This window comes from Variovorax sp. YR266, from assembly GCF_900107295.1.
Classification (GTDB): Bacteria; Pseudomonadota; Gammaproteobacteria; order Burkholderiales; family Burkholderiaceae_C; genus Variovorax.
In genome coordinates this window covers 388,618-445,162 of the sequence record NZ_FNPM01000003.1, presented here as the reverse complement: position 1 = coordinate 445,162, position 56,545 = coordinate 388,618, and the positions used below count along the sequence as shown (strand labels likewise).

The following is a 56,545-nucleotide window of genomic DNA, read 5'->3' as shown; positions in this document are numbered from 1 at the left end:
CATGGTGAAGGCTTTCGATTTAGGCGTACGCCCGGCTTCGTTGCGCATCACGCCGGCAACGCCGCGTGCGTGGATGAGCAGGGCCTGGCGCACATCGAAGGTCGAACCCGGAAAGAATTGTGTGAACAGCGGAATGGCCACCGGCAGCTTGCTCACGCGCGTGGCGGGTTCGGGCATGCGCGAGAACTCGGCGGCGAAGCTGTCGAACTGGGCGGAGAGCTTTTCCTCGGTGGCGTCGAGCAGGTGCCAGATCTGCTGGCGGCGCTCGGCGTCGTCTTCGCCGAGGCAGCGCATGTAGCCGGAGGTGAGGCTCTCCATCAGCCTTTCGATCTGGTAGCGGCCGAGGTGGCTGGCCAGCAGCGCGATGCGCATGCGCTGTTCCCTGGACTTGAGGATGTAGAAGCCGGCGGCAAAGAGTGCCACCAGAGTAAGAATTTCCATGGATGCGTGGAGAAGAAAAAGAGAAGGCGGGAAGCAGCACCGAGTGTAGGCACCGCGACCCGCCTTCTCTTTTCAGCTTTGCGACTTACCGGAAGAAATCGAGGATCCTGTTGCGTTCTTCCGGTACTGGCGGCGCTCCGATGGGCGCACCCGTGAGTTCTTCGGCCGGCGGTGGCGGCGCTTCGCTTTCCAGGCCCAGGCTCGCTACGTTGTGGCCCGGCGTGAAGTCGTCGAAGTACCACTCGCCGTCGACGTTCACCACGCCAGGCGGTTCCGCGGGCTGCGTCACCGGCACGCCCTGCAGCGCGGTCTGCATGTAGCCGATCCAGATCGGCAGGCTCAGGCTGCCGCCGGTTTCACCGCGCACGCCGAGTTGGCGCGGCGTGTCGTAGCCGATCCACGCGATGCCGACCATGGTCGGCTGGAAGCCCGCGAACCAGGTGTCGAATGAGTCGTTGGTGGTGCCGGTCTTGCCGTAGAGGTCGTCGCGCTTCAGGGCCTGGTGCGCCTTGAAGCCGGTGCCGTTCTTCACCACGCTCTGCAGCAGCGAATCCATGATGAAGGCGTTGCGCTGCGGAATCGCGCGGCGCGCTTCGTCGAGCACAGGCGGCTCGGTTTCCATGATGACCTTGTCCCTCATGTCGGTGACACGCGTGACCAGGTACGGATTGACGCGGTAGCCGCCGTTGGCGAACACCGAATAGCCCACCGCCATCTGCATCGGCGTGACCGAGCCGGCGCCCAGGCCCATCGGCAGGTTGGCAGGATGCTTGTCCTTGTCGAAGCCGAACTTGGTGATCCAGTCTTGCGCATAGGGAGCGCCGATCGACTCCAGCACGCGCAGCGTGACGAGGTTCTTCGACTTCATCAGCGCGGTGCGCAGCGGCATCGGGCCTTCGTAGGTGCCTTCGAAGTTCTTCGGCTCCCACGGCTGGCCGCCGTTGGCGCTGGCGTCGAAGTACAGCGGCGCGTCGTTCACCACGGTTGCGGGCGTGAAGCCTTTTTCAAGTGCGGCCGAGTAGATGAAGGGCTTGAAGCTCGAACCCGGCTGGCGCCAGGCCTGCGTCACGTGATTGAACTTGTTCTTGCCGAAATCGAAACCGCCGACCAGCGCCTTGATGGCACCGCTGCGCGGATCCATGCCGATGAAGGCGCCTTCGACCTCGGGCAGCTGCGTGATCTCCCAGGTGTTCTTCGGCGTCTTCGCCACGCGGATGACTGCGCCGCGGCGGATCTTGATGTTCGGCGGCGCCTTCGCCGCGAGGCCCGACTGCGCGGGCTTCAGGCCATCGCCCGTGATCTGGATGGTTTCGCCGTTCGCGCGCACGGCGCTGATTTCCTTCGCGTTCGCGTCGAGCACCACGGCCGCGACCACATCGCCGTTGTCGGGATGTTCGGCCAGTGCATCGTCCACGGCTTCGTCGATTTCCTTCTGCTCGGTCGGCAGGTCGACGAACCTCTCGGGGCCGCGGTAGGGCTGGCGGCGCTCGTAGTCCATGATGCCCTTGCGCAGCGACCTGTAGGCAGCTGCCTGGTCGGCCGCCACGAGCGAGGTATAGACCTTCATGCCGCTGGTGTAGATGCTGTCGCCGTACTGCGCGTACATCATCTGGCGCACCGTCTCGGCCACGTACTCGGCATGCAGGCGGTTCGGATCGGCGGCGTCGCGCAGGTGCAGTTCTTCCTTCTTGGCTTCTGCAGCCTGGTCGGCGGTGATGAAGCCGGTTTCCTGCATCCGGTCGATCACGTAGAGCTGGCGCGCCCGCGCGCGGCGCGGGTTGGCCACGGGGTTGTTGGCACCGGGCGCCTTCGGCAGGCCGGCCAGCATTGCAGCTTCGGCGATGGTGACGTTCTGCAGCGGCTTGCCGAAATAGGTTTCGGCGGCGGCCGCAAAGCCGTAGGCGCGATTGCCGAGGTAGATCTGGTTCAGGTAGATCTCGAGGATCTGGTCCTTGGTGAGCTGCCGTTCGAGCCGCAGCGCCAGCAGGATCTCGTAGGTCTTGCGACTCATCGTCCGCTCCGAGCTCAGGTATACGTTGCGCGCAACCTGCATCGTGATGGTCGACGCGCCCTGCTTGCGGCCACCCTTCAGGCTGGCCACCGCTGCGCGCACGAAGCCCTTGTAGTCCACACCGCCGTGGTCGTAGAAGCGCGCGTCTTCCACAGCCAGTACCGCGTCTTTCATGACCTTCGGAATGTTGGCGAAGGGCGTGAGGTTGCGGCGCTCTTCACCGAACTCGCCGATCAGCTGGCCTTCGGTCGAGTACACGCGCAGCGGCAGCTTGGGCCGGTAGTCGGAGAGCTCCGACACATCGGGCAGCTTCGGATAGATGGCGACCACCGCGACGATGGCTGCGACCAGCACCACGAGCGCGCCGGAGCCGAGCGCGATGGCGCCCCAGCCGGCAATGCGCTTCCATGGCGCGCGGGGTTCGTTGGACGCCGCATTGCCGTCGTCGGAAGGTTTGGAGCTTGAGCGTTTGAACATAAGAGTTGGCTGCTTACTGGCTAGCGAAAGGATTGGAGCCGCCGCGCGCTGCTGCGTTCCTGCATCGGGAGGTCGAGCGTGCCTTGCCGCGCAGCCTGCAGCGCGCAATGCATGGCATCGAAATACTTGTCGTGGTCGAAGGCGATCAGCAACAGGTCCACGCCGGCGCCAAGAGCGCGAACGGTGGCATCGCAAAGACCGCGGTTGTAGGCTGCGCTCATCGTGAGATCGTCGGTGACGAGCAGGCCCTGGTAGCCCCATTCGCCTCGAATCACCCGCTGCACGATTTTGCGCGAGAAAGAGACCGGATATTCGGCGTCGAACTCTACAAGGATGACATGGCCGAGCATGATCGCGGCATCCGAATGTTTCGACACGTCTTGAAACGGCTTCCAGTCGTGCGCCGCGAGTTGGGCGACAGGCGTGCGCAGTTCGGCGGCGAAATGGTGGGTGTCCTCGGCCACGCCGCCCAGGCCGGGAAAGTGCTTGAGCGTGCCGCGAACGCCTGCGGATTCAAGGCCCAGCTCGTAAGCGAGCGCCACCTGCGCAGTGATGGCGGGGTCGGCCGAGATCGCGCGTTCGTCGATGCGGGTGTGGAAGTCCCAGCGGCCCGGTGCGCGGCCGGGGCGCAGGTCGACCACCGGGCTGAAATTGAGCGTGATGCCAAGAGCCGCGAGCGCCTTGCCCTGTTGCGCGCCGTAGGCATGGGCGCGTTGTGTGAGCTCGTTGTCGGGCACATCGGCGTCGAGTAGCGAGGCGAGTGCAGGCTGGCGTTCGACCAGTGGCGAGAGACGCGAAACCGCGCCGCCTTCCTGGTCGGTTGCGACGATCAGCGGTGGCAGGTCGGCTTCGCGGCGCAATGCCTGCAGGCCCTCGATTTCAGTGCGCAGTTCAGCGGCCGTGCGGCCCTTTACATTGCGGCCGGTTACGAAGATTCCGCCGATCAGCCCCTTCCTGGCCAGCTCTCGCAGGTTTTTCGCATCGTCGTACCCGACGATGAAATGCGCGCCCAGCGCCTGTGCGAGCGGGCCCTCCGATTCATTCACTTCGGCCCGGTGCTGGTGCGAGGCTGCCTCGTTGCACAGGGCAGTCAGCAAGGCCGCGAATGCCAGGCCCAGAGCGACCGGGCGCAAGTTGCCCCGTGCAAACCGCCAGGCGATTGCGATGCCGGCCACCAGCATCGCCAACAGCAGAGGCAGCTCCCACGCGCGCATGAAGCGCAGGTGCGGGTCCTTCAGGTGCCAGGCCCAGAACCACAGTGTGGCCAGGGCCAGCCAGCCCGATGCACTCGCGATGACCCGCAGCAGTCTCATGCCGCCTGCGCTTCCGGTGCCGGTTCCACGCGCCGCGAGAGCGCATACCAGTCGACCTTGCGCGTGACGAGCATCAGCGTGGCCAGCATGCCGAAGATCAGCAGCGCACCGAGCAGCAGTGCGTTGCTTTCGGAAGCCAGCAGGCCGTAGAGCGCGCCATAGAGCAGCGCCACGAAGGCGCCGAAGGACAGGCCGCGCCGCCAGCCTCCCAGCACCGCGCTGAAGTACACGGCCAGTAGCGCGACGCTCGCCGTGGCGGCACCCGCATACGCCATCCAGAACGCGAACTTCTCCGACAGCGCGAGCAGCAGCAGGAAGAACAGCGCGATCGACAGGCCGACCAGGCCGTACTGGATCGGATGCAGGCGCAGCTTGCGGAACAGCTCGAACATGAAGGCGGCCATCAGCACGAGCCCGATGAACAGCGCACCGTACTTGCCGGCGCGCGTGCTCATCGAATACACGTTGATGGGTTGCGCGAGAGACACGTCGAAGGTCTGCAGCGGACCTATGTTCTGGCGTGCCTGGGTGGTGGCGGCTTCAGCGGCGTTGCCGCGACCCGAGAGACCCGCGCGTACCTGTTCGCGAGCCGAAGTCACGAGCGACGACACACGCCAGTGCGCGTCGAAGCCCTGCGGCGTCACGCTGCGCTCGGCCGCGAGAAAGCGACCGCCGAAGCTGGGGTGTGCCCAGGGCGAGGTCAGATGCGCGGTCGTTTCCTCGGCGATGGGCGCGATGGAGAGCGTGTCCTGCCCGACCAGGCCGAGCTTCATTTCAAACGCGATCGGTGTGCTGGCCTGCCATGCACTGAGCGCTGCACCGGTGAGTGGCGCGTGGATGCCGTCTGCAAACCATGCACCGTCGGCCAGGCCCGGCACGCGTTGCTTGAAGCGCAGTGTCTCGCTGCCCACCGTCATCGCGGGCGAGCCGTCGAGGCCACGAAGGTCGCTCACGTTGAAAGCAATGAAGGGAGCCTTGAATTCGATGCTCGAGTCGGACTCGCTGTGCGGCACGGCCTTCGGGTCGAAGGCCGTGAAGCCGCCAGTGAGCGCAGCGTTGAGCGTGTAGAACGGAATCTTGAAGATGCCGCGATAGCGCTCCTGCGGCGCCATCGTGCCTTCGATGTGCAGCTTGTCAGGGAACACCACGTGGGCCATTTCCTTGCTGCGCGGCTCCTGGCCGATCACCTTGCCCTGTGCGTCGCGCAGCGGCTCCATCCAGCGCTCCACATACGGCACCAGCAGCAGCGGGCCGACCATCGTCTGGCGGCCCGCATAGGTGGCGGCGAGCTCGTCGGCTGCTTCGCGCTGGCTCTCGCCGCGGGCGCGGTTGATCGAGTCGATCTCCCCCAGCGGAATGCACAGGAGCAACAGCAGGAAGAACAGGCCGGCGACCTTGGCCAGCACCGAGCTCTGAAGGGCCTTCAACAACTGAAGCATTTTTTCTCTCCTCGTCTATAGCGAAGCCGCGATGCTCGCCGCGCGATCCGAAGGCCGTGTGAAGCATGCGCGCCGCTTCGCTTCACACAGACTTCACAGAGCCGGGCACGGGTGTTTTCGACTTCAAGAAGCCTTCCAACTGCCTTCTCGTGTGGTGCCGACAGTTGCGGCTGTGCAAGTTCGCACGGACAAGGACCCCCGCCATGGATGCCCACATCACCACCCCACGTCCCGGCCGCTGGCTCTGGCTCGCCACCGTGAGCCTGGCGACCGCGGGCTTCATTGCCATGGGCGTGCGCCCGGCGCATGCGCAGGAAGCGCCTGCCGGTCCGCGCCTGAAGACCGAAAGCCCTTATTTCTTCGTGAAGAGCGACGATCCCTCGGTCGACCGCCTGCCGTTGAAGGGCACCGAGGTCGCGGTGAAGATCTCGGGCGTGATCGCCGACGTGACGGTCACGCAGACCTACCGCAACGAAGGCCAGCGTGCCATCGAAGCGAAGTACGTTTTCCCCGGCTCGACCAAGGCTGCCGTGAGCGGCCTCAACGTGCGCCTGGCCGACCGGCTCATCACCGCGCAGATCCGCGAGAAGCAGCAGGCGCAGATCGAGTACGACACCGCCAAGAAGGAAGGCAAGACCGCCGCGCTGCTCGAGCAGCACCTGCCCAATGTGTTCCAGATGAACGTCGCAAACATCCTGCCCGGCGACGACGTGAAGGTGAAGCTGCGCTACACCGAACTGCTGGTGCCGCAGTCGGGCAACTACCAGTTCGTGTTTCCGACCGTGGTTGGGCCGCGCTACAACTCGCCGCAGTCGGAGAACGCGCAGGCCAAGTGGGTCGCGCAGCCCACGCTGCCTGCTGGCGTGGCGCCGGCCACCAACTTCAAGCTCAAGGCCAGCATCGACACGCCGATGGGCATCAAGGAAATCCGCTCGGCCACGCACACCATCGACGTGAAGAAGAGCGACGAAGACCAGCACGCCGACATCGCGCTCAAGGCCGACGGCCGCCCCGCCGACAACCGCGACTTCGTACTCGACTACCGCCTGGCGGGCGAGAAGATCGAATCGGGCCTGATGCTCTACAAGGGCCAAGGCGAGAACGCGGAGAACTTCTTCCTCGCGATGGTCGAGCCGCCCAAGGCCGTGGCCGCCAGCGCCATCTCGCCGCGCGACTACATCTTCGTGGTGGACATCTCGGGCTCGATGCACGGCTTTCCGCTCGACACCGCGAAGACGGTGCTCGAACGCCTGATCGGTGGGCTGCGCCCCAGCGACACCTTCAACGTGCTGCTGTTCTCCGGCAGCAACAAGATGCTCTCGCCCAAGTCGGTGCCGGCCACGCGCGCCAACATCGAACAGGCGCTCGCCACCATCCAGAACTACAGCGGCAGCGGCAGCACCGAACTCATTCCTGCGCTCAAGCGCGCGTACGCCGAGCCCAAGGAAGAGAACGTATCGCGCAGCATCGTGGTGGTGACCGACGGCTACGTGACGGTCGAGCGCGAAGCCTTCGAGCTGGTGCGCAACAACCTCTCGAAGGCCAATGTGTTCGCTTTCGGGATCGGTTCGTCGGTCAACCGCAGCCTGATGGAAGGCATTGCACGCGCCGGCATGGGCGAGCCCTTCATCATCACCGACCCGGTGCAGGCGCCTGAGCAGGCCGCGCGGTTTCGTCGCATGGTCGAGTCGCCGGTGCTCACCAGCGTGAAGGCCGCTTTCGGCGGGCTCGATGTGTACGACGTGGAACCTCAAGCCCTGCCCGACGTGCTCGGCGAACGCCCGGTGATCGTGTTCGGCAAATGGCGTGGCGAAGCCAAGGGCCGCGTGATCATCGAAGGCCAGAGCGCCAGCGGCCCGTACCGCCAGGAAGTTCGCATCGACGATCGCACCCGCCAGGACACCGCCGCGCTTCGCACGCTGTGGGCACGCCACCGCATCCAGAGTCTGAGCGACCAGGAAACGCTGGAAGGCGGCACGGCCTTCAAGGAACGCATCACCGAGCTCGGCCTGAAGTACAGCCTGCTCACGCAGTACACGAGCTTCATCGCCGTCGACAAGGTGGTGCGCAACGTGGCGCCGCAAGACAGCGTGGGCGTGAACCAGCCGCTGCCGATGCCGCAGGGCGTGAGCAATCTCGCGCTGGGCGCCGAAGTGCCGAGCACGCCCGAACCCGAATCGCTGGGCGCCATCGCCGTCGTGCTGTCGATGCTCGCGATGCTGCGCCGCCGCGCACGCCGCAATGACGCGCGTCGTTTCACTGCCTGAACAAAAGCAAAAGAGAGAGAAGAAAAATGTCTTTGGCAACGCTCGCCCACCGCCACCCGCGCATCGTGGACTGGGGCATCCACATCGACCGCACGCCGGCCGCCGGCTGGCTGGGGCTGCAATTCATCGCGCTGATGCCGACCTGGGTCTGGATGGTGCAGCGCATGCGCGACGGCTCCGACGATCCGATGGGGCTGCTGGCGCTGCTCGCCCTCGCAGCGCTGACCTGGAGCCGCCGGCATGAACTGCGCGCCTCGCCGCGGCTGGGCTGGCTCGCGTTGGCAGGCGCCGGCACCGTGCTCGCGACGCTGCTGCGCACGGGGCTCGGCTTCATGCCCGCGCTGCCGCCGCTCGCGGCCGGGCTGGTGGCCGTGCTGGCGCTGGCTTGCGGGCTGCTGGCTTTTCTGCCGCGCCGTGTAGCGGCGTTTCCGGTGGCTGGCCTTGCTGTGCTCGCGCTGCCGCTGCTGTCGTCGCTGCAGTTCTATGCCGGCTATCCGCTGCGCGTGCTGACGGCCGAAGTCAGCCGCTGGCTGCTGACGCCGGGCTTCGACGTGGCGCGCGAGGGCACGAGCCTGATGATCGATGGCCGCTTGGTGATCGTCGATGCGCCCTGCTCGGGCGTGCAGATGGTGTGGCTCGGCTACTTCATGGCCTGCGCCGTCGCACTGTGGGCACGCCGCAGCGACCGCGCCTTCATGCGCCGCCTGCCGATGGTCGGCCTCTTCGTGCTGGCCGGGAACATCGTGCGCAACAGCGTGCTGATCGCCTTCGAAGGCGCTGGCCATCCGCTTGCGCCGTGGGCACACAACGCGCTGGGCCTGCTGGTGCTGGCCGTGGTGTGCGGCGCCATCGCCCGCCTCATGGTGCCGGCGCAGTCCGAACCCCAAGCTGCCGAACACCCCATTCCAGGCCTGATCACCACCCAAGGAAGCCGCCATGTCGACACCGTTCTTTGAACGTTGGTTTGCAAACCATTTCATCAACCGCATCGGCCACAAGACAGCCTTTGCGCTGGCGATGGTGCTGTGCGTGCTGTGGTCGGCAACCGCGGCCATGCGCGCACCAGCCGAGCCGGTTGCTGCCGTGATGTCGCACGAATGGCCTGGCGAGTGGGATGGCGTTCCGTTGCGCCCGCTGGCCCTGAGCGACGTGGAGCAGCGCTTTGCCGACCGCTTCCCCGGCGCCATCGGCCGCATGACCGATGGCACTCAGACCCTGGTGATGCGCGAGGTGGCGCAGCCCACGCGCATGCTGCACCCGGCGACCGATTGCTATCGCGCGTTGGGCTACCGCATCGAACAGGCGCGCCTGGAACGCGACGCGCAGGAGCGCATGTGGCGCTGTTTTGTTGCGCAACGGCACGGTGCGCAAAAAATCCGCGTTTGCGAGCGCATCGTCGATGCCCGGGGCACTGCTTTCACAGACACTTCAAGCTGGTACTGGGCAGCGGCCAGCGGCCAATCCCATGGGCCGTGGCAAGCTGTCACGGTGGCAAAACCGATCTGACGATCCGAGAACGTGCCTTGAAGAAGATCCTGCGATTCGTGCTCTATGGCCTGCTGGCCTTGGTCATTACGGCGTGTGTAGCTATCTTTTTGATAGTCAAGCTGGCGCTCGCGCCGGCTGCGGGTGAGTGGAGCACCACGGTGAAGACGGGCCCGCTGAATTTCGAGATCGGCATTCCGACCGCAGTGCGCGTGGCCACCTCGTCGTGGTTCGCGCCCTACCTCGACGGGCGCTCGCTCGACACCAGCTTCGGCACCGTGCGCTTCGCCTGGAAGCCGGCCGGCGAGCTGCTCGAGATGCAGTGCGCGCCTTGCAGTGCAGAGGTGCCGGCGCTCGGCACCCAGCCGATCCGGGTCGAGCGCCTGGTCGCCACCGTGAAGCGCGACGGCAACACGCTCAACGGCACCTTCGAGGCCACGCCCCAAGGCACAGACACCACCCGGCTGCAAGGCAACTGGGACGGCAGGCTCACGCCGAAGAACATTCATCTGAACGCCAGCGTGCAGGACGCACCCATCGCGCGCTGGTACGCGGTGCTGGTGCCCACCCTGCCCGAACTGCAGCGCGCACGCATCGGCGGCACGCTGGCGCTGCGCGGTCAGCTCGTGCTGCCAGAGGCCACCTTCGCCGTGCAACCTGTCATCAGCCAGTTCACCGTCGAGGGGCTGGGCACCGAGGCCATGCTCAACGCGCGCACCAGCTGCGGCCCTTCGGCCAAGCTCGCCAACGACAGCTGGCTGGCGCGCGCCGTCATCGCCGCCGAAGACCAGCGCTTCTTCACCCACAGCGGCTACGACCTGACCGAGATCCTTGCGTCGATCGACAACAACCAGAAGCCCGGCCAGATCCGGCGCGGCGGCAGCACGCTCACGCAGCAGCTGGCCAAGCTGCTGGTGACGGGCAGCGACCGCACGGCCGAGCGCAAGCTGCGCGAGCTGCTCTACGCGGTCGAGATGGAGCAGACGCTGGGCAAGGCCCGCATCCTGCAGCTGTACCTGGACAACGCGCCCTGGGGCGGCAACATCTGCGGCGCCGAGGCCGCGGCGCGCCGCTACTTCAAGCGCAGCGCACGCACGCTCGAACCGGCGCAGGCCGTGTGGCTCGCCGCCATGCTGCACAAGCCGCAGGCCGTGCTCGAGCAATGGCGGCGCGACGGCCACATCGACGCCGACCGCATCAAGTGGGTTGCCGAGGGCATCCGCGGGATCAGCCGGAACCAGCGCGAAGCGCTGCTCAAGGGCGTGGCCGCGGCGAAGTTCACGGCGCCGGAGGCCACGCCATGAACACCATGACACTGAACGTCACCGACATCGAAGCCATCGAGCGCGCCACCATCGCGGCCGTGTCGCCCGACCTGACCGAGGAGCTCGACGGCTGGCTGCTGCCCTTTGCCGGCGGCACCGTGAAGCGCGCCAGATCGGCCGTGCCGCTGCACCGCAGCGCGGTCGATCACTCAACGCTCGACCGCATCGAAGACCGCTACGACAGCCGCCAGGTCGTGCCCGCGCTGCGGCTGGCCGACGCGCCCTGCTTCGACGGGCTGCGCGCCGAGCTGGAGCGGCGGCACTACATCGGCGACAGCCCCACCTGCGTGCAGATCGGGTCGGTGCAGCGCATGCGGCAGGTGGTCGCGCCGGGCGACGCATTGGCCGATGTCGACCGCGCGCCCGACGACGCCTGGTCGGCGCTGTTCCTCGGCGAGGGCTTCGATCCGGTGGACGGCGCCCATCGCGTGCGGATGCTGTCGCGGGCCAAGGGCACGCTCTATGCCAGCGTGCGCGAAGGCGGCCGCACACTGGCGGCCGGCGCAATGGCGTTCGGCCACGGCTGGGCCAGCGTGCACGGCATGCGCACCGACCAGGCGCAACGCGGGCGCGGCCTTGCGGGGCGCGTGCTCGCCGGGCTGGCGCAGGCCGCATCGGCGCGCGGCTTCGAGCGGGTCTTTCTGCAGGTCGACGCACACAACCACCCGGCGCTGTCGCTCTACCGCCGGGCCGGCTTCGAGACGCATTGGAAGTACAACTACTGGCAGCGCCAGCAGTGGCCTTGACGGGGCGGGTGGCGCGGCAGGCGCGTTAGTGCCACCATGGACGCATGATGAATGCCAACCACCACGCCAACCACCCCACCGATCCCGTCGCCACGCCGCGCGGCATCGACCACATCGTGGCCGGTGTTTCCACCAGCGACGGCGACGGCGTGAAACTCACCCGCGTGCTGCAGCAGCCCCTGCAGAAGCGGCTAGACCCGTACCTGATGCTCGATGCCTTCGGCAGCGACAACCCGGGCGACTACATCGGCGGCTTTCCCAACCATCCGCACCGCGGCTTCGAGACCGTCACGTACATGATCGCGGGCCGCATGCGCCACCGCGACAGCGAGGGCCACGAAGGGCTGCTCGAGAACGGCGGCGTGCAGTGGATGACCGCCGGCCGCGGGCTCGTGCACAGCGAGCTGCCTGAGCAGGAAGAAGGCCTGATGGAAGGCTTTCAGCTGTGGCTCAACCTGCCTGCCAAAGACAAGATGCGCGAGCCCTGGTATCGCGACGTCCAGAGCGAAGAGATTCCCGAGTTCACCACCACCGGCGGCGCCCACGTGCGCGTGATTGCTGGCGCAAGCCACGGCATCGAGGGTGCGGTGCGGCGCGAGCACACCGAGCCCCTGTACCTCGACATCACGCTGCCGCCGGGCGCCGAGTTCGCGCAGCCGCTGCCGGATGATCACAACGCGTTGGTCTACGTCTTCCGCGAATCGCTGTGGATCGCGGGCAGCGAAATTCCGACGCGGCGCATGGCGATCCTGGCCAACGACGCGGGCAGCGACGGCGTGGTGCTGCGCGCCGGCGCAACCAACCACAGCCCGGCGCGCGCGTTGCTCATCGCCGGCAAGCCGCTGCACGAACCCATCGTGCAATACGGGCCCTTCGTGATGAACACGCAGGAGCAGGTGAAGCAGGCGGTGCACGATTTCCAGAACGGCAAGCTGGGCTGAGCCTGTTCACCCCCGAAGCGACTGTGGCCGGCCAATCGAGGCAATAAGTCACGCCATGCGTTGTGCCCACGGTCGCGGTTCATCATTCTTTACGCAAGCTCACGCACGGCTAACTGGCGCGACACAGAGCTCTTCCACACTTCGTCTCACCTGCTGCCCATCGGTGGCGGGCTTCTTCGAAAGGAAGCAACTCTCATGATTTCTCTTCGCCAACGCATCGTCTGGGCCAGCCTGCTGGGTTCGGCCGCCCTCGCCTCTTCGGGCGCCTTCGCTCAAGCGCCGGCCGCTGCTCCCTCCGCACCCGCCGCCGCGGTGGCCCAGGCCGACAGCGCCGCCGCGCCCAAGGCGCAGCACAAGCGCATGGACCCCGCCAAGCGCATGGAGCGCATGCAGGAGCACCGCGCCAAGCGTCTTGCCGCCCTGAAGGAAAAGCTCAAGCTCACTTCGGCACAGGAAGGCGCGTGGAGTTCCTTCACCACCGCGACGCAGCCGCCCGCCGGTCCGCGCCCGCACATGGACCGCGCCGAGTTCGCCAAGCTGACCACGCCGGAGCGCCTGGAACGCATGCAGACCCGCCAGGCCGAGCGCAGCGCGATGTTCGCCAAGCGTGCCGACGCCACGAAGACCTTCTATGCCGCGCTGACGCCCGAGCAGCAGAAGACCTTCGACGCCGAGACCGCGCACTTCGGAGGCCCCCGTGGCCACGATGGCCATCGCGGTCATGACGGCCACCGCGGTGCGCCGGCACCCGCCAAGGGCTGACCCCCGCCCGCGACGCGCCGGTGACGGCGCTGTCGAAGAAAAAGCCCGCAACGCTTTCGCGCTGCGGGCTTTTTTCATTGACGGGCGGCCTTGCCGACTAATCCGGCGTGCCGGTGCCGGCCTTGTCCGTCGGGTTGGTCACCACGTTCGGGCGCTCGCCCTTCTGGCCGAACTGCGGCTTGACCTTGCGCCCTGTCTGGCTGACTTCAGCGCGCGACATCTCGCCGGTCGGCTGCGGCATGGCGTTCGGCTGGTGGTTGATCATGGTCGTTGCCTCGCCCTTGGGCACCATCGTGGTGGCGTTGCTGCGGTTCTGCGCGCGGGCCTCGGCCTTCACCGCTTCGCGCGATGCGGGCATCGAGTTGTCGGGGCGCTGCGGCGGGTTGGCAACGCCGGCCGGCGTCATGGTGCTGGCCTCGCCGCCCGCCGAGGGATCGGGCTGGGCGGGAATGGACGTGGTCTGGGCCAGGGCGATGCCTGCCGTACCCAGCAGCGCGGCGAGAACCGTGGCGCGAAAAGTGACTTGCTTCATGGCTTGCTCCTTGTGGCTTGTATCGGTATCGGTGGATGAAAACGCGGGCTGCTTTTCTCGAGCCCTGAATTCACCGTAGGAGCGGTGAAATCCCCGTCGTGGGGGGGTGCGGCAGGCCTGCCTGTAGGAGCCGGCCGCCATGGGGAGCCCGCCGCCACGCAGCGAAAGGGGCGAATGGGTCCGAAGAAGGTGGCGCGTTCCTACAGTCAGCGCGCGCGGGGCCACGTACAACCCGCACAACGATGTCTTCTTCGCCCATTCCCGACGCCGCGGCGGCCACGCCGGTCTTGCCGACCTCGCTCAAGGTCATGACGGTGAATACCCACAAGGGCTTCACCGCGCTCAATCGCAAATTCATCCTGCCCGAGTTGCGCGATGCCGTGCGCACCGTGGGGGCCGACGTCGTGTTCCTGCAGGAGGTGCTGGGCACCCACTCGCGCCATTCGCGCAGGGTGAACAACTGGCCGGAGGCGCCGCACTACGAATTTCTGGCCGACACCATGTGGCCGCAGTTCGCCTACGGGCGCAACGCGGTGTACCCGAAAGGCCACCACGGCAACGCGGTGCTCTCGAAATTTCCGATCGTGCATTTCCGCAATCACGACGTGTCGGTGAGCGGCCCAGAGAAGCGCGGCCTGCTGCACTGCGTGCTGCGGCTGCCGGGCCGCGTCGTCGACGTGCATGTGATCTGCGCGCACCTCGGGCTGGCCGAGGCGCACCGGGAGCAGCAACTGGAACTGCTGTGCCACATCGTGCGCGACGAGGTGCCGTCCGATGCGCCGTTGATCGTGGCGGGCGACTTCAACGACTGGCGCGGCCGCGCGCACGACATCCTGGAAAAAGGCGCCGCGTTGCGCGAGGTGTTCGTGCACGCCCACGGCCGCGCGGCCAGGACCTTTCCGGCGCGTTTCCCGGTGCTGCAGCTGGACCGCATCTACGTGCGCAATGCCGGCGTGCACGCGCCCGTGGTGCTGCCGCGCCGGCCATGGTCGCACCTGTCGGACCACGCCCCGCTGGTGGCGGACATCGACCTGTGAGCGGGCAAGCCATGAGCAACAACAACAACAACCACTGGATCGGCGGCAACCGCATCGAGCTGCTGGAGAACGGCGAGGAGTTCTTTCCGCGCGTGTTCGACGCCATCCGGCAGGCGCAGCGCGAGGTGATCATCGAGACCTTCATCCTGTTCGAGGACAAGGTGGGCATGCAGCTGCATGCCGCCATGCGCGAAGCGGCGCAGCGCGGCGTGAAGATAGATGTGCTGATCGACGGCTTCGGCTCGCCCGATCTCTCGCGGGAGTTCATCGAGGGCCTGAGTTCGGCCGGCGTGAAGGTGCGGGTGTTCGACCCGGGGCAGCGCTTCATGGGCCAGCGGCTCAACGTGTTTCGCCGCATGCACCGCAAGATCGTGGTGATCGACGGCGAGCGCGCCTTCGTCGGCGGCATCAACTATTCGGCGGACCACCTGCTCGACTTCGGCCCCAAGGCCAAGCAGGACTATGCGGTGGAGCTCGCGGGGCCGATCGTGGCGGAGATCCATCAGTTCGTGCTGCGCGCCATCGCGCTCGGCGGCAAGGGCGCGGGCTGGTTCCGCCGCCGGCTGAAGCAGGCGCCTCGCGCCGGGCAAGTGCACGCCGGCGAGGCCGAAGCCATGTTCGTCACACGCGACAACCGGCGCCACACCAACGACATCGAGCGCCACTATCGCGCCGCGATCCGGACGGCGCGCGAGCGCATCGTGATCGCCAATGCGTATTTCTTTCCGGGCTACCGCTTCATCAAGGAGCTGCGGCGCGCGGCGCGGCGCGGCGTGGACGTGCGGCTCATCCTGCAGGGCGAGCCCGACATGCCGATCGTGAAGACCGCCGCGAGCATGCTGTACCACCACCTGCTGCACGCCGGCGTGCGCATCTACGAATACTGCGACCGCCCGCTGCACGGCAAGGTCGCGCTGATGGACGACAAGTGGAGCACCGTGGGTTCGAGCAACCTCGACCCGCTGAGCCTGTCGCTCAACCTGGAAGCCAACGTGATCGTGCGCGACGAAGCCTTCAACAAGGTGCTGTGGGAGCGCATGGACCAGCTGATGCAGCACAGCTGCAAGCAGGTGGAGGCGGCCGACCTCGCCAGCGAATGGAGCGGCTGGCGGCTGGTGCGCAGCTTCTTCGTCTTCCACATCCTGCGCTGGTATCCGGCCCTGCTGGGCCGCCTGCCGCGCCACGTGCCGCGCCTGACGCCGGCCGAGGCCACCGACCTTGCGAGCCGGCGCGACACCGGGCGCAGCAATCCGGCCGGCGGTGCTACGCAGACGGAAACCGCCTGAGCGGAAAGGCCGTATCGCAATGAGCACGATGGCACTCTCCCGCCACAGCTGGTGGCCCTGGGCCCGTCGCGCGGCGATGTGGGGCTTCTTCGCGCTGATCGCCTGGCTGCTCGTGCGGCAGGCGCGCACCATCGATTGGGAAGAGGTGCTCGACGCCATTCGCGCGCTGCCTCTCATCTTCCTGCTCGCAGCCGGTGCGCTGGCGGCCTGCAGCTTTGCGCTCTACAGCACGTACGACCTGCTGGGCCGGCACCTGACGCGGCACCGGCTCGGCACGGGCACGGTGATGGGCGTGACCTTCATCAGCTACGCCTTCAACCTCAACCTCGGTTCGCTGGTGGGCGGCGTGGCGTTCCGCTACCGGCTCTATTCGCGCCTGGGGCTTGCGAACGACACCATCACGCGCGTGCTCGGCTTCAGCATGCTGACCAACTGGCTCGGCTACCTCGTGGTGGCCGGCACGGCCTTCTGCTTCTGGCCGATGACGCTGCCGCCCAACTGGAAGATCGATGGCGGGGGCCTGCGCATCCTCGGCGCGGTGCTGCTGATGGCGGCGCTGGCCTACCTGGTGCTGTGCGCCACGGCACAGGGACGCACCTGGCGCGTGCGCGGCCATGCGTTCAAGGTGCCGGGGCTGCCGATGGCGCTGCTGCAACTGGCCATGTCGTGCACCAACTGGTCGCTGATGGGCGGCGTGATCTGGTTCCTGCTGCAGGGGCAGGTCGGCTACGCGCAGGTGCTCGCGGTGCTGCTGGTGGCGGCGGTGGCAGGCGTCATCACGCATGTGCCGGCGGGGCTCGGCGTGCTCGAGGCGGTGTTCGTGGCGCTGCTCGCGCACGAGGTGCCGCAAGCGAAGCTGCTCGGCGCGCTGCTGGCCTATCGCGGCCTGTATTACCTGCTGCCGCTGGTGGTGGCCACGCTGGGCTATCTGGTCACCGAAGCGAGGGCCAGGCGGCTGCGCGTGCCGGCGAGGCCGGGGCGCTAGAAGTGGTAGGTGTAGCGCAGCTTGGCGAAGTTCTCGCCCGGGTTCGGCTTCTTGATGCCGCCGTTCGAGAAGTGCTGCAGGCGCAGCGACAGCTCGTGCTCGCCGTGTTCGCCAAAGCTGCGTCCAACGCCCAGCACCTCGGTGAACTGGAAGGCGGTGCTGAAGCTGCGGTCGGGCGTCTTGTAGACGTGGTCCATCACGCTGCCGCCGACGCCGCCTTCGGCAAACCAGGGCGAGCTGCCGTGGTCGAAGCGATAGCGCCAGGTGTAGATCGCGCCGATCTGCGCGTAGTCGTGCGGGCCGTTGCCCAGCGCGGGCGCGTGCCAGTTGCTCAGGAACACGTCCCAGTAGGTTGTGAGGGCACCTTCCTGAACCGGCTGGCGCAGCGACCACGGGAAGGTCATGCCCACCGTGGCCGAGTTGGTACTGCCCATTTCTCCGTGCGGTGCGCGGCCCCCTTCGAAATAAATACCGCGTGCGCTGTCTTCGAACGCATGGGCCGCCGTGCCCAGCAGGCCGAAAAGGCCCGCGAACACGGCGGCCCGAAGGGGCGTGGAAGCGTGGAATCTCATGATGCGACTTCTGAATGCATGAAGTGGAAATAAGTCGGCATCATTAATTTCCGTCGCATCCGGCATTCGCACAGCACGTAATTTCCACATCGGAAAGTAGGACTTGATCAACAAAAATGCAGAGTCAGATTTGTTGCGCTGCAGCATTTGCAGCCAGCGAAGCCTATAGTGGTCCGACCTCCTACAACCGCCTTCGAGCGCACCGCCTCACATGTCGTCTCTTACCTCCGCCGCCCGTCTGGCCAATCCGCTCATGCAGTGGCTCGACCTGGCGCTCAAGACCAACGAGATGCTGCTGTCCTCCGGCTCGGTGATCCGCATCCGGACCGAGCGCATCGCCAAGGCCGGGCTCGCGCCCAGTGCGGCCGACCTGGCGGAATTCCAGCTCATGGGCGACGAGAAGCTCGCGGCCGCGAGCGAATCGGGCATTGCGATGGTGAAGCAGTGGCACCGCAGCCATTTCTCGCTCGCCAACCGCGTGCTGCAGCAATGGGTTCAGAGCACGACGGCTTTCTTCTCGCTGGCGGGAAGCGTCACGCCGGCCCAGGCGGCAGCGCATGGCGACGCATTCGTGCAGTCGGCAGCCGGCACGGTCAACGCAGCGAGCCAGTTCCCAGGCATTGCGGTACGCATAGCGCGCGAAGGCCTCAAGCCGATTCACGCAGCAGCCACCTCCAACGCCCGCCGGCTGGCCGAACTGGAATCCTGATCGAGCAGGCCGCTCAGGGCTTTGCCGGTACCAGCGTCAGCAGGGTGATTTCAGAAGGCGCGCCAAAGCGCTTCGGCGGGCCCCAGTAGCCGGTGCCCCGGCTCACGTACACCCACATGTCGTGCAGTCGGTGCAGGCCCGCCGTAAAGGGCTGCTGCATCGGCACGAACAGGTTCCACGGAAAGAACTGGCCGCCGTGCGTGTGGCCCGACAGCTGCAGCTGGTAGCCGGCAGCTGCAGCCAACACCGCGCTGCGCGGCTGGTGCGCGAGCAGCACGCGCGTGTGCACCAGCGGCGGTGCGTCATGCAGCGCCAGGTGTGGATCGCTGGCATGCGCGGCGTCGAAATGCCCGGCGGTGAAGTCGGTCACGCCGGCCAGCACCAGCGCGCTTTCGAACAGTTCTTCGTCGGTCTGCGCGCCGCGCACGTTGCGCGTCTGCAGCACCACGTGTTCATTGAGCAGCACCTTCAGGCCCAGCCGGCGCAGCTCGTCGATCCAGGCATGCGCGCCCGCGTAGTACTCGTGGTTGCCCGTGACCACAAAGGTGCCGTGGCGCGCGCGCAGCCCGGCCAGCGGCGCGATGTGCTCGCGCAGTTCCGGCACCGTGCCGTCGACCAGGTCGCCGGTGATCGCGATGGCGTCGGCGCCGAGGCGGTTCACCGCGTCGACGATGCGCTGGATGTAGGCGCTGCGGATCGTCGGCCCCACGTGGATGTCGCTGAGCTGCGCGATGGTGAAGCCTTCGAGCGCCTGCGGCAGGCCCTGGATGGGCACGTCCACCCGCTTCACGCTGGCCGTTCGGCGCGCATTGAGAAAACCGATTACCGACGTGGCCGTGGCCATCGCCAGCACCGCCAGCGCGCTCCATGGCCGCAGGGCGTTCCATTGCACCTGCACGCCGCCCAGTGCGCTCGCCAGCCAGGTCAGCAGCAGGCCCGCATCGCGCACCAGCGTCAGCACGAACATCGACGAGAACCAGCCCATGCTGATCAGGCCGACCCACTTGAGTACCTCGCCCGCCGATGCGTCGCGCCCGATGCGGCGCGATGCGAAAGGCAGCGGAATCGTCACCGCCGACACCACCAGCGCGAGCAGCGCCAACGGCCATGCGGGCGTGAGCATGGCCAGCGCGGGCAGCAGGCGCAGCGCTATATAGACATGCAACAGCGCGGTCAGGGCGCTCAGGGGACGGATCGGCATCGGGGCAATGGGTTCGGGCACTGCCCGGGATACACCACCTGCAAGGCGCATGCCGCGCATTCAAGATACCGGGAGGCGCCGCAATCGCTATTTTTTCTATAGCGCAAGGCGCCCGGATAGCAGGCATTGTGGCCCGGTGGCGTTAACAAAGCGGGTGCCGGCCGGATGCGGTGCCGGCGCCCACTTTCGTCGCGCTACTGCACCGTGCGCGTGCTGGCCGAAGCCATGTCGGTGCCCGCCGGCCAGACGAAGGTCGCCTTGGTCGGCGCGCCCTGCAGCACGTGCAGCGGCTGCTTCAGCACCTGGCTGCCGAGTCGCGCCTCGACCTCGTAGTTGCCCGGGTCCAGCCGCGCCACCATGAACGGGCCGCCCGACACCACGTTGTCGAGCAGCGCGACACCGCTGCTGTCGCGCACCGTCACGTGCACATTGGCCGCGAAGTCGGCGCCTTTGCTTTCCTTGACAGCGAACTCGAAGGTGGCGGGCCAGCGCGGCGACACTGTCTCCATCAACTGGGCCTCGTCGCTCCCGATGCCGCCGCTCATGTACTCGACGCCGTGCGCCATGTAGATCGGCGGGTTCACCGCCGCTTGCGCAGACGAAAGCGCGCCGAGCAGAACGGCGCCGCAGAACACCGCGGCCGCCAGCGGCCGCATCGTGCGCGATGATGGAAAACGGGGGGTCATGGTCTGGATCCTTTCCTGGTCGTCGTGGCGAGAAGCCACGGTGCCACTGTGCGGCGCGTGGCTTAGGAAAGGCTGACCGGCCCGCCAGGCCGGGTAGCGGAGCGGCCGACCGCTCAGCGGGCGGCGGAAGTTTGCGCGAGGGCCTGCGTCTGCGGCAGCGCCGGCGTCACCGAAGCCATGTCGAAATTCGACGGCCAGACGAACGACGTGCGCGCCGGCATGCCGGCAATCACCACCAGCGACTGCGTCAGCGTGAGACCGCCGAGCGTCACGTTCACGTCGTAGGCGCCCGGATTGAGGCGCGCCAGCATGTAGGGGCCTTGCGACTGCACGTCCATCACGACCTGGCCCGTGTATTTCTGGCGCACCTCGATCAGGGCCTTGGCCGGAAAGCCAGCCACCTGCGCGCCCTTGCCGTCGCTCACGCCGAATTCGATGGTCGCGGCCCAGCGCGGCGACACCATTTCCATGAATGCGGCTTCATCCCTAGCGGCGCCACCGCACATGTATTCGATGCCCTGCGCCACCTGGATGGGCGGGTTCGAGAACGCATGGGCCGAAGTCACGGCCCCGAGGAATGCTGCTGTACCGCCCAATACCAGCGCGGCCAGGGGCCGGCGGAGACGCGTAGGGTTCATTGCTGTGTGGTCCTCGATCTTGCGTGACGTGAAATCCGTCGAGGATTTTGCTTAGCAAGAGTCGGGCTAGATATAGCGTTTACGAGGAACGATCTTCGGATTGGAACTGAATGCTATTGTTTTCATAGCTGATGACGGCCGTGTGACGCGCGTGCGGGCTACTTTTATTAACAGACCTCACGGAAACCCTGATCTGCTGTATTTGAGGCGTTTTGGCGCGGAATTTCGCGTGCGTGCAACGGCGGACGCCTATCGCGGTGCATGGTGGCGTGCAGCGGAGATACTGCGGCTCCATGAGCACCGGCGACGACGAGCGACGAGATCCGATGCGGGAACGCCGGGAGGCGATGACCGCCTGGGAGCAAGGCCTGCGACCCAAGCCGGAGCGCCATTGGGCGTTGTGGCTGGCATTGGCGGTGCTGACGGTGTTTTTGTTCTATCTGGCAGCCGAGTGGCTGCTGACGCAGCGCGCTGTGCAGCGGCCCGATCGCTCGATGGCGACGCCCTCGCCCGCTGCACCACCCTCGGCAGCGATTGCGCCCTCCGCGCCTGCGCCTTCGACCTCGCCGGGCGCGGCCACATCCGACACCTTCGAAGTGACGAAGTGCCTCGCGCCGTCAGGCAAGGCCGCCTATTCCGACGGTCCGTGCCCCGAGGGCTCGCGCGCCACCACAGTCCGCCTGCGGCGCGACGTGAACATCGCGGATGGCATGAGCCCGGAAGAGCGCGAGGCGTCGATCCGGAACAACGCAGTCATTGCCGCGCAACAGCAGCAGTACGAGCGGCAAGTGGCGCAGAACGTCGATCGCGGAATGGCCGAATGCAGCGGCCTTGCCGAGCACATCAAGTGGCTCGATGCGATCGGACGGCAATCGCAAGGCATGTACTCACACGATTGGCTTCGCGAAGAGCGGCGGCGCACGCGGGACCGGCAGTTCAGGCTGGGGTGTCCTCAGTTGCGCTGAGGTTCAGCCGGGCCCCGCCACCACCGCCCCGTCCACCAACCTCACTTCCAGGCAAGCCCCGTCCGCGACCGGCCCGAACATCGCCCGCGCGACGGCGGTTACCACGTGCTGCTCGACGGCACGCTGCAACGGCCGGGCGCCGTACTTCGGGCTGAATCCCTTGTCCGCGACGAATGCCACGACCTCGGGCGAGAAGTTCAGGCGCACGCCGCGGCGCGCCAGCCCTTCGCGCTGCGCGATCGCCTGCAGTTCCTGCACCGCGATGGCCTCGATGGCCGTGCGGGACAGCGGCGCGAACGGCACGACGCGGTCGATGCGGTTGAAGAACTCCGGCCGGAAGAACTGCCGGATGTCGTGCACCGCGCCGTCGCTCAGCGCCGGCTCGCCGAACCCCAGCGACGCGCCGTGGCGCACGCCCAGGTTGGTGGTCATCACGATCACGGTGCTGCGAAAGTCAGTCATGCGTCCGCGGCTGTCGCGCAGGCGGCCTTCGTCGAGCACCGTCAGCAGCAGGTCGAACACCGAGGCATCGGCCTTCTCGATCTCGTCGAGCAGCACGACCGAGAACGGCTGCCGCCGCACGTGTTCCACCAGCTTCCCTGGTCGCTTGCCCGAGCCGATCAGGCGCGCGATCTGGAAGGCGTGCTGGAACTCGCTCATGTCGATGCGGAACAACGGGTCCGCGCCGCCGCCGGCACCGAAGAAGTAGCGCGCCAGCGCCTTGGCCGCCGCGGTCTTGCCGACGCCCGTGGGCCCGGCGAACAGCAGAGTGGCGATGGGCTTGGCGGGGTCGTTCAGCCCGGCCTTGAAGAGATAGACCACGTCTTTCAGGTGGCCGATGGCCGCGTCCTGGCCGAATAGCTTCTGTGCGAAGAAGCCGTGCACCTGCCTGTCGTCCAGCGGCTGGTCGTCGCGCAGGAAGCTCTCGGGCAGGCCGGTGCTCTTTGCGAAGTGCGCGATGGCGGCGGTCTCGGTCACGATGCCTGTTTGCCCGGCGATAGCTTCGCGCACGCAATCGCCGAAGAAGCGCACCGCCTTGCCCGGAAAGCTGTCGTAGCGCACATAGCGGCCGAGCAGCCGGTAGCCGGTGTCCAGCGCCGGCCGCTCGATGTCAATCGACAGCGTGTTCTTCGCATGGCCCGCGAACAGGTCGAGCACGCGGCGCGCGCGCACGCTGTCCATCTCGGGCAGGCGCAGGGTTTCGAAGCAGTCGATGAATCCGGGCAGCCGCTGGCGCGCAATCTCGAGTTCGCTGGGGTTGGCTTCGCCGACCAGCCGCAGCGTGCCGCGGCGCAGCGCCGGCAGCAGGTAGGCGGCCATCGATTCCTCGGGGCTCTCGCCGCCGATCTGCAGCAGGTTCACGAAGTCCGTGACCCACAGCAGGCCGTTCGACATGTCCAGCCACTCCACCGTCTGGTCGCACAGCGCCTGCCATTCGCCGAGGTACTTCGCGCGGCCGACGAGCCGCTCGGCATGGCTGCGCCAGAAGGTCGGCGGCGCGTCGCGCGCGGCCGTGAGGCGGTGGGCCTTGCGGATCGCCTCGAGGATCACCACGCTCTTGCCCACGCCGGGCTCGCCGACCAGCAGCAGGTTGCCGCCGCGCGCGAGCCGCTCCGCCATCTCGTCGCTCAGGGCGCCCTGCTCCCAGGCCACTTCGGGAAACACATGCAGGCCGCGGCGCGCGCCGGTCTCGGGCAGGCGATCGGCCACGGCATCGAGTTGCGCGTAAGCCTCGCGCAGGTGGCGCGGCACGTGCTGCCTGTTCGTGGTCTTGTCGTCGCACCGCACGTCGATCTGGTCGAGCCACGGCGCGGCGGGCATCAGGAAGCGCTGCGCGGCCTCGGGCGAGAGTCCGTCGAGGCATTCGCGGGTGTAGTGCTCGATCAGCACCGGCAGCTGCGCGTCGTCGTAGTAATAGAAGCTCTGGTCGAGCCAGGGCAGGTAGCACTTGGCGTAGCCGTCTTCCTCGTTCTCGCCGAACACGGCGGCCACGTGGAAGTCCGTTGCGCGGGGCACCGGGAAGCTTCCCTTCTCCGTGCGGTGCGCGAGGTTCACCGGCACATGCACCAGCTTGAGCCGCGCGTTGTCGATGTCCGGCTCGGGCACGTAGCCGTCGCGCTCGCGTTCACGCTGCAGAGTCTCGGCCAGCGCGGCCTTCACGCGGCGGGCGTTGCGCTCGATCACCTGGAAGTCGGTGCCGAGCAGGATGCCGCAGACGGACGTGTCGTCGAGCTGCCAGCACACCAGGGGGTACGAAAGCGTGGCCATGCGGGTGCGGGTCTTTTCTTTCAGTCCTGCGCTGCGAATGTGCGGGCCGCGGCACGGCCGTCCCACAGCAGCAGGCGCCAGTCTTCTTCTGTTAGCGGGCCGCTGAACTTGCGCACGCGGCCGGAGCGCAGGTCGGTCAGGCGCCGGTGGTCGCCTGCCCGCGCGGGCTCGAGGCGGATGCGCACGATTTCTGTGGGCAGCGGCGCCGGCGCCGCATCGGGCGCGGCCTGCTCTACGGAGAGCAACCGCACTGCCAGCGGCAACGGCCGGTCGTCGCCGACGTACCAGAGGTGAATGCCGCATTCCCCGCCGAACGCGTCGCGCAGGCCGATGCCTTCAAAACAGCGCACGCCGGCGCGCGGCGACGGCAGTTCGTGCAGGTCGAGCTGCGCGATCAGCGCCGCGTAGTCGGCCCATGCCGTTTTCACCGCGGCCTCGCCGGCACCGGTCTGCAGCGGCATGATTTCCACCGCCACGCGTTCGATGCCATGCTGGCCGAGGCTGTCGGCACGGCTGGCCAACTGGTCGATCTCGAGCTGCCAGCGCACGAGTTCGGTGTCCATGCCGCGCACCGGCGACGCGCCGGCAAACAGCTGCTCGAAGAACTCCCGTATGTCCTGCTGCGCCATCAACTCGTCGAACACCTGTTGGTGACCCGTCTGGCGCCATTCGCGGGGCCGCGGCAGGCTTTGCCTGACGGTGCGTCCCGGCGCGACGCGGCGCTCCGAAAGATCCCAGCTGCGGCGTGCCAGCACCTCGCGCAGCGGGTCCAGCCGCACTTGCAGCGCACGCAACGCCAGCGCTTCGGACTCTGCCGGCGCTGCATCGAGCTGTGCGCGCAGGCGTTCGTGCAGCGCGTCGGCGACGGCTGCCAGCGCCTGGTAACCGGCGGCCGAGACGGCGTCTTCCGGCAGCGGCACTGTGCGCCGCGTGGCGTAGTCGAGCACGGTAGCGCGGGTCGTCAGGCCGCCCTCGCCGAAAGCCACGTCCAGCAACATCGGTTGGCCGCTGTGCGAAGCCGCCAAGCGCTGCGCGATGGGCTGCGTCAGCGCACGCTCTATGCCGCGCTTCAGCGCCCGCGCACCGAGCGTCTCGTCGTGCCCGAGCCGCGCCAGGTGGTCCAGCGCCTGCGCGGACACATTCAGGAAAGTCAGCCTGCGCACGAAGCCGTCGCGCGCCAGCACGCGCTCCAGCTGAAGCCGGGCGATGGCGGCAATGTCGTCCGCACCCAGCGGCGTGAAGCCGACGACCTGGTCGATGCGGTTCAGGAATTCGGGCCGGAAGAAGCGCTCGACCGCCTCGCGGTAGGTGTGCGCCACGTCGGCCTGCTGCCGCACGAAGCCGGTTTGGCGGCTCGCCGCGCTGGCGCCGAGGTTCGAGGTGAGCACGACCACGCATTGGGAGACGTCGGTGGTGCGGCCCAGCGCATCGGTCAGCCGGCCTTCGCCGAGCACCTGCAGCAGCAGGTCGTGCACGGACGGATGGGCTTTCTCGATCTCGTCGAGCAGCAGCACGCAGGCGCGGCGCTGGCGCACGGCGGCGGTGAGCTGGCCGTCGGGACGGTAGGCGTCGCCGATCAGGCGACCGGTCGCGTCGCCGTCGACGTATTCATTCATGTCGAAGCGCACCAGGCCGCCTTCGTCCTCGAACAGGAAGTCGGCGAGCAGCTTCGCCGCCTCGCTCTTGCCTACGCCGGTCGGTCCGATGAAGAGCAGCGACGACAGCGGCTTGCCCGGCGCCGCGAGGCCGGACTTGATCAGCGCGACCACATCGACCATCTGCGCGCGCGCCTCGGGCTGGCCGATCAGCCGTGCCGCGAAATGCGCCGCGGCTTCCGCCGGTGCCAGGCCGATCTGGCGGGAGAACAGCTTCTCGCGGAAGTGGTACGCCGCGGTGTACGCGGCCAGCACTTCGGCGCGGCCGACCTCTGCGCGCGCGTGGCGCACGGCGAGCCGTTCGAGCACGCGGATCGCGGAGCCCGGCAGCACCTCGTCGGCGGCAAAGCGGCGCTCCATCTTCAGCAGCTCGGCCACCGCGCCGGCGGCGATGCGGCACTCGTGCTGGCGCTCCAGCTCGGCGCGGCGCCAGCCGACGATGCGAATGGCCGCTTCGCGCGATGGCGGCTCGACGCGGATCACGCGGAACAGGTCGGCGAAACGGCGGTCGCGCTGCTGCACCTTCTGCCAGGCCTCGGGCGTGGCTTCGCCGATCATGGTGAAGGCGCGTTTCTCGAGCAGCGGGCGCAGCACGTCGGCCAGCGTCAATGTGTTCTGCGAACTCTTGCCGATCGCCAATAGCGCGACGAGGTTGTCGCAGTACAGATGGTCGGGCTTGGCAATGCGGAAATCGTCGCGCAGGCGGAACTGCAGGTGCTGCAGCAGCACGGCCATGCGGCGTTGCCATTGGCCGATCACGCTCATGCCGGAGATCACGCGCATCGGGTCGAGATGCCAGATCTTCTGCAGCTTCGCGCGGTCGCGGCCCGTCTCGGAGGTCATGAATTGCCGCAGCGCACCGTGCACCAGCGCCGTCTTGCCGGCGCCGCGCGGACCCACCAACACGATGGCTCCGGCACCGCCGTCGGGCCGGTAGATCGCGCGGCCCAGTTCCTCGATCGCGTCGTCACGCAGGATCGCCTGGGTCAGTTCGTCCGGGTAGAGATCGTTCAGGTCGACGGCGGCGCGCGCCATTTCGGTCGGCCCGTCGCCGATGCCGTCGTCGCGCAGCGCGGCGCGCAGATCGTGCTCGCTCTCGAACGGAAAGCGGCCCTGCGCCAGATGCATCGAGATTTCGAGCTCGCCGAGTTCGTCATTGGGCGCGGCCAGGTAGCGCTGCGGGTCGAAGGCGTCGCCCCGCTCCTTGCGCTGCTCGCGGAACCAGGCCTGGATGCTGGCCACCAGCCGCTCGGTGCGCTGGGCCTTGTCGAGGTGCGATTCGCCGAGGTCGGCCACGGTGCCATCGAGCTGCGGCAGGCAGGCGTAGCGGCGTCCGCCGACCGTGAAGTGGGCCGCGGCGAACGCGCCTTCGACCCAGCGGCGCCCGCTGTCGAAGCCCAGCGGCACGAGCTCGAAGCGTAGTTCGGGTGCGAAGCCGAGCCACAGGCGCTCATCGAGCGTGGCGCGCGTGCTGCGCGTGCCACGGAAGTGATGCACCACGGCCTGGCGCAGCTTGTTCAGCGCTGCTTCGTAGCGCATGGCCGTCGCATCGATTTCCGGCAGGAACAGGCAGCGCAGCCGGTAACCCGCTTCCTTGCGATGCGTGACGAAAACCGGAATGCGCAGGCTGCCGCGTCCGCTCATCAGTCGTCCTCCCCGAGCAGCATGCGGTCCATCAGTACGTCGAACTGGGCGTCGAGCGCGCGTTTCCAGGCGGGCGCATCCGGGAACGGGGTTTTCCAGTCGGTCTGCTGCGACGCCAGCACGCCTTCCCTGAGAAACCGATGCACGGGCCGGCTGTCGAAGAAATGCTGGCGGTGCACGTTGTGCGGCGTCTCGAAGCCCGAGAGCGTGCCGCTGCGCACCGAGACCCAGGCGTCTGATTTGTTGCGGTCGCCGACCCAGATGCGCCAGACGCCGCTTTCCTGGCGGAAGTAGTCGAACGCCGCAGGGCCCTTGAGTTCGATCTCGAAACCCACGATCAGGCTCTTGCGGCCTGATGCCTGCGGCCAAGGAAATTTCAGGTATGGGCTGGGTGGTGCCTCGTCATCGGTTTTTTCCTCGCGCTTTTCATCGCGCGCCTCGGTGTCGGCGGGCGTCGCGGGCTTGCGGGGCTCGTCGCCGAGCCGCACCACTTGCGAGCGGAATTCGAAACCGGCGAGCGCCGCGAGTTTGCACCACGCGTCATGCAGCGTGTTGGCCAATGCCGGCGCGGCGTAGAGGCCCACGGTGCAGACGCCGCTGTCGGGCCGCACCGCATGGAATGCCTGCTGCTTGAACGCGGTGAAGCGGGCGCGCCACGCGGCGATGTCGGGCGGCGCATCGGACTCGCCGACCAGCGCGAGCAGTGCTTGCCCCTCGAGCGCCGTGATCTCGGCGAACAAGCCCTGCGCCGTCTGCTGCACGGCGCTCAGCGTGCGGGCGCGGCTGGCGGACGGCGTGCCGTCCCAATGCGGCAGGTGCGGCGCGCGCTTGCGCTTCTTTTCGTAGCGGCGGCGTTCGTCGTCGAGGCGGAACACCTGGTTCACCAGGTTCACGAAGAGCGGGCCTTCGGTGACGCGTTGCCAGTGACGGCGCGCGTCGGCCAATGCCTCTGCGGTCAGCAGCGGCGCGTTGTCGATCGGGCGCTGCAGCGGGTCGACGCGCACGCCGAGCGGCTGGCCGGCGTCGCCCGCGCCGATCCGCACGGCCAGCGGCGTGACGTAGGCATGCGGCGACAGCGCATGCGCGAGCGGCAGCAGCAATTGCCGGCGCAGCACGCGCTGCACGTCGCGGGCGCCGTAGCGCTCGTCACCGGGCAGCGCGGCGAGACGGTCGGCAACGCCGTCGTCCAGCGTCATTTCGGCGCTGCGTTCGAGCAGGCCTTCCCGCTTGCGCAGCAGCGTCATCTCGCGCCCGAAGATCGGTGCGCGCTCGGCGGCCGACAACGTGGCGAAGGGCACGATGTGGTCGATGCGATTGAACAGCTCCGGGCGCAAGGCCTGCTGCACCGCCTGCTCGAAGTGGGCGCGCGAATCGCCGCGCACCGCACCCAGGCCCATCGGCATGCGCTGCATCGCATCGGCGCCCAGGTTCGACGTCATCACCACAAAGCTGCCGCAGAAGTTGGCGGTGAGGCCGTCGCCGCCGGTCAGGCGGCCTTCTCCGAGCACCTGCAGCAGCAGGTCGAAGAAACTGGGGTGGGCCTTTTCGAGTTCGTCGAACAGCACCACGGAGAACGGTTGGCGCCGCACCGCGCCGATCAGCACGCCCTCGTCGCCGCCGAGATCGCCGAGCAGGCGCAGCACGGCGGCGGGGTCGGCGTATTCGCTCATGTCGATGCGGATCATGCGGCGCAGGTCACCGAACATGAATTCGGCCAGTGCCTTGGCCGTCTCCGTCTTGCCCACGCCGGTCGGGCCGATCAGCAGCATCGACGCGATCGGCTTGCCACCGCGCGCGAGCCCGGCCTTGGTGGCCACCAGCAGGTTCGTCACGACCGACAGTGCCTCGGGCTGGCCAAACAGGCGGCTGCGGAAGAAGCCGTCGACTTCGTCGAGCGAGAGCGGCAGCCGCGCGTCGAGCATGCGACGCGGCATGCCGGTCTCGGCGCAGAACGCGGCGAGCGCGTCGTCGCGCCCGATCACCGCGCCCTGCTGGCCGCGCACGTGCAGGATCAGTTCCTCGAAGAAGCGGATGCCCTTGCCCGGAAAGCCCGAGTAAGGCGAGAAGCGGCGCTGCAGCGCGATCAGCTCGGACACCGCATCGGGCGACACCGCGACACGGTGTTCCGCCGCGAGCGTCGCCACCGCGGCGAGCATCGTGCGCTCCTGCTCGGCCTCGGGTAGTTCGGGCAGTCGTACCGTCTGGAACAGAGCCGAGAAGCCGGGGCTGCGCAGGTCGATCTGCGAGAGCTCGGCAGGCGTGGCTTCGGCCAGCAGCATCAACTGGCCGCGCGCCAGCGGCTCGCGCAACGCATCGCCCAGGCTGACGCTGTTGCCCTGGTACTGGCCGACCTCGAACAGCTCGGCCAGATGGCCGACGTACAGCACCACTTCGCGCGCGGCCAGTTCGCGGCACAGCGTGGTCAGCGCCTGCTGCCAGCTACCGTCGCGCGTCAGGCCCTGGATGAGCCGCGCCGCGCTGGTTTCCCACGGAGAGCCGGCGGCACGGTCGCGGCGTTCGCGTGCGTATTGATGGATCAACGCCGTCTTGCCGCTGCTTTCCGCGCCGACGATCAGCACGCTGCGCGCGAACCGGCCTTCCGCCGCGCGCTGCAGCGCTGTCAGCGGCTCAGCCAGTCCGACGGCGGTGCGCGAGCCGATGCTCATCTCGTCGGCCACCGTGGGAAGCAGCGGCTTGGCGCGATCATCCTTCAACTTGCGCAGGGCTTCGGCGCTGTGGAACACGAGGTCGAGCGGCAATTGCGCCAGCTCGACCTGTTCGAACCACTGGGCTGCCACCTGGCGACGCACGTCGGTCTGCCGGCCGGTACGGCGGTGTTCGAGCACGATGGCCTCGCTCACGGCTTCGCGCAGGCGCTCCGCCTCGGCGAGCGCGACGATGCCCAGCGCGGGGACGTAGCCGATGCAGGGGGTGTTCGCCGGGCCGCTGGATAGAAACGCGACATGTCGGCAGCGGCGTGGCGGGTGCAGCAGCGGGTCGCTGCCACCCGGCAGGTCGACGTCGAACTCATGCCGCTCGAATTCCGGCGGGTCGCTGATCTGCACGGCTTCGAGGTAGCGGCCCTTGTCGATCAGGTGCGACTGCACTGCCTGCGTCATACGCCGCGCCATCGCATGCGCGCTGCTGCCGAGCCACGCCATCTCGGGGAAGGCCAGCGACGTGACAACGGTCTCGCCGGCCACGGTGGTCAGTTCGAAGAAGGCGAGGCTGGAGGGAATGGGAGAGGTCCTGTAGGCGCGAACGAAATTGGCGCAGATTCTGCCCTAAGGTTTTTGCAGTCCCTCGCAATGCAAAACGCCCGGCGAGCCGGGCGTTTGCGAATGGAAAAGTCTACAGATCTTTCCAGGGTGAAAGACGTAGTTTTGTCGGAAGTCACGAAAGCTGAAAACCGCAGTGCTGATTTAAGACGTGCTTTTTTAGTTTCCGTGACCTCGATGTCAAGAGGAAATCGCTTCGCAAAACTCCGCCGTAGTGACCACGGTCGCCTGTCTTGGAAAGATCTCGCGCAACAGGAACTCGTTCACCTTGGCATCCGGATCGGCGCACGCGTCCGACAGGACGATGACCCGATAGTCGAGGTCGTGCGCCTCGCGAACCGTGGAAAGCACAACGCCACTGGTGTGTACGCCGGCGAGCACCAGGGTCTCGATGCCCGCGCGCTGCAGTTGGGCGTGAAGGTCGGTCGTCGAGAAGGCGCCCACCCGCGTCTTGCGAACAATGATGTCGCCCGGCGCGACGCCCAAATCCGGATGGACGGCGGTCGATGGGGAATCGAGATGCATATGGGCGCCCGCCGCCTTGACGCGCGCGCCCATGGCGCTGTGCCCGGGGAAGCGCTCGAGGTCGGCCGCATCGAAAGCCACGCGCACGAAGCCCACCTTCGCGCCTCGCGAGCGCATCAACTGCTGCACCGGCATGACCTTCGCGAACAGCGGTGCCGGATCGGGAAGGAAGCCGAGGATGCCGGGCTGGTAGTCCATGACCAGCAGCGCCGATCGCTGGATGTCTGCGGTTGAAAGCCTGTTCATGACACTGCCTGGGCCTAGATGTAGAGACGCTCGAGCGCGTCCCATTGGGGTTTGCCGACGAGGCGCTGGCGCTCGGCGAAAGGGGCTACCAGCGCGGGATCTTCCTCCAGGCGCTTGTCGTCGCGCAAGGCAGTGAGCGCTTTCTGCATGCCGGCCACCGCGCCCTGCAATGCGGCGTTGGCGTAGAGCACGAAGCCGTAGCCCAGCGCGCCCAGCTCCTGCGCACCGAAGGTCGGCGTCTTGCCGCCGATCACCATGTTCATGAGCTGCGGCTTGTTCAAGCGTTGCGGCATCGCACGCACTTCGTCGGCCAGCGTCACGGCTTCGACGAACAGGATGTCGGCACCGGCCTCGCTGAACTTCTGCGCGCGCTCGATGGCGGCCTCGAAGCCGTGCACGGCGGCCGCGTCGGTGCGGGCCATGACGAGCAGGTCGCTGTCCTGCCGGGCGTCGACAGCCGCCTTGATCTTGCCGAGCATCTCGTCGGTGTCGATGACCGCCTTGCCCGAGAAGTGGCCGCAGCGCTTGGGACTGACCTGGTCTTCCAGCTGGATGCAGTCTGCCCCCGCCCGCTCGAGCACGCGCACCGTGTGGCGCACGTTGAGCGCATTGCCGAAGCCGGTGTCGGCGTCGACCAGCAGCGGCAGATTCACCGCATCGCGGATGCGCGCCGTGTGCTCGGCGATCTCGTGCAGGCCCATGAAGGCCTGGTCGGGCAGGCCAAGGTACATGTTGGTGACGCCCGCACCGGTGATGTAGATCGCCTCGAAGCCGAGGTCTTCGATCACGCGTGCCGACATCGCGTTGAACGCGCCCGGTACCAGCACGCCGCGGCGTGCCTCGGCCAGCCGGCGCAGGGTTTTCTTCGGAGATTCGTTGGTCGTGCTCATGGGGTTCTCAGTCTTCCTTCATGCCGGTGGCCTTCACGACGCCACCGAGCCTTGCGCGCTCTTCGTCGACGAACTTGGTGAAGCTCGCACGCGTGCCGCCGATGGGCTCGATGCCCATGTCCTTCAGGCGCTTGGCCGTCTCCGGCGATTTCATGGCTGCGTCGATCGCAGCGGCCATCTTGTCGAGGATGGCGTCAGGTGTGCCGCGCGGCGCATGCACGCCGGCCCAGTGCGCGATGCGGATCTCGGGAAAGCCCTCTTCAGCCGCCGTCGGCAGCTCGGGGTAGGCCGAAATGCGCTGCGTCCACGTGCCTGCCAGTGCCTTGAGCTTGCCGCTCTTGATGTACGGCAGCACCACGATGCTGGCCTCCGACGTCGCTTCGACCTGGTTGCCGAGCACCGCGGTGATCGACTCCGAGCCGCTCTTGTAGGGCACCACGTCGAGCTTGCTGCCGTATTTCGTCTCGAGAATGCCTTCGACGAAATGCGGCGTGCTGCCGGTGCCCGCCGTGGCCCAGTGGAAGCCGTTGCCGGCCTTCTTCGACGCGGCGACAAACTCCTTCAGATCCTTGTAGGGCGCGTTGGCCGGCACCACCACCACCGAGGGCGCCAGCGCGATCATGGCCACCGGCACCAGTGCCTCGTCTTTGTACGGCATGTTTTTCTTGATCATGCTGTTCGACACCACGCCGGCCGCGCTCACCAGGAAGGTGTAGCCGTCGGGCGCGCTCTTGGCGACCACGTCGGCGCCGAGGATGGCGCCCGCACCGGGCTTGTTGTCGATGATCACCGGCTGGCCGAGCTGCTTCGATGCTCCTTCGGCCGCGGCGCGCGCCATCAGGTCGTTGGCACCGCCCGCCGAGAAAGGCACGACGAGCCGGATCGGCTTGGTGGGCCATGTCTGTGCCTGGACGCTCAGAGATAGCGTGCAAGCCAGGGCGGCGGCAGTTGCGCATGTCACTGCAGAAAGGCGACGGAAGTTCACGGTTGGCTCCTGGTTATTTGGGAAAACAAGACCACGGGGGTCTTATCCGGGAGTGCGCAAGCGCTATGCCACAGACCGGATTCGCAAGTCGTTGGATATAAGTCATTGATTCAAAAGGAATTTGTGACTTTCTTCGGTGGTTTTTCAATGCGCGATGTTTCAGATTCATTTCATTTTTGAAACCATAGAATTCGCCGAATGAACGCACTCGTCCTGCCACCTGCCCATTCGTCCGCCGCGCCTCGCCGGCCTCGCATCGTGGCCGTAGCCCGCCACCGACTGGGCCGCGTGCTGGTGCGACTGGTACCCGAGGTGGCGGCGCAGGCGCAAATCGAACTGGTAGGTCTTGCCTTTGACGAGGCCGTCGAAGCGGTGCGCGAACTGCATGCGCGCGCACCGGTCGACGCGGTGGTGGCGGCAGGTGCCAGCGGCGAATGGCTGCGCCAGCATCTGGACATCCCGGTGGCCATGGTGGAGGTACGCGGCTTCGACCTGATGCGTGCGCTGGCGGCCGCGCGCGCCCTCTCGCCCCGGGTGGGGCTCGTGTCGTTCGACGCTCCCTCGGAGCATCTGGCGCAGCTCGACGCCCTGTTTGGCATGGGCATTGCCCAGTTCAGCTATCGGGGCGCCGACGATGCCCCCGCTTGCGTGGAGGCGCTGCGCGCGGCTGGCGTCCAGGCAGTGGTCGCGCCCGGCCTGGTCTCCGACCTGGCCGAGCAAGCCGGCATCGCCAGCGTGCTGATGTATTCGGACGATGCCGTGCGCCAGGCGCTTCAGGACGCCATCCATCTTGCGCGCCACAGCCTTGCCGAGCGGGCGCGCCACGAACGGCTGAACACCGTCCTCGGTCAGCTGCAGGACGGCGTGGTCGCGGTGGACTTGCAGCAGCGCATCGAGGCGCTGAACCCGGTCATGGCGGAACTGCTGGGAGCCTCCGTCCAGGAACTGGCGGGCCGCGTGCTGGGCGAAGTGGAGCCCGTGCTGGACCTCGGCGCCACGCTGCGTCTGCGCGAGGCCCCGGCCGAGGAGGTGCTGCAGATCGGCATGCGTACGCTGGTGGTCCGGCGCGCGCCCGTCATGGAGGGCGGCGAGGTCACCGGCGCGCTGCTCGTGTGCCGCGACCCGGCAGTGATCCAGCGCGCGGACCGCCACCTGCGCGCCAACCAGCGGCAGCGGGGCGCGCCCACGCGATACCGGCTTGAGGCATTCACAGGCAACAGCCCCCTGGCGCAGCGCGTGCGCGAGCTTGCCGCGCAATGCGCGTCGAGCGAGGCTACGGTCCTCATCGTCGGGGAGAGCGGCACCGGCAAGGAGCTCGTGGCGCAGGGCATTCATACCGCCAGCCGGAGAGCGACGCAGCCGTTCCTGGCCGTGAACTGCGCCGCCCTGGGCGAGAGCCTGCTGGAGAGCGAGCTGTTCGGCTACGAGGAAGGCGCTTTCACTGGCGCGCGGCGCGGCGGCAAGACAGGCCTGGTCGAGGCCGCCCACACGGGCACTCTGTTTCTCGACGAGATCGGCGACATGCCGCTGGCGCTGCAGACCCGGCTGCTGCGCGTGCTGCAGGAGCGGGAGGTGCTTCGCCTCGGGGCGACCGCTGCCGTGCCGGTGGACCTGCGCGTGATCGCGGCCACCCATGCCGACCTCGCATCCCAGGTGGAGCGCGGCCTCTTCCGGCGCGACCTGTACTACCGGCTCGCGGTGTTGCGCATCGAGATGCCTCCCCTGCGCGATCGCGAAGCCGACATCGCGCTCCTGGCGGCCGAACTGATGGCCCGCCGCGCCGGCAGGGCTGGCGTACTGGCAGCGCAGGCATCGGCCTGGCTCGCCGCTTTGCTGGAACTGGCCGCGGGCTACGGTTGGCCTGGCAACGTGCGCGAGCTGGAAAACCTGATCGAGCGCCTGCTGGCTTGTCACAGCTACCTGGCGCCCGCCGGCAACCTGGACCGAGCCCGTCTGCTGGAGGTGTTTCCCGAATGCACCCAAGCTCGCCCGGCGCCCGTGCGCGAGCGCCTGCTGAAGGGCGCGCGCCGCGCCGCCGAACTACGTCGCGTGCGCGAGGTGCTTCAATCGGTGCAGGGCGACCAGGCCAAGGCCTGCGCCGTCCTCGGCATCAGCCGCGCCACGCTGTGGCGGCGGCTGCGCGATGAAGAGTCGGCGACGGACGCTGGTCCCACGCCAAAGAAAACGCGCGCCTAACGGCTTACACGTCGATATTCGCCGCCCGCAGCGCGTTCTGCTCGATGAACTCGCGGCGCGGCTCCACCTCGTCGCCCATCAGCATCGTGAACACCCGATCGGCCTCGATCGCATCGTCGATCTGCACGCGCAGCAGGCGCCGCACGGTCGGGTCCATCGTGGTTTCCCACAGCTGCTCGGGGTTCATCTCGCCCAGGCCCTTGTAGCGCTGGCGCGAGGTGGCGCGCTCGGCTTCGCCGATGAGCCACTTCATGGCCTGGCGGAAGTCGTCGACCTTTTCTTCCTTGGCGCGTTCGCCTTCGCCGCGCTTGACCAGCGCGCCTTCGGGGCTCAGCAGGCCGCGGAAGGTGTTGGCTGCTTCGGCGAGCGCGGCGTAGTCGGCGCCGTGCACGAAGTCTTGCGTGAGCACGCTGCTCTTGATGTTGCCGTGGTGGCGGCGGCTGATGCGCAGCAGCGGCTTGTCGGTGCGCGCGTCGAACTCGCTGCTCACCTCGGCCGGAATGCCGGTGGTGTTGAGCTCACGCAGCTTGGCCTGCAGCGCCACGGCCGATGCCTCGGCGGCGGGCGTGGTGTCGAGGTCGAGCGCCACGCCGTCGGCGATGGCGCGCAGTGCTTCGGCGTCCATGAAGTTGCGCAGGCGCGCGATCACGGCCTCGGCCACCTGGTGCTTGCGCGCCAGCTCGCCCAGGGTATCGCCGCTCAGCGTGGTGGAGTTAGCGCCGCCGGTCTGCAGGCTCGCGTCTTTCAGCGCCACCTTGAGCAGGAAGGCGTCGAGCGCGGGGCCGTCCTTCAGGTACTGCTCTTCCTTGCCGACCTTCACCTTGTACAGCGGAGGCTGCGCGATGTAGATGTGGCCGCGCTCAACCAGCTCGGGCATCTGGCGATAGAAGAACGTCAGCAGCAGCGTGCGGATGTGGGCGCCGTCGACGTCGGCGTCGGTCATGATGATGATGCGGTGGTAGCGCAGCTTGGCGACGTTGAAGTCGTCCGCGCCGCCGCCCGCGGTGGTCGCGCCAGCACGGCCGATGCCGGTGCCCAGCGCGGTGATCATGGTGAGAATTTCGTTGCTGGTGAGCAGCTTCTCGTAGCGTGCCTTCTCGACGTTCAGGATCTTGCCGCGCAGCGGCAGGATGGCCTGGAACTTCCGGTCGCGGCCCTGCTTGGCGGAGCCGCCGGCGGAGTCACCCTCCACCAGGTAGACCTCGCACAGCGCCGGATCTTTCTCCTGGCAGTCGGCCAGCTTGCCGGGCAGGCCCATGCCGTCGAGCACGCCCTTGCGGCGCGTCATTTCACGGGCCTTGCGGGCGGCTTCGCGGGCACGGGCGGCCTCGACGATCTTGCCGCAGATGATCTTGGCGTCGTTCGGGCGTTCCTGCAGGTAGTCGGTGAGCAGCTTGCCGACGATGTCCTCCACCGGCGCGCGCACTTCGCTGGACACCAGCTTGTCCTTGGTCTGGCTCGAGAACTTGGGCTCGGGCACCTTCACGCTCAGCACGCAGCACAGGCCTTCGCGCATGTCGTCGCCGGTGACTTCGACCTTCGCCTTCTTCGCGAACTCGTTCTCTTCGATGTACTTGTTGATGACGCGGGTCATCGCGGCGCGCAGGCCGGTGAGGTGGGTGCCGCCGTCACGCTGCGGGATGTTGTTGGTGAAGCACAGCACCTGCTCGTTGTAGCCGCTGTTCCACTGCATCGCCACTTCGACGCCGATGTGCGTGCCGGGGATGCCGCCGTAGGTGTCGGCCGGGCGCTCGCCCTCGGCGTAGAACGAGTTCGGATGCAGGACGGTCTTGCCCTTGTTGATGAACTCCACGAAGCCGCGCACGCCGCCGGCGCCGGAGAAGTCGTCTTCCTTGCCGGTGCGCTCGTCCTTCAGGCGGATGCGCACGCCGTTGTTCAGGAAGCTCAGTTCGCGCAGGCGCTTGCTGAGGATCTCGTAGTGGAAGTCCGAGTTCTCCTTGAAGATCTGGGTGTCAGGCAGAAAGTGCACCTCGGTGCCGCGCTTGTCGGTGTCGCCGATGATCTTCATGGGCGAGACTTCGACGCCGTTCACCGTCTCGAGCAGGCGGTTCTGCACGAAGCCGCGGCTGAATTCGAGTTCGTGGATCTTGCCTTCGCGGCGCACCACGAGGCGCAGCATCACGCTCAGCGCGTTCACGCAGCTCACGCCCACGCCGTGCAGGCCGCCCGACACCTTGTAGCTGTTCTGGTTGAACTTGCCGCCGGCGTGCAGTTCGGTGAGCGCAATTTCCGCAGCCGAGCGCTTGGGCTCGTGCTTGTCGTCCATCTTCACGCCGGTCGGGATGCCGCGGCCGTTGTCGGTAACGGAGATCGAGTTGTCGCTGTGGATGGTCACGACGATGTCGTCGCAATGGCCAGCCAGCGCCTCGTCGATGGAGTTGTCGACGACTTCGAACACCAGGTGGTGCAGGCCGGTGCCGTCGGAGGTGTCGCCGATGTACATGCCGGGGCGCTTGCGCACGGCTTCAAGCCCTTCGAGGATCGTGATGGAGCCTTCGCCGTAGCTGGTGTCGGGGGCCACGGTGTCGATCTCGGGGATGTAGACGGGCTCGGTGTGGGGCACGTCGGGCTTGTTTTCTTCAGCACTCATTCGGATATTCCTCTAACTCTCACGGTATTCACGTGATATTTCGGGCTCTCAAAAGCTCAATTCGCAGCCTCTTGAAAGCGCAAACCCGCGGAGGGCCGCGGGCTGTATGCGCAAGGCGCTGCGTGGTGTGTCTGCTAGATACGCATCGGCATCACGACGTACTTGAAAGATGCGTTCTCGGGGATGGTTAACAAGGCCGAGCTGTTGGAATCGGCCAAGTCCAGCTTGACCATGTCCTGGTCCATGTTCGACAGCGCGTCGATCAGGTAGGTCACGTTGAAGCCGATTTCGATGGCGTCGCCGCCGTAGTCGATGTCGAGTTCGTCCTGGGCTTCTTCCTGCTCGGCGTTGTTCGACGCGATTCGCAGCGTGCCCGGCTCGATGTTCAGGCGCACGCCCTTGAACTTCTCGCTGGTCAGGATGGCGGTGCGCTGCAGGCTGGCCAGCAGTGGTGCACGGCCCAGCGTGACAGTGTTCTTGTGGTTCTTCGGGATGACGCGGTTGTAGTCGGGGAACTTGCCCTCGACCAACTTGGTGACGAACTCCATGCCGCCGAAGCTGAACTTGGCCTGGTTGTTCGCGAACTGCATCTCGATGGCGCCTTCGGCGTCGGACAGCAGGCGCTGCATTTCGAGCACGGTCTTTCGCGGCAGGATGACTTCCTGGCGCGGCACTTCGACGTCGAGCGTGGCCGACGAGAACGCCAGGCGGTGGCCGTCGGTGGCCACCAGGCTCAGCTGCTTGCCTTCAGCAACGAACAGGATGCCGTTCAGGTAGTAGCGGATGTCGTGCACGGCCATGGCGAACGACACCTGCGAGAGCAGGTCTTTCAGCGTCTTTTGCGGCACGCTGAACACGGGGCCGAAATTGGCTGCTTCCTGAACCAGCGGAAAGTCTTCGGCGGGCAGCGACTGCAGCGTGAAGCGGCTCTTGCCGCCCTTGAGCACCAGCTTGCTCGCGCTCGATTCGAGGCTCACGGTCTGGTCGGCCGGCATGGTGCGCAGGATGTCGATCAGCTTGCGCGCGCCGATGGTGGTGGTGAAGTTGCCTTCGTCGCCGCCGAGCTCGGCGGTGGTGCGGATCTGGATCTCGAGGTCGCTCGTGGTCAGCTGCAGCTGGCCGCCGGTCTTGCGGATCAGCACGTTCGCCAGGATCGGCAAGGTGTGACGCCGCTCGACGATGCCCGCCACCGACTGCAGCGCGGCGAGGACTTTGTCTTGGTTTGCCTTCAAAACGATCATGTCTTCTTCCTCTTCTCTATCTCTTTGAATCAGCCTGTAAGACGCCATTCTCCGCTGTCGCGAGGGGCACCCTTGATGACATTCGGCGGTCAGCCCTTGAGCGTCTGTTCGAGCACGTGGAGCTGCTGGTTGAGCTCGGTGAGCTGCTGGCGCTCGCCCGAGATCTTGCGCACCGCATGCAGCACCGTCGTGTGGTCGCGCCCACCGAACAGCTCGCCGATTTCCGGCAGGCTTTTCTGCGTGAGCTCCTTGGCCAGGTACATCGCGATCTGCCGTGGCCGCGCAATGCTGGCCGGGCGTTTCTTGCTGTACATGTCGGCGACTTTGATCTTGTAGTAGTCGGCCACCGTCTTCTGGATATTCTCGACGGAGATCTGCCGATTCTGGATCGACAGCAGGTCGCGCAGCGCCTCGCGCGCCAGGGCGATCGAGATCTCCTTCTGGTTGAAGCGCGAATACGCCAGGATCTTGCGCAGCGCCCCTTCGAGCTCGCGCACGTTGGAGCGCACGTTCTTGGCGACGAAGAAGGCCACTTCTTCCGGCATTTCGGCCGATTCGGCGCGCGCCTTGTTGATCAGGATGGCCACGCGCATTTCAAGCTCGGGCGGCTCGATGGCCACCGTGAGGCCCGAATCGAAGCGCGAAACCAGGCGCTCGTGGATGTCCGCCAGCCCCTTCGGATAGGTGTCGCTGGTCATCACGATGTGCGACTTCTTGGCGAGCAGGGCCTCGAACGCGTTGAAGAATTCTTCCTGCGTCCGGTCCTTGTTGGCGAAGAACTGTACATCGTCGATCAGCAACAGATCGAGCGAGTGGTAGCGCTCCTTGAACTCATCGAAAGTCTTGCGCTGATAGGCTTTGACCACATCCGAGACGAATTGCTCGGCGTGGATGTAGAGAACTTTGGAATCCGGCTTGTCGGCCAGCAGCCGGTTACCCACAGCGTGCATCAGGTGGGTCTTGCCCAGGCCGACGCCGCCGTAGATGAAAAGCGGGTTGTAAAGATGGCCAGGCATGCCAGCCACGTGCATGGCCGCGGCGCGCGCCATGCGGTTGGCCGTGCCCTCGACCAGGGTGTCGAAAGTGAGGCCGGAATTCAGGCGGTTCTTGAAGCCGGCCGCGGCCGGCTCCTCGCCCGGCCCGGCCACGTCGCGCGGCACGTCCGTTTCGGTCATGACGGCCACAGGTGCAGAGCGCACGGGCACTTCACGCGGAGCGAGCGCTAACTCGATGGCAACCGGCTGGCCGTACATCTTCTCGGCCATGGCTGCGATCTTGCCGGCGTACTGGGCCCGGATCCAGTCGAGCTTGAAGCGGTTGGCAACGAACACCGTCATGCGCGACAGGTCGTCGGCGACCTGCGCTGTCAGTGGCTTGATCCAGGTGTTGAACTGCTGCTCGGACAGCTCCTGCGCGAGCTGGTCGACGCAGGCCTGCCACAGGCTTTCGCCGATGCCGTCAGTCGACATGGGCGCTTGAAAAAGTGATGAGACCCTCGGGCATTTTTGGTATAGGTATTGTGGATATTCTCTGCTGGAAGGCGCTCGGCATTCTAACTTGTCAAAACCTTATCCACACGCTGGCCGGCATGTCGAAAGGCCCGCAAATCTGCTCGAAGATTGTTCCGGCGGCCAATGTTTGCGATAATTGCGGGTTTCCCTGAAAACCTCATTGCGTCTTTCGGGGGCCATCCGAAACACGCTCCCCAGCGCCCGCAGGTTTTTTCATGCGGAAATCAGGGAATCTGGAACCATCATGAAACGCACATACCAAGCATCCAAAGTCCGCCGCGCCCGTACCCACGGCTTCCTGGTCCGCATGAAGACCCGCGGCGGCCGTGCCGTCATCAACGCACGCCGCGCCAAGGGCCGCAAGCGCCTGGCCGTCTGACGGCAGACCACCTGCCGTTGCCAGCAGCCGACACGTCAGCGCAGGCTCCCGCAGCCGGCGCTTCCGGTCCAACCGGCAATGACGTGTACAGCCCGGCTTCCATGCAGCGGCTCAAGACCCGCGCGCAATTCCAGGCCGTCCTCGCAGGTGCCACCGTGGCGCGCACTGCTCATTTCGCATTGCATCGCTGTGCGCTCGATCTCGTATCGAGCGCACAGCCGTTGTTCGCGTCCGACGACGTCTGGCTGGGTGCCATGGTGCCCAAGCGCTGGGCGCGTCGTGCTGTCACGCGCAATGCCATCAAGCGTCAGATCTACGCCGTGAGTGCCGCTCCCGGCGTCGCCTTGCCGCGTGCTGCGCACGTGGTGCGCCTGCGCGCCGGTTTCGACCGCAAGGAATTCGTGAGCGCCACCTCGGACAAGCTCAAGGCCGCCGTGCGCGCCGAGCTCCAGCAACTGCTGGCGCGGGCTGCGCGCACCCCCCCGGCGCCTGCGGCTCCCTCCTCTTCGCCATGAAACGCCTGCTGATCGGCCTCGTGAAGGCCTACCGCCTGCTGCTGAGCCCCTGGCTCGGCCAGTCGTGCCGCTTCACGCCGACCTGCTCCGTGTATTCGATCGAGGCGCTCGAGGTGCACGGCGCGCTCAAGGGCAGCTACCTGACTCTGCACCGCATCGCGCGCTGCCAGCCCTGGTGCCAGGGCGGCCACGATCCGGTTCCACCGAAATCTCAGCGTCGCACTGACAAGTCAGGATCGCTGTTTTCGTCTCTTCTCTCCTCCGACAAGAAGTCTTCGTCATGAACGATATCCGCCGCACGATACTGTGGGTGATTTTTGGGTTCTCGCTGGTGCTGCTGTGGGACCAATGGCAGGTCTTCAACGGCAACAAGCCGACCTTCCTGCCGTCGACCAAGCCGGCCGCCACGGCCGCTGCCCCAGCCAACGCACCTGCAGCCAGCAACGGCGTGCCGACCGCATCCGGCACCAGCGGCAACGCGGGCGCCGTGCCCACGCAAGCCGCCGCGGCCGCGCCGCGCGAGCAGGTCAACGTGACCACCGACCTGTTCAAGGCAACGATCGACAGCGAAGGCGCCACGGTCAACCACCTCGAACTGCTGAAGTACGACGAAGCCGACCGCACCAAGCACGTGGTGCTGTTCGAAAACGGCTCGCCTGCCACGCGCTACGTCGCGCAGACCGGCCTGCTGAACCAGGTCGACACTGGTGAGCGCTTCCCCAACCACCTGACGCCGATGACGCCGAAGGCCGGTCCGCGCGAAATGGCCGATGGCCAGAACACGCTGGAAGTGGGCTTCGAAAGCGCCCCCGTCGGCGGCCTGAAGTACATCAAGACCTACGTGTTCCACCGCGGTGACTACACCATCGGCGTGCGCCACGAAGTCGTCAACGTGAGCGACCAGCCGCGCGACGCGCAGCTCTACATGCAGCTGCTGCGCCACGGCACGGTGGCCGCCAGCACGATGTTCGGCACCAACACCTTTACCGGTCCGGCCGCGTACACCAACGAGAAGAAGTTCCACAAGCTCGACTTCAAGGACATCGCCAAGGGCAAGATCGAGCCGCCTCCGCCGGCCAACGATGGCTGGATCGCGATGGTGCAGCATTACTTCGTGTCGGCCTGGCTGCTCAAGGGCGACCCGGCCAGCGAGCAGCTGCGCCGCGAGTTCCGCGTGAAGGACCTGGGCGACAACCTCTTCACCGTTGCCATGGTGGCCACGCTGCCGAAGATCGCCCCGGGCGCCACGCAGGTCGTGAACAGCGCGCTGTTCGCCGGCCCCGAGGAAGAAAAGAAGCTCGAGGCCATCGCCCCCGGCCTGGACCTGGTGAAGGACTACGGCATCTTCGCGATCATCTCCAAGCCGCTGTACTGGCTGCTGAACCAGCTGCACGGCATCCTGGGCAACTGGGGCTGGTCGATCGTCGCGCTGGTGGTGCTGCTGAAGGCGGCCTTCTACTGGCTCAACGCCAAGGCCTACGCCAGCATGGCCAAGATGAAGGCCATCAATCCGAAGATCATGGAAATGCGCGAGCGGCTGAAGGACAAGCCGCAGGAAATGCAGCAGGAAATGATGCGGATCTACAAGACCGAAAAGGTCAATCCGATGGGCGGCTGCTTCCCCATCGTGATCCAGATCCCAGTGTTCATCGCGCTCTACTGGGTGCTGCTGTCGTCGGTCGAAATGCGCCACGCACCGTGGATCGGCTGGATCACCGACCTGTCGGCACCGGACCCCTGGTACATCCTGCCGGTCGTGATGACGGCCACCTCGCTGTTCCAGACCTGGCTCAACCCGACGCCGCCCGATCCGATGCAGGCCAAGCTGATGTGGATCATGCCGCTCGCGTTCAGCGTGATGTTCATCTTCTTCCCGGCCGGCCTGGTGCTGTACTGGATCACGAACAACGTGCTGTCGATCGCGCAGCAGTGGTTCATCAACAAGCGACTGGGCGTGCTCGGCACCAAGTAGCCGCACACCACCCCAGCCATCCCACGAAGGGCCGCGTCAGCGGCCCTTTTTGCTGAAAGAATCCGCCCATGCTCGCCCGCACCACCGATCCCATCGTCGCCGTCGCCACAGCCTCGGGGCGCGGGGCGGTCGGCATCGTGCGGGTGTCGGGCGCGAAGCTGGCGCCGTTGATCGAAGCCCTCTGCGGCCGCGTGCTCAAGCCGCGCGAGGCCACCTACCTGCCGTTCCGCGATGCGGACGGCGAGCCGGTCGACCACGGCCTGGCCATTCACTTCCCTTCGCCGAACTCTTTCACCGGCGAGGACGTGCTCGAACTGCAGGCCCACGGCGGCGCGGTCGTGCTGCAGCTGCTGCTGGCGCGCTGCCTCGAAGCCGCGGCCGAGCCCGACCCCGTCACCGGCCGCCCTCGCCTGCCCGGCCTGCGGGTGGCCGAGCCCGGCGAGTTCAGCCAGCGGGCATTTCTCAACGGAAAGATCGACCTGGCGCAAGCCGAGGCCATTGCCGACCTGATCGACGCCAGCACCGAGGCGGCCGCGCGCAGCGCCGGGCGTTCGCTGTCGGGCGCGTTCTCGCGCGAGATCCACACGCTGCGCGACGCGCTGATCCACCTGCGCATGCTGGTGGAGGCCACGCTCGACTTTCCGGAAGAGGAAATCGACTTCCTGCAGAAGGCCGATGCCACCGGGCAGCTGGCAAGGCTGCAGTCGCAACTCGCCGCCGTGCAGCAGCGTGCGCGCCAGGGCGCGTTGCTGCGCGAAGGCATCAAGGTCGTGATCGCGGGCCAGCCCAACGCGGGCAAGAGCTCGCTGCTCAATGCGCTGGCTGGCGCCGAGTTGGCCATCGTGAGCGCGGTGGCGGGCACCACGCGCGACGTGGTCTCGCAGACCATCCAGATCCACGGCGTGCCGCTGCACGTGGCCGACACCGCCGGCCTGCGCGAAAGTAGCGACGAGGTCGAGCAGATCGGCGTGGCGCGCGCCTGGGGCCAGATCGAAAGCGCCGATGCCGTGCTGTTCCTGCACGACCTCACCCGCGCGCACCTGGACGACTATGCCGCCGCCGATGCGGAGATCCTGGCCGGCCTGCGGCAGAAGCTGCCCGCGAGCGTGCCGGTGCTCGATGTCTGGAACAAGCAGGACGCAGCGCCCGCTACCAACCCCGAACAAGGCATCGCCCTGTCCGCCAAGACCGGCCTGGGCATCGAGGCCCTGCGCGAACAGCTGCTGGCCATGGCCGGCTGGCAGGCCGTGCCCGAGGGCGTGTACCTCGCGCGGGCGCGCCATGTGCAGGCGCTGGCCCGGGTCGAAACGCACCTGGCGCTGGCCGCCAGCCACCTGGCGGCACAGGCCCAGCTGCTCGATCTGCTGGCCGAAGAGCTGCGGCTGGCCCAGAACGCCCTGAACGAGATCACCGGCGAATTCGGCGCGGATGACCTGCTGGGGGTCATCTTTTCGCGCTTCTGCATTGGTAAATAACTACAGGCGACCTGAAAAACGTAAACAGTTGTAGCCGAACCTCGCGGCCATCGCGGATACTTCGGCTCACATCGGGGGCCGAAGAAACATGTCAATCCAGAACCTGAGCCGCGCCATCGCGGAGAACATGAGCACCGACGCGTTTGCGTTGACGTTCAATGTCCAGCAGTGGGAAACGCTGGCGGGCTATCTGCAGCCCATCGATGCCGGCGTCGGTGACATATTGATCGAGCAGGGCACGCCCGACCGCTCGGTGTTCTTCATCGAGAGCGGCGCCATCAGCGTGCACCGTGTCAGCAGCAAGGAGCAGATGCGGCTGGCCGTGCTCACGCCCGGCTCGGTGGTCGGCGAAGGCTCGTTCTTCTCGCGGCAGCCGCATTCGGCCAACGTGGTGGTCACTGGCGCGGGCCGCGTGTGGCGGCTCACGGCGATCCGCTTTGCGGAAATGTCGAACCGCCAGCCCAACATGGCACTGGAGATCGCGATGGCGCTCGGTGCCGTGATCGCCAAGCGCATGGCGCACCGCTCCAAGCGCGTCGCCGTGACCTGACGAAACCCCGATCGCCCACCGCCGGATAGTCGACCAGCAAGCCAGTTTCCGTTCTGGACCCCGAGAGTAGAGAGTAGTCAGCAAGTAAGCCATGGCCCTGATCTGTCCGGTCTGCAGCACGGAAAACCGTGACGGCGCGAATTTCTGCAGGAGTTGCGGCGTCAAGCTGTCCGCCGCGGGAGACCGGATTCCGCCGCCGCCGAGCCCCGAACGCGAATGGGCCACCACCGCCCCCGCCCAGTTGCGCGCGCCGACCATTCCGGCGCCGCTGTTCGACCCGGAGGAGCCGCCGCCGCCCGCGCGCTCGTCGTTCTTCAGCCGGACGCCCGCCGCGCGGCAGAACGACGAACACTCACAGACCGTGTTGATGGTGCACGACGACGGGTTGCCGCGCTCGCCCGCGCCGCCCGCTGCGTCGCCGGGGCTGGAGTCGACTTGGGCCTCGAAGCCCGAAATGAAGAAGAGACGCCGGGCCAAGGTCCGGCAGTCCGTACCGGTCGAACGGCCGCCGCGCAAGCGCGTGATCCTGCTGTGGCTCGGCCTGCTGGTGGTTGCGGTGGCGATGATCGTCGCGGGCTGGTACGGCTACGGAACGCGCAAGGCGCCTGCCGCCGCCGAAGGGGCTGCGCCGGCCGTCGAGGCCCCCGCTCCCGTGGCCCCGCCGCTGCCGCCGCCGATCGAGTCGTCACCGCCTGCAGCGCCCGCGGCGCCGGCGGACCCCCAGCCCGTCGAGCCAGCCGAGACGCCGCCTGCCGCGGAAGCCGCACCTGCACCCAAGCCCGTTGCCAAGCCGCGTAAGCAGGCGACCGCCGCCGTGCAGCCGTCGAACGCGCCTGAACCCGCTGCTGCTCCGGTCGCCGCTCCCGCTCCGCCGCCAGCACCTGCCGCCCCTGCCGAGCCTCAGGCCATGTGCGGCGACCGCAATTTCATCGCCAAGGCACAGTGCATGGCGGCCCAGTGCCTGAAGCCCGAGTTCAAGGCCCATGCGCAGTGCGAAGCGGTGCGCCGCCAGCAGCGCCTCGAAGAAGAAAAGCGCAACCCGAGCCTGATCAACTGATCGGCCGGGACCGAAGCGAAGGCTGCCGGATCGTCAGCCTTTTTGCAGCCGCTCCACGGCCATGGCCAGCGCGGCGGGCTTGCCGGACAGCACCAGCGTGTCGCCGTCCGACAGCACCGGGTTGTCGGCCAGCGCGCGGGGCTGGCCGTCTTGGCGGCGCAGGCTGGCGACGCGCACGCCCAGCGTGTGCAGCGCCATCTGTTCCAGCGTCTGGCCGACCGCGCGCGCGCCGGCATTGAGGGTGAAGCTGTTGAGGCGCTCGTGGTCGATCTCGTCTGCGTTGTCGTCGTCGGCACCGTGGAAGTAGCCGCGCAGCAGGTTGTAGCGGGCATCGCGCTGGTCCTGCACCACGCGGATCACGCGCCGCATCGGCACGCCGACCAGCGCCAGCGCATGGCTCGCGAGCATCAGCGAACCTTCGATGGCCTCGGGCACCACCTCTGTGGCGCCTGCGGCCTGCAGCTTTTCGAGATCGTGGTCGTCCTGCGTGCGCACGATCACCGGCACGTGCGGCGCATGGGCGCGCGTGTTGGCCAGCACCTTCATCGCGCCCGGCACGTCGAGATAAGTGACGACCACCGCGCTGGCGCGTGCCAGGCCCGCGGCCATCAGGGCCTGCAGCCGCGCTGCATCGCCGAACACCACCGAGTCGCCGGCGGCAGCGGCCTGGCGCACGCGGTCAGGGTCGAGGTCGAGCGCCATGTACGGGATGCCTTCGCGTTCGAGGATGCGCGCCAGGTTCTGACCGCAGCGCCCGTAGCCGCAGATGATCACGTGCTGCGCGGTGTTGATGGTCTTGCGCGCGATGCTCGTCATCTGCAGCGACTGCTGCAGCCAATCGCTGGCCACGAGCTTTCGCACGATGGCGTTGCTGTACATGATGATGAAAGGCGTGGCCAGCATCGACAGCACCATCGAGGCCAGCACCGGGTTGGCCAGCCACGGCGGCAGCAGGCTGCGTTCCTGCGCCAGCGTCAACAGCACAAAACCGAATTCGCCCGCCTGCGCGAGGTAGAGGCCGGTGCGCAGCGACACGCCCGAGGTGGCGCCGAGCACCCGCGCCAGCACCGTTACCAGCCCCAGCTTGAACGCCAGCGGCACCAGCAGCAGCACGCCCACCAGCAGCCAGCGCTCGACCACGATGTGCCAGTCGAGCGACATGCCCACGGTGATGAAGAACAGCCCCAGCAGTACGTCGTGGAAGGGGCGGATGTCGGTCTCGACCTGGTGCTTGTATTCGGTCTCCGACACCAGCATGCCCGCGATGAACGCGCCCAGCGCCAGACTCAGGCCGGCCAGTTCGGTGAGCCAGGCCAGGCCCAGCGTTATCAGCAACACGTTCAGGATGAAGAGCTCTTCGCTGCGCCGCCGCGCCACCAGCGTGAGCCACCAGCGCATGATGCGCGGGCCGCCGTAGAGCAGCACGCCGATCAAAAAGCTCGCCTTCAGCAGCGCCAGGCCCAGCGCCTTGGCCAGCGCCTCGGGCGGCGCGCCCAATGCGGGAATCAGCACCAGCAGCGGCACCACGGCCAAATCCTGAAACAGCAGCACGCCCATCACGCGCTTGCCGTGCTCGCTCTCGAGTTCGAGCCGCTCGGCCATCAGCTTGACCACGATGGCCGTGCTGCTCATGGTGAGCGCGCCCGACAGCGCCAGCGCTGTCTGCCAGCCCAGTTGCCATGTCGGGGGCAGCAGCAGCCGGGCGATCAGCAGCGCTCCGACCGTGGCGATGGACATCGTCAGCAGCACCTGCAGCAGGCCCAGCCCGAACACGTGCTTTCGCATCGCGCGCAGCTTCGGCAGGCTGAACTCCAGCCCGATCACGAACATGAGGAACACCACGCCGAATTCGCCCAGGTGCTGGATGCCTTCGGTGTTCTGCGCCAGGGCGAAGGCGTGCGGCCCGATCAACACGCCAGCCGACAGATAGCCCAGCATCGGCGGCAGCTTGAGGGAGCGGCACGCCACCACGCCGATCACCGCGGCCAGGAGATACAACAGCGTGAGATCGAACGAAGACATAGGCGCCGATGCTAGAGCAATGTCCGTGCCCCGGGCTTCCCCGGGCCATGTGATCCCGGGTGCCGGCCGGCCCGTAAAATCCGCAGATGAGCTCCCGCCCCGTTCCGGCCCCAGTGGTCGACCCCGAAGCCATCCTCGCTCGGGCACGCCTCACCTTCGACATCGAAGCCGAAGCCGTCACCGGTCTGAAAGACCGCGTCGGCCCGAGCTTCGTCGATGCGGTGCGCAAGATCCTCGAAGTGCGCGGCCGCGTGGTCGTGATGGGCATGGGCAAGAGCGGCCACGTCGGCCGCAAGATCGCCGCCACCCTCGCCTCCACCGGCACGCCCGCGATGTTCGTGCACCCGGCCGAAGCCAGCCACGGCGACCTCGGCATGATCAAGGCGGTCGACCTGGTGCTGGCCATTTCCAACAGCGGCGAGGTCGACGAACTCACCGTCATCCTGCCGGTCGTCAAGCGCCAGGGCGTGCCCCTGATCGCCATGACCGGCCGCCCCGAATCCACCCTCGCCCGCCATGCCGACATCGTGATCGATGCGGGCGTGTCCAAGGAAGCCTGCCCGCTCAACCTCGCCCCCACCGCCAGCACCACCGCCCAGATGGCGATGGGCGATGCGCTGGCCGTGGCGCTGCTCGACGCGCGCGGCTTCGGCTCGGAAGACTTCGCGCGCTCGCACCCGGGCGGCGCGCTCGGGCGCAAGCTGCTCACCCACGTGAGCGACGTCATGCGCTCGGGCGACGAAGTGCCGCGCGTGCCGCCGTCGGCCAACATCAGCGAGCTGATGCGCGCGATGAGCATCAAGGGCTTCGGCGCCGCCGCGGTGATCGAGCCCGACGGCCGCGCCTCGGGCATCTTCACCGACGGCGACCTGCGCCGGCTGATCGAGGCGGGCGCCGATTTGCGCAGCCCCAAGGCGGTCGACGTCATGCACCGCGACCCGCGCACCATCCGCGTCGACGCACTGGCGGTGGAGGCCGCCGAGCTGATGGAGCAATGCGGCATCACCCGCCTGTTCGTGATCGACGGCGCGGGGGTGATCGTCGGCGCGATCAACACCAACGACCTGATGCGCGCGAAGGTCATCTGATGCCGCTCGAGTTCCAGGCCGAGACCTTGCTCGCCGCGCAGGACGTGCGCATCGTTTTCTTCGACATCGACGGCGTGCTCACTGACGGCGGCGTGTACTTCACCGAGCACGGCGAAACGCTCAAGCGCTTCAGCATCCTCGACGGCTACGGCCTGAAGCTGCTGCGCAAGGCCGGCATCGTGCCGGCCGTGATTACCGGGCGCGACTCCAAGCCGCTGCGCGTGCGGCTCGAAGCGCTGGGCATCGAGCACGTGCGCTACGGCACCGAAGACAAGCTGCCCGCCGCACAGGCCATGCTCGACCAGCTCGGCTTTACGTGGGCGCAGGCCGCCGCCATCGGCGACGACTGGCCCGACCTGCCGGTGCTCATGCGCGTCGGCTTCGCGGCGGCACCGGCCAATGCCCATGCGGAAGTGCGCGGCATCGCGCGCTACGTCACCCAGGCGCGCGGCGGCGAAGGCGCGGCGCGCGAGTTCTGCGACCTGCTGCTCACGGCCTGCGGCCAATACCGCGCGATGCTCGACGCTGCCCGGGGCCCGACCACATGAACAACGTGAAACGCGCATGGGGCATGGTGCGCGAAGTCCTCGACCGCGCCACGATCTACCTGCCGATCATCCTCACGGCCGCCGTCGCGCTCGGTACCTACTGGCTGGTGCGCAACGCGCCCAAGCTGCTGGAGCCCACGGCCAAGGTCGCGCCCACGCATGAGCCCGATTACTTCATGCGTGAGTTCGTCATCAAGAACTTCCTGCCCAATGGCGACCTGCGCAGCGAATTGCACGGGGTCGAGGGCCGGCACTATCCCGACACCGACACCATCGAGATCGACAAGGTGCGCATGCGCACCGTGTCGCCCGAGGGGCTGGTGACGCGCGGGTCAGCCGACCGCGGCCTGTCGAACTCCGATGGCAGCGAGGTGCAGCTGTTCGGCAATGCGATCGTCATCCGCGATCCCTCGGTGGGGCCGAACGGCAAGCCTGCGCCGCGCCTCGAGTTCCGCGGCGAGTTCCTGCATGCTTATGTCGACACAGAACGCGTCACGTCGAACAAGCCGGTCACGCTCATTCGCGGCACCGACCAGTTCACCGGCGACACGCTCGACTACGACAACCTGAGCGGCGTGGCCAACCTGAATGGCCGGGTGCGCGGCGTGCTGATTCCGTCGGCGGCTCCGGCCGCTCCTGCTCCCGCCAAGAAGCGCTGAAGAAGACATCTCCTGCATGACCACGTCCCCGCTTGTCTTCATCACCGGCGCATCGAGTGGCATCGGCCAGGCGCTGGCCGCGAGCTTCCACGACGCGGGCTACCGCCTGGCGCTGGTCGCCCGGCGCACGGGGGAGATCGAAGCGTGGGCGAATGCCCGGCAACTGAGCGCAGACCGCTACCGGATCTACAGCGCCGACGTGGCGCAGACCGACAGCATCGTCGCCGCCGGCAGCGCCTGCATCGCGCAGCAGGGGCTGCCAGACGTGGTGATCGCCAATGCCGGCATCAGCGTCGGCATCGACACCGCCGAGCGCTCCGACCTCGATGTGCTGGCGCAGACCTTTGCCACCAACAACGTCGGTCTCGCCGCCACTTTTCATCCGTTCGTGCGGGCGATGGTGCAGCGCGGCAGCGGGCGACTGGTGGGCATCGGCAGCGTGGCGTCCATCCGCGGATTGCCAGGGCACGGCGCGTACTGCGCCAGCAAGGCCGGCGTGGTGGCGTACTGCGAGAGCCTGCGCGGAGAACTGTTCAACAGCGGCGTCAAGGTCGTCACCCTCTGCCCGGGCTACATCGACACGCCGCTTACGCAGGGCAACCGGTACGGCATGCCTTTCCTCATGAAGGCGGAAGATTTTGCGGCCCAGGCACTGCGCGCCATCGAGGCAGGCACGAGCTACCGCGTGATTCCCTGGCAGATGGGCGTGATCGCCAAGATCATGCGCATGCTGCCCAACGCCGTGCTCGACCGGGCGGTGCAAGGGCGCGAACGCAAGAAGCGAAGCGGCGAAGCCTGAGCAGCAAGCGCCGGGCGATCGCCCATTGAAAAAGGCTCCCGAGGGAGCCTTTTGTCTGTGCGCCTGGGAGCGCAGGGCTTAGTAGCCGCTGTTGCCGCCACCACCGTAGCCGCCGCCACCACCACCGCCGGAGCGGCCACCGCCGCCACCGCCACGGGGGCCGGCGCCGTAGGGGCTGCGGAAACCGCCGTCGCCACCACCACCGCCGCCACCGCTGCGGCCACCACCGCCACCGCCGTAGCCGCCGCCACCGCCGGAGCGGCCACCGCCGCCACCACCGTAGCCGCCACCACCGCCGCCGTAGCCGCCGCCACCACCGCCGCCATAACCACCACCGCCGCCGCCGTAGCCGCCACCACCGCTGCGCGGGGGACGAGCTTCCATCGGACGTGCTTCGTTGACGACGACGCTGCGGCCACCAAGGGGCTGGCCGTTCATGCCGTTGATTGCTGCTTGTGCTTCCGCGTCACTGCCCATCTCGACGAAGCCGAAGCCCTTCGAGCGGCCGGTGTCACGTTCCATCATGACCTTGGCGCTGGTCACTGCGCCGAACTGCCCGAAGGCCTGTTCGAGATCTCCGTCGCGCACCGAGTAAGGCAGGTTGCCGACGTACAGTTTGTTGCCCATCAAGGGACTCCTATAAACACATCAAGAAAAGCGATGGAGTCCCGAAAGCATCACTCAAACGAGAGCCGTCGAGTCGCGCGAAACTGACCGATCACCGAACTGCCCCCCGACCAAAATGAAGAGGGAGGCTCGTGCATTATGGGTGAAATATCCGAATTGCAAGCGGGAATTTGCGTCTTGAGGTAGCACCTGTCAAAACTATTGGAAAGCTAGTGCCTACTTGCATTTTTGGGCGAGGTCCTTGGCGCTACATGTAGAATTCGCCCCGTCATTGGGGAGTAGCCGCCTTCCGATTTGCGAGAAGGGCCCGCGTCAACAGACTTGTCCTGCCCCACACAGGACATGGCGCGTGCAGTTAACACACCTGGCGAGACCTTTGACCGTGCAACTTCGGGAATATGGCCGAAGGTGTTGCACGGTCAATTGCGTCCTTCGGCCCAAGGAACCCCACATCCATCATGGAAGCTTTTCTCGTTGCAACCGGCGTAGTTGCGCTCGCCGAAATGGGCGACAAGACCCAACTCCTGGCCCTCCTGCTCGCTGCCCGTTTCAGGAAACCCTGGCCCATCGTCCTGGGCATCTTCGCCGCCACCATCATCAACCACGCGCTGGCGGGTGCCGTCGGCAACTACATCACGCGCTGGCTCGGACCGGAGGTGCTCCGCTGGATCCTGGGCGGCTCGTTCATTGCGATGGCCGTCTGGATGCTGATTCCAGACAAGCTCGACGACGACGATGCCCCGGGCGCGTCGAAGTTCGGCGTCTTCGGCACCACGGTGATCGCGTTCTTCCTCGCCGAGATGGGCGACAAGACCCAGATCGCCACCGTCATGCTCGCCGCCCGCTTCACGCACGACTACTTCTGGGTGGTCGCAGGCACCACGCTGGGCATGATGCTGGCCAACGCGCCGGTGGTGTGGCTCGGCGAGAAGATCGTGCGGCGCGTGCCGATCAAGCTAGTGCACGGCATCTCGGCCGCGATCTTCCTGGTGCTGGGCATCATCATGATCGTCGGCTGGTAATCCGACGGGGCGATATACTGCCTCTTGCGCCGATTTGCTTCAGCTTGCGGGCGCTTTATAAATTCAGCTAAAGACAGGCGCGGCAGACCCGGCTCGTTTTTGGCGAGGCCGGGTTTTTTCATTCATGTCGTCGTCACCACCTTTGGTCGTCACCTCGCAGTCGATGCAGTTCGCAGGCCCGCTGGCCCTGCGCAGCGGCGCGTCGATCAGCGACTACACGCTCGCCTACGAAACCTACGGCACCCTGAACGCCGAGCGCAGCAACGCCGTGCTGGTGTGCCATGCGCTCAATGCCTCGCACCACGTGGCGGGCGTCTACCAGGGCCAGGCCCGCTCCGAGGGCTGGTGGGACAACATGGTGGGCCCCGGCAAGCCGGTCGACACCGACCGCTTCTTCGTGATCGGCGTCAACAACCTCGGCTCCTGCTTCGGCTCGACCGGCCCGATGCACGTCAACTCCGCCACCGGCCGCGTCTACGGCGCCGACTTCCCGGTGGTCACGGTCGAAGACTGGGTCGACGCGCAGGCCGCGCTGCTAGATGCGCTCGGCATCGAGACGCTCGCGGCCGTCATGGGCGGCAGCCTCGGCGGCATGCAGGCACTGTCGTGGACGCTGCAGTACCCCAGCCGCGTGCGCCACGCCGTGGTCGTGGCCAGCGCGCCCAATCTCACGGCCGAGAACATCGCCTTCAACGAAGTCGCGCGCCGCGCCATCGTGACCGACCCTGACTTCCACGGCGGCCACTTCTACGAACACGGCGTGATCCCGAAGCGCGGCCTGCGCATCGCGCGAATGATCGGCCACATCACATACCTCAGCGACGACGTGATGAACGAGAAGTTCGGCCGCATCCTGCGCAGCGCCGTCGAGGGCGAGGTGGCGGGGCTCGACTACCGTTACTCCACGCAAGACGTCGAGTTCCAGATCGAAAGCTACCTGCGCTACCAGGGCGACAAGTTCAGCGAGTACTTCGACGCCAACACCTACCTGCTGATCACCCGCGCGCTCGACTACTTCGACCCCGCGCGCAGCCACGGCGGCAAGCTCAGCACCGCGCTGGCCCAGGCCACCGCCAAGTTCCTGCTCGTGAGCTTCAAGACCGATTGGCGCTTCTCACCCGCGCGCAGCCGCGAGCTTGTGAAGGCGCTGCTCGACAACCGCCGCAACGTGAGCTACGCCGAGATCGACGCGCCGCACGGCCACGATGCCTTCCTGCTCGACGACGTGCGCTACATGGGCGTGGTTCGCTCGTACTTCGAGCGCGTCGCCAAGGAATTCCAATGAGCGACCTCGAACACCAAAGATTGATCGCAGAGCTCGTGCCCCAAGGCTCGCGCGTGCTCGACCTCGGCTGCGGCGACGGCGCCCTGCTCGACCTGCTGCAGCGCGAACGCGGCTGCACCGGCTACGGCGTGGAGATCGCCGACGGCAACGTGCTGCAGTGCATTCGCCGCGGCGTCGACGTGATCCAGCTCAACCTCGACGAAGGCCTGGCGATGTTCGACGACGCTTCCTTCGACGTGGTGCTGCAGATCGACACGCTCCAGCACCTGCGCAATGCCGAAGTGATGTTGCGCGAGACCGCGCGCGTCGGCCGCATCGGCGTCGTCGCCTTTCCCAATTTCGCGCACTGGCCCAACCGCCTGAGCGTGGCGCGCGGCCGCATGCCGGTGACGCGCCGCCTGCCCTACCAGTGGTACGACACGCCCAACATCCGCGTCGGCACCTTCAAGGACTTCGAGGTGCTGGCCGGCAAGAACAACCTGCGCGTGCTCGACGCCTTCGGCCTGCAGGACGGGCGCGACGTGCGCTGGCTGCCCAACGCGCGCGCCAGCACGGCGGTCTTCAAGTTCGAGCGCGGCGGCGGCTGAACCCTTTGGAGCGCACCACCGGATGAGCTTCACGCTTGCACAGCCGGTCCACAGCGAGCTGCTCATCAAGAAGAGCCGCTTCATCGGCTGCGTGCAGCCGGTGGCCGACCGTTCGGCCGCGCTGGCCGTGGTCGCCTCGCTGCGCGCCGAACACCCCGCGGCCGCGCACGTCTGCTGGGCCTTGATGGCCGGCGGCCAGTCGGCCGCGAACGACGACGGTGAACCCGGCGGCACGGCCGGCCGTCCGATGCTGGAGGTGCTGCGCCACCAGCAGGTCGAAGGCGCGCTCGCGACCGTGGTGCGCTACTTCGGTGGCGTGAAGCTGGGCGCGGGCGGCCTCGTGCGGGCCTACACCGACGCGGTCGCGCAGGCCCTGCTCGGCGCCACGCTCGTGCCGCTGGTGCGCCAGCGCAGCCTCGGTTGCTCGGTGCCCTATGCGCTCGAAGGACTCGTGCGGCGCGAACTCGCCGCTGCCGGCGCGGTGCTCGACGATGTGCAGCACGGCGACGACGTGGCCTTCGCCTTCTCGCTCCCCGAGCCCGATGCCGACGCTTTCATCGCCCGTCTCGACGATGCTGCGCAAGGGCGCGTCGTCTGGCCGAAGGCGTAACGCGCTTCGAAGGCACCGCAGGCGCGGGCGCAGTCATCGCGAGAATGCCGCGCGGCGCCACCGGCACCGGCTCGTCGTCGGGCCCGCGCCGCGCCATCTCCGCGGTCACGATGCCGGTCGGCACCGCGAGCACGCCCCAGCCCAGCAGCATCATCACCGAGGCGATCGCACGGCCCAGGTCGGTCTTTGGCACGAGGTCGCCGAAGCCCACCGTGGCCATCGTCGAGATGGCCCAGTAAATTGCCACCGGAATGCTCGTGAAGCCATGCACCGGCCCCTCGACCACGTACATCAGCGTGCCCATCACCAGCACCACCAGCATCACGAAGCCGACGAACACCGTGATCTTGCGCCGGCTCGACGCCACGGCAGACACCAGCGCGCGGTACTCCACCGAGTAGCGCGATAGTTTGAAGATACGGAACACGCGCAACAGGCGCAGCACCCGCACGTCGATCAGGTACGCCATCTCGGGCGCAAAG

At 67.2% G+C, this 56,545-nt stretch carries 49 protein-coding genes and 1 riboswitch (2 of these 50 running past the window's edge); of the genes, 28 read left to right on the top strand and 21 right to left on the bottom strand.

Annotation, left to right across the window (positions count from 1 at the left end):
* The 4 genes from BLW48_RS11190 to creD form a co-directional block, all read right to left on the bottom strand.
* Nucleotides 1-441, bottom strand: partial view of a hypothetical protein gene (locus BLW48_RS11190; RefSeq protein WP_093057128.1) — the 5' portion only. 171 nt of this gene lie to the left of the window's left edge; only the first 441 of its 612 coding nucleotides appear in the window; its start codon is at nt 439-441; its stop codon lies beyond the left edge, outside the window.
* Nucleotides 442-526: 85 nt separating this feature from the next.
* On the bottom strand, nt 527-2,929 hold the full coding sequence (locus BLW48_RS11185) for a penicillin-binding protein 1A (protein WP_093174670.1): 2,403 nt from the start codon (nt 2,927-2,929) through the stop codon (nt 527-529).
* Nucleotides 2,930-2,949: 20 nt separating this feature from the next.
* Nucleotides 2,950-4,242, bottom strand: coding sequence for a glycoside hydrolase family 3 N-terminal domain-containing protein (locus BLW48_RS11180; protein ID WP_093174668.1), 1,293 nt, complete (start codon nt 4,240-4,242; stop codon nt 2,950-2,952).
* Nucleotides 4,239-5,681, bottom strand: a complete 1,443-nt coding sequence (gene creD, locus BLW48_RS11175; protein WP_093174666.1) for a cell envelope integrity protein CreD — start codon at nt 5,679-5,681, stop codon at nt 4,239-4,241. The genes BLW48_RS11180 and creD overlap by 4 nt, the downstream gene beginning before the upstream one ends.
* Nucleotides 5,682-5,884: 203 nt before the next feature.
* Between creD and BLW48_RS11170 the strand changes: the two genes are divergently transcribed.
* The 7 genes from BLW48_RS11170 (at nt 5,885) to BLW48_RS11140 (ending at nt 13,207) form a co-directional block, all read left to right on the top strand.
* On the top strand, nt 5,885-7,948 hold the full coding sequence (locus BLW48_RS11170) for a VIT and vWA domain-containing protein (protein WP_093174664.1): 2,064 nt from the start codon (nt 5,885-5,887) through the stop codon (nt 7,946-7,948).
* A 26-nt stretch (nt 7,949-7,974) separates the two neighbouring features.
* Nucleotides 7,975-8,904: an exosortase Q gene (gene xrtQ / locus BLW48_RS11165; protein WP_093174662.1), complete on the top strand. Its 930-nt coding sequence runs from the start codon at nt 7,975-7,977 to the stop codon at nt 8,902-8,904.
* Nucleotides 8,885-9,454: a hypothetical protein gene (locus tag BLW48_RS11160; protein WP_093174660.1), complete on the top strand. Its 570-nt coding sequence runs from the start codon at nt 8,885-8,887 to the stop codon at nt 9,452-9,454. The genes xrtQ and BLW48_RS11160 overlap by 20 nt, the downstream gene beginning before the upstream one ends.
* Before the next feature lie 17 nt (nt 9,455-9,471).
* Nucleotides 9,472-10,737: a biosynthetic peptidoglycan transglycosylase gene (locus BLW48_RS11155; RefSeq protein WP_093174658.1), complete on the top strand. Its 1,266-nt coding sequence runs from the start codon at nt 9,472-9,474 to the stop codon at nt 10,735-10,737.
* The gene (locus tag BLW48_RS11150; RefSeq protein ID WP_093174656.1) at nt 10,734-11,504 is read left to right on the top strand and encodes a GNAT family N-acetyltransferase; all 771 of its coding nucleotides are present in this window, start codon (nt 10,734-10,736) and stop codon (nt 11,502-11,504) included. The genes BLW48_RS11155 and BLW48_RS11150 overlap by 4 nt, the downstream gene beginning before the upstream one ends.
* A 44-nt stretch (nt 11,505-11,548) precedes the next feature.
* Complete coding sequence (locus BLW48_RS11145) at nt 11,549-12,445, top strand: pirin family protein (RefSeq protein ID WP_093057137.1); 897 nt, start codon at nt 11,549-11,551, stop codon at nt 12,443-12,445.
* Between the two features lie 195 nt (nt 12,446-12,640).
* Nucleotides 12,641-13,207 (top strand): Spy/CpxP family protein refolding chaperone, encoded by a 567-nt coding sequence (locus BLW48_RS11140; protein ID WP_093057138.1) that lies wholly within the window; start codon nt 12,641-12,643, stop codon nt 13,205-13,207.
* A gap of 97 nt (nt 13,208-13,304) precedes the next feature.
* On the opposite strand, the gene BLW48_RS11135 is transcribed toward BLW48_RS11140, so the two are convergent.
* On the bottom strand, nt 13,305-13,739 hold the full coding sequence (locus BLW48_RS11135; RefSeq protein WP_093057139.1) for a serine/threonine protein kinase: 435 nt from the start codon (nt 13,737-13,739) through the stop codon (nt 13,305-13,307).
* 242 nt (nt 13,740-13,981) lie between these two features.
* Between BLW48_RS11135 and BLW48_RS11130 the strand changes: the two genes are divergently transcribed.
* From BLW48_RS11130 to BLW48_RS11120, 3 genes are read left to right on the top strand one after another with little or no spacing between them, the layout of a single operon-like run.
* Nucleotides 13,982-14,776 carry an endonuclease/exonuclease/phosphatase family protein gene (locus tag BLW48_RS11130; protein WP_093057140.1) on the top strand — a complete coding sequence of 265 codons (795 nt, stop codon included), beginning with the start codon at nt 13,982-13,984 and terminating at the stop codon, nt 14,774-14,776.
* An 11-nt stretch (nt 14,777-14,787) separates the two neighbouring features.
* A complete protein-coding gene (gene clsB / locus BLW48_RS11125) occupies nt 14,788-16,062 on the top strand; it encodes a cardiolipin synthase ClsB (protein WP_093174654.1) in 1,275 nt (424 codons plus the stop codon).
* A gap of 19 nt (nt 16,063-16,081) precedes the next feature.
* Entirely contained in the window at nt 16,082-17,047 is a 966-nt protein-coding gene (locus BLW48_RS11120; protein WP_177142319.1) for a lysylphosphatidylglycerol synthase domain-containing protein, read from the top strand.
* Here the strand turns inward: BLW48_RS11120 and BLW48_RS11115 are convergent.
* Entirely contained in the window at nt 17,044-17,619 is a 576-nt protein-coding gene (locus BLW48_RS11115) for an acyloxyacyl hydrolase (protein WP_093174652.1), read from the bottom strand. The genes BLW48_RS11120 and BLW48_RS11115 overlap by 4 nt on opposite strands.
* 211 nt (nt 17,620-17,830) lie before the next feature.
* Here BLW48_RS11115 and BLW48_RS11110 point away from each other — a divergent pair, with 211 nt between their 5' ends.
* Nucleotides 17,831-18,328 carry a polyhydroxyalkanoate granule-associated phasin gene (locus BLW48_RS11110; protein WP_093057143.1) on the top strand — a complete coding sequence of 166 codons (498 nt, stop codon included), beginning with the start codon at nt 17,831-17,833 and terminating at the stop codon, nt 18,326-18,328.
* Between the two features lie 13 nt (nt 18,329-18,341).
* On the opposite strand, the gene BLW48_RS11105 is transcribed toward BLW48_RS11110, so the two are convergent.
* The 3 genes from BLW48_RS11105 to BLW48_RS11095 form a co-directional block, all read right to left on the bottom strand.
* Nucleotides 18,342-19,589 (bottom strand): metallophosphoesterase, encoded by a 1,248-nt coding sequence (locus BLW48_RS11105; protein ID WP_093174650.1) that lies wholly within the window; start codon nt 19,587-19,589, stop codon nt 18,342-18,344.
* A 134-nt stretch (nt 19,590-19,723) separates the two neighbouring features.
* Nucleotides 19,724-20,215, bottom strand: a complete 492-nt coding sequence (locus BLW48_RS11100) for a hypothetical protein (RefSeq protein WP_093174648.1) — start codon at nt 20,213-20,215, stop codon at nt 19,724-19,726.
* A 113-nt stretch (nt 20,216-20,328) separates the two neighbouring features.
* Complete coding sequence (locus BLW48_RS11095; protein WP_093057146.1) at nt 20,329-20,853, bottom strand: hypothetical protein; 525 nt, start codon at nt 20,851-20,853, stop codon at nt 20,329-20,331.
* 293 nt (nt 20,854-21,146) lie between these two features.
* Between BLW48_RS11095 and BLW48_RS11090 the strand changes: the two genes are divergently transcribed.
* Nucleotides 21,147-21,818, top strand: coding sequence for a hypothetical protein (locus BLW48_RS11090; RefSeq protein WP_143042609.1), 672 nt, complete (start codon nt 21,147-21,149; stop codon nt 21,816-21,818).
* 3 nt (nt 21,819-21,821) lie between these two features.
* Here BLW48_RS11090 and BLW48_RS34970 read toward each other — a convergent pair whose 3' ends face one another.
* From BLW48_RS34970 to BLW48_RS11055, 6 genes are all read right to left on the bottom strand, one after another.
* Nucleotides 21,822-24,086, bottom strand: a complete 2,265-nt coding sequence (locus BLW48_RS34970; protein WP_177142318.1) for an AAA family ATPase — start codon at nt 24,084-24,086, stop codon at nt 21,822-21,824.
* Between the two features lie 20 nt (nt 24,087-24,106).
* Complete coding sequence (locus tag BLW48_RS11075) at nt 24,107-27,385, bottom strand: AAA family ATPase (RefSeq protein ID WP_093174643.1); 3,279 nt, start codon at nt 27,383-27,385, stop codon at nt 24,107-24,109.
* A complete protein-coding gene (locus tag BLW48_RS11070; RefSeq protein ID WP_093174641.1) occupies nt 27,385-30,588 on the bottom strand; it encodes an AAA family ATPase in 3,204 nt (1,067 codons plus the stop codon). Before BLW48_RS11070 ends, BLW48_RS11075 begins: the two co-directional genes overlap by 1 nt.
* A gap of 255 nt (nt 30,589-30,843) precedes the next feature.
* On the bottom strand, nt 30,844-31,434 hold the full coding sequence (locus BLW48_RS11065; RefSeq protein ID WP_177142317.1) for a cysteine hydrolase family protein: 591 nt from the start codon (nt 31,432-31,434) through the stop codon (nt 30,844-30,846).
* Between the two features lie 14 nt (nt 31,435-31,448).
* A complete protein-coding gene (locus tag BLW48_RS11060) occupies nt 31,449-32,324 on the bottom strand; it encodes an isocitrate lyase/PEP mutase family protein (RefSeq protein ID WP_093174637.1) in 876 nt (291 codons plus the stop codon).
* A 7-nt stretch (nt 32,325-32,331) separates the two neighbouring features.
* Nucleotides 32,332-33,285 (bottom strand): tripartite tricarboxylate transporter substrate binding protein, encoded by a 954-nt coding sequence (locus tag BLW48_RS11055; protein ID WP_093174635.1) that lies wholly within the window; start codon nt 33,283-33,285, stop codon nt 32,332-32,334.
* A 222-nt stretch (nt 33,286-33,507) separates the two neighbouring features.
* On the opposite strand from BLW48_RS11055, the gene prpR reads away from it, so the two are divergent.
* Entirely contained in the window at nt 33,508-35,505 is a 1,998-nt protein-coding gene (prpR, locus tag BLW48_RS11050; RefSeq protein WP_093174633.1) for a propionate catabolism operon regulatory protein PrpR, read from the top strand.
* A 4-nt stretch (nt 35,506-35,509) separates the two neighbouring features.
* Here the strand turns inward: prpR and gyrB are convergent, their stop codons facing one another.
* From gyrB to dnaA, 3 genes are all read right to left on the bottom strand, one after another.
* On the bottom strand, nt 35,510-38,116 hold the full coding sequence (gyrB, locus tag BLW48_RS11045; RefSeq protein WP_093054970.1) for a DNA topoisomerase (ATP-hydrolyzing) subunit B: 2,607 nt from the start codon (nt 38,114-38,116) through the stop codon (nt 35,510-35,512).
* Nucleotides 38,117-38,250: 134 nt separating this feature from the next.
* The gene (gene dnaN, locus BLW48_RS11040; protein ID WP_093054972.1) at nt 38,251-39,357 is read right to left on the bottom strand and encodes a DNA polymerase III subunit beta; all 1,107 of its coding nucleotides are present in this window, start codon (nt 39,355-39,357) and stop codon (nt 38,251-38,253) included.
* A gap of 89 nt (nt 39,358-39,446) precedes the next feature.
* Nucleotides 39,447-40,826, bottom strand: a complete 1,380-nt coding sequence (gene dnaA / locus BLW48_RS11035) for a chromosomal replication initiator protein DnaA (protein WP_019653666.1) — start codon at nt 40,824-40,826, stop codon at nt 39,447-39,449.
* Between the two features lie 286 nt (nt 40,827-41,112).
* Between dnaA and rpmH the strand changes: the two genes are divergently transcribed.
* From rpmH to BLW48_RS11000, 7 genes are all read left to right on the top strand, one after another.
* Nucleotides 41,113-41,247: a 50S ribosomal protein L34 gene (rpmH, locus tag BLW48_RS11030; RefSeq protein WP_007834827.1), complete on the top strand. Its 135-nt coding sequence runs from the start codon at nt 41,113-41,115 to the stop codon at nt 41,245-41,247.
* 101 nt (nt 41,248-41,348) lie between these two features.
* The gene (locus tag BLW48_RS11025) at nt 41,349-41,762 is read left to right on the top strand and encodes a ribonuclease P protein component (protein ID WP_093174631.1); all 414 of its coding nucleotides are present in this window, start codon (nt 41,349-41,351) and stop codon (nt 41,760-41,762) included.
* Nucleotides 41,759-42,046 carry a membrane protein insertion efficiency factor YidD gene (gene yidD / locus BLW48_RS11020; RefSeq protein ID WP_093054976.1) on the top strand — a complete coding sequence of 96 codons (288 nt, stop codon included), beginning with the start codon at nt 41,759-41,761 and terminating at the stop codon, nt 42,044-42,046. The genes BLW48_RS11025 and yidD overlap by 4 nt, the downstream gene beginning before the upstream one ends.
* Nucleotides 42,043-43,734, top strand: a complete 1,692-nt coding sequence (yidC, locus tag BLW48_RS11015) for a membrane protein insertase YidC (RefSeq protein ID WP_093174629.1) — start codon at nt 42,043-42,045, stop codon at nt 43,732-43,734. The genes yidD and yidC overlap by 4 nt, the downstream gene beginning before the upstream one ends.
* A gap of 68 nt (nt 43,735-43,802) precedes the next feature.
* Nucleotides 43,803-45,209, top strand: coding sequence for a tRNA uridine-5-carboxymethylaminomethyl(34) synthesis GTPase MnmE (gene mnmE, locus BLW48_RS11010; protein ID WP_093174627.1), 1,407 nt, complete (start codon nt 43,803-43,805; stop codon nt 45,207-45,209).
* Between the two features lie 88 nt (nt 45,210-45,297).
* Nucleotides 45,298-45,759, top strand: a complete 462-nt coding sequence (locus tag BLW48_RS11005; RefSeq protein ID WP_093054982.1) for a Crp/Fnr family transcriptional regulator — start codon at nt 45,298-45,300, stop codon at nt 45,757-45,759.
* A gap of 91 nt (nt 45,760-45,850) precedes the next feature.
* On the top strand, nt 45,851-46,816 hold the full coding sequence (locus tag BLW48_RS11000; protein WP_093174625.1) for a zinc ribbon domain-containing protein: 966 nt from the start codon (nt 45,851-45,853) through the stop codon (nt 46,814-46,816).
* A 33-nt stretch (nt 46,817-46,849) separates the two neighbouring features.
* On the opposite strand, the gene BLW48_RS10995 is transcribed toward BLW48_RS11000, so the two are convergent.
* Entirely contained in the window at nt 46,850-48,838 is a 1,989-nt protein-coding gene (locus BLW48_RS10995) for a monovalent cation:proton antiporter family protein (RefSeq protein ID WP_093076438.1), read from the bottom strand.
* A gap of 86 nt (nt 48,839-48,924) precedes the next feature.
* Between BLW48_RS10995 and BLW48_RS10990 the strand changes: the two genes are divergently transcribed.
* Genes BLW48_RS10990 through BLW48_RS10975 form a run of 4 tightly spaced genes read left to right on the top strand, consistent with a single transcriptional unit; the run spans nt 48,925 to nt 51,932 of the window.
* The gene (locus BLW48_RS10990; protein WP_093054988.1) at nt 48,925-49,926 is read left to right on the top strand and encodes a KpsF/GutQ family sugar-phosphate isomerase; all 1,002 of its coding nucleotides are present in this window, start codon (nt 48,925-48,927) and stop codon (nt 49,924-49,926) included.
* On the top strand, nt 49,926-50,474 hold the full coding sequence (locus tag BLW48_RS10985; protein ID WP_093174623.1) for a KdsC family phosphatase: 549 nt from the start codon (nt 49,926-49,928) through the stop codon (nt 50,472-50,474). Before BLW48_RS10990 ends, BLW48_RS10985 begins: the two co-directional genes overlap by 1 nt.
* Nucleotides 50,471-51,133, top strand: a complete 663-nt coding sequence (lptC, locus tag BLW48_RS10980) for an LPS export ABC transporter periplasmic protein LptC (RefSeq protein ID WP_177142316.1) — start codon at nt 50,471-50,473, stop codon at nt 51,131-51,133. Before BLW48_RS10985 ends, lptC begins: the two co-directional genes overlap by 4 nt.
* A gap of 16 nt (nt 51,134-51,149) precedes the next feature.
* The gene (locus tag BLW48_RS10975) at nt 51,150-51,932 is read left to right on the top strand and encodes an SDR family oxidoreductase (protein WP_093174621.1); all 783 of its coding nucleotides are present in this window, start codon (nt 51,150-51,152) and stop codon (nt 51,930-51,932) included.
* Nucleotides 51,933-52,010: 78 nt separating this feature from the next.
* On the opposite strand, the gene BLW48_RS10970 is transcribed toward BLW48_RS10975, so the two are convergent.
* Complete coding sequence (locus BLW48_RS10970; protein WP_093054994.1) at nt 52,011-52,559, bottom strand: RNA recognition motif domain-containing protein; 549 nt, start codon at nt 52,557-52,559, stop codon at nt 52,011-52,013.
* Between the two features lie 261 nt (nt 52,560-52,820).
* A riboswitch (yybP-ykoY riboswitch) is annotated at nt 52,821-53,006 on the top strand.
* A gap of 11 nt (nt 53,007-53,017) precedes the next feature.
* Here BLW48_RS10970 and BLW48_RS10965 point away from each other — a divergent pair.
* From BLW48_RS10965 to BLW48_RS10950, 4 genes are all read left to right on the top strand, one after another.
* Nucleotides 53,018-53,581: a TMEM165/GDT1 family protein gene (locus tag BLW48_RS10965; protein WP_093054996.1), complete on the top strand. Its 564-nt coding sequence runs from the start codon at nt 53,018-53,020 to the stop codon at nt 53,579-53,581.
* A gap of 124 nt (nt 53,582-53,705) precedes the next feature.
* Nucleotides 53,706-54,866: a homoserine O-succinyltransferase MetX gene (locus BLW48_RS10960; protein WP_093174619.1), complete on the top strand. Its 1,161-nt coding sequence runs from the start codon at nt 53,706-53,708 to the stop codon at nt 54,864-54,866.
* On the top strand, nt 54,863-55,453 hold the full coding sequence (metW, locus tag BLW48_RS10955) for a methionine biosynthesis protein MetW (RefSeq protein ID WP_093055000.1): 591 nt from the start codon (nt 54,863-54,865) through the stop codon (nt 55,451-55,453). Before BLW48_RS10960 ends, metW begins: the two co-directional genes overlap by 4 nt.
* Before the next feature lie 22 nt (nt 55,454-55,475).
* Nucleotides 55,476-56,063: an IMPACT family protein gene (locus BLW48_RS10950; RefSeq protein WP_093174617.1), complete on the top strand. Its 588-nt coding sequence runs from the start codon at nt 55,476-55,478 to the stop codon at nt 56,061-56,063.
* On the opposite strand, the gene BLW48_RS10945 is transcribed toward BLW48_RS10950, so the two are convergent.
* On the bottom strand, nt 56,008-56,545 hold the 3' portion of the coding sequence (locus BLW48_RS10945; protein ID WP_093174615.1) for an ion transporter. Its footprint extends 401 nt past the window's final position; the window shows 538 of its 939 coding nt (coding positions 402-939); the start codon falls outside the window, past its right edge — the gene reads right to left on this strand; it ends in the stop codon at nt 56,008-56,010. The two genes, BLW48_RS10950 and BLW48_RS10945, sit on opposite strands and share 56 nt — an antisense overlap.

Bases quoted from the DNA above. Each gene is read 5' to 3' on its own strand.
- BLW48_RS11095 (WP_093057146.1), bottom strand. From the start codon at position 20,853: ATGAACCCTACGCGTCTCCGCCGGCCCCTGGCCGCGCTGGTATTGGGC.
- BLW48_RS11160 (WP_093174660.1), top strand. From the start codon at position 8,885: ATGTCGACACCGTTCTTTGAACGTTGGTTTGCAAACCATTTCATCAAC.
- yidC (WP_093174629.1), top strand. From the start codon at position 42,043: ATGAACGATATCCGCCGCACGATACTGTGGGTGATTTTTGGGTTCTCG.
- BLW48_RS11105 (WP_093174650.1), bottom strand. From the start codon at position 19,589: ATGCGCGGCATGCGCCTTGCAGGTGGTGTATCCCGGGCAGTGCCCGAA.
- BLW48_RS10950 (WP_093174617.1), top strand. From the start codon at position 55,476: ATGAGCTTCACGCTTGCACAGCCGGTCCACAGCGAGCTGCTCATCAAG.
- BLW48_RS11180 (WP_093174668.1), bottom strand. From the start codon at position 4,242: ATGAGACTGCTGCGGGTCATCGCGAGTGCATCGGGCTGGCTGGCCCTG.
- yidD (WP_093054976.1), top strand. From the start codon at position 41,759: ATGAAACGCCTGCTGATCGGCCTCGTGAAGGCCTACCGCCTGCTGCTG.
- prpR (WP_093174633.1), top strand. From the start codon at position 33,508: ATGAACGCACTCGTCCTGCCACCTGCCCATTCGTCCGCCGCGCCTCGC.
- creD (WP_093174666.1), bottom strand. From the start codon at position 5,681: ATGCTTCAGTTGTTGAAGGCCCTTCAGAGCTCGGTGCTGGCCAAGGTC.
- BLW48_RS11150 (WP_093174656.1), top strand. From the start codon at position 10,734: ATGAACACCATGACACTGAACGTCACCGACATCGAAGCCATCGAGCGC.
- BLW48_RS11075 (WP_093174643.1), bottom strand. From the start codon at position 27,385: ATGAGCGGACGCGGCAGCCTGCGCATTCCGGTTTTCGTCACGCATCGC.
- BLW48_RS11170 (WP_093174664.1), top strand. From the start codon at position 5,885: ATGGATGCCCACATCACCACCCCACGTCCCGGCCGCTGGCTCTGGCTC.
- BLW48_RS10990 (WP_093054988.1), top strand. From the start codon at position 48,925: ATGAGCTCCCGCCCCGTTCCGGCCCCAGTGGTCGACCCCGAAGCCATC.
- BLW48_RS11185 (WP_093174670.1), bottom strand. From the start codon at position 2,929: ATGTTCAAACGCTCAAGCTCCAAACCTTCCGACGACGGCAATGCGGCG.
- mnmE (WP_093174627.1), top strand. From the start codon at position 43,803: ATGCTCGCCCGCACCACCGATCCCATCGTCGCCGTCGCCACAGCCTCG.
- BLW48_RS11145 (WP_093057137.1), top strand. From the start codon at position 11,549: ATGATGAATGCCAACCACCACGCCAACCACCCCACCGATCCCGTCGCC.
- metW (WP_093055000.1), top strand. From the start codon at position 54,863: ATGAGCGACCTCGAACACCAAAGATTGATCGCAGAGCTCGTGCCCCAA.
- gyrB (WP_093054970.1), bottom strand. From the start codon at position 38,116: ATGAGTGCTGAAGAAAACAAGCCCGACGTGCCCCACACCGAGCCCGTC.
- BLW48_RS11060 (WP_093174637.1), bottom strand. From the start codon at position 32,324: ATGAGCACGACCAACGAATCTCCGAAGAAAACCCTGCGCCGGCTGGCC.
- dnaA (WP_019653666.1), bottom strand. From the start codon at position 40,826: ATGTCGACTGACGGCATCGGCGAAAGCCTGTGGCAGGCCTGCGTCGAC.
- BLW48_RS34970 (WP_177142318.1), bottom strand. From the start codon at position 24,086: ATGGCCACGCTTTCGTACCCCCTGGTGTGCTGGCAGCTCGACGACACG.
- BLW48_RS11120 (WP_177142319.1), top strand. From the start codon at position 16,082: ATGAGCACGATGGCACTCTCCCGCCACAGCTGGTGGCCCTGGGCCCGT.
- BLW48_RS10995 (WP_093076438.1), bottom strand. From the start codon at position 48,838: ATGTCTTCGTTCGATCTCACGCTGTTGTATCTCCTGGCCGCGGTGATC.
- BLW48_RS11110 (WP_093057143.1), top strand. From the start codon at position 17,831: ATGTCGTCTCTTACCTCCGCCGCCCGTCTGGCCAATCCGCTCATGCAG.
- BLW48_RS11115 (WP_093174652.1), bottom strand. From the start codon at position 17,619: ATGAGATTCCACGCTTCCACGCCCCTTCGGGCCGCCGTGTTCGCGGGC.
- BLW48_RS11065 (WP_177142317.1), bottom strand. From the start codon at position 31,434: ATGAACAGGCTTTCAACCGCAGACATCCAGCGATCGGCGCTGCTGGTC.
- BLW48_RS11100 (WP_093174648.1), bottom strand. From the start codon at position 20,215: ATGACCCCCCGTTTTCCATCATCGCGCACGATGCGGCCGCTGGCGGCC.
- dnaN (WP_093054972.1), bottom strand. From the start codon at position 39,357: ATGATCGTTTTGAAGGCAAACCAAGACAAAGTCCTCGCCGCGCTGCAG.
- clsB (WP_093174654.1), top strand. From the start codon at position 14,788: ATGAGCAACAACAACAACAACCACTGGATCGGCGGCAACCGCATCGAG.
- BLW48_RS10970 (WP_093054994.1), bottom strand. From the start codon at position 52,559: ATGGGCAACAAACTGTACGTCGGCAACCTGCCTTACTCGGTGCGCGAC.
- BLW48_RS11025 (WP_093174631.1), top strand. From the start codon at position 41,349: ATGCAGCGGCTCAAGACCCGCGCGCAATTCCAGGCCGTCCTCGCAGGT.
- lptC (WP_177142316.1), top strand. From the start codon at position 50,471: ATGAACAACGTGAAACGCGCATGGGGCATGGTGCGCGAAGTCCTCGAC.
- rpmH (WP_007834827.1), top strand. From the start codon at position 41,113: ATGAAACGCACATACCAAGCATCCAAAGTCCGCCGCGCCCGTACCCAC.
- BLW48_RS11000 (WP_093174625.1), top strand. From the start codon at position 45,851: ATGGCCCTGATCTGTCCGGTCTGCAGCACGGAAAACCGTGACGGCGCG.
- xrtQ (WP_093174662.1), top strand. From the start codon at position 7,975: ATGTCTTTGGCAACGCTCGCCCACCGCCACCCGCGCATCGTGGACTGG.
- BLW48_RS11005 (WP_093054982.1), top strand. From the start codon at position 45,298: ATGTCAATCCAGAACCTGAGCCGCGCCATCGCGGAGAACATGAGCACC.
- BLW48_RS11090 (WP_143042609.1), top strand. From the start codon at position 21,147: ATGAGCACCGGCGACGACGAGCGACGAGATCCGATGCGGGAACGCCGG.
- BLW48_RS10985 (WP_093174623.1), top strand. From the start codon at position 49,926: ATGCCGCTCGAGTTCCAGGCCGAGACCTTGCTCGCCGCGCAGGACGTG.
- BLW48_RS11130 (WP_093057140.1), top strand. From the start codon at position 13,982: ATGTCTTCTTCGCCCATTCCCGACGCCGCGGCGGCCACGCCGGTCTTG.
- BLW48_RS11135 (WP_093057139.1), bottom strand. From the start codon at position 13,739: ATGAAGCAAGTCACTTTTCGCGCCACGGTTCTCGCCGCGCTGCTGGGT.
- BLW48_RS10965 (WP_093054996.1), top strand. From the start codon at position 53,018: ATGGAAGCTTTTCTCGTTGCAACCGGCGTAGTTGCGCTCGCCGAAATG.
- BLW48_RS11140 (WP_093057138.1), top strand. From the start codon at position 12,641: ATGATTTCTCTTCGCCAACGCATCGTCTGGGCCAGCCTGCTGGGTTCG.
- BLW48_RS10975 (WP_093174621.1), top strand. From the start codon at position 51,150: ATGACCACGTCCCCGCTTGTCTTCATCACCGGCGCATCGAGTGGCATC.
- BLW48_RS10960 (WP_093174619.1), top strand. From the start codon at position 53,706: ATGTCGTCGTCACCACCTTTGGTCGTCACCTCGCAGTCGATGCAGTTC.